The 53,649-nt window shown below is 57.8% G+C and carries 68 protein-coding genes and 1 tRNA gene (2 of these 69 running past the window's edge); 48 read left to right on the top strand and 21 right to left on the bottom strand.

Annotated elements, in window-relative coordinates:
• Positions 1-640: the 5' portion of a replication initiation protein gene (locus RG540_RS03340; RefSeq protein WP_080724869.1), read on the bottom strand. It extends 989 nt beyond the left edge of the window; the window shows 640 of its 1,629 coding nt (coding positions 1-640); the start codon lies at positions 638-640; its stop codon lies off the left edge, out of view.
• Between the two features lie 390 nt (positions 641-1,030).
• Between RG540_RS03340 and RG540_RS03335 the strand changes: the two genes are divergently transcribed.
• From RG540_RS03335 to RG540_RS03310, 5 genes are all read left to right on the top strand, one after another.
• Complete coding sequence (locus tag RG540_RS03335; protein ID WP_038584524.1) at positions 1,031-1,393, top strand: hypothetical protein; 363 nt, start codon at positions 1,031-1,033, stop codon at positions 1,391-1,393.
• Between the two features lie 431 nt (positions 1,394-1,824).
• Positions 1,825-2,025: a hypothetical protein gene (locus tag RG540_RS03325; protein ID WP_038584518.1), complete on the top strand. Its 201-nt coding sequence runs from the start codon at positions 1,825-1,827 to the stop codon at positions 2,023-2,025.
• Positions 2,025-2,708 carry a hypothetical protein gene (locus RG540_RS03320; RefSeq protein ID WP_038584515.1) on the top strand — a complete coding sequence of 228 codons (684 nt, stop codon included), beginning with the start codon at positions 2,025-2,027 and terminating at the stop codon, positions 2,706-2,708. The genes RG540_RS03325 and RG540_RS03320 overlap by 1 nt, the downstream gene beginning before the upstream one ends.
• Before the next feature lie 130 nt (positions 2,709-2,838).
• Positions 2,839-3,816 carry a hypothetical protein gene (locus RG540_RS03315; protein WP_038584512.1) on the top strand — a complete coding sequence of 326 codons (978 nt, stop codon included), beginning with the start codon at positions 2,839-2,841 and terminating at the stop codon, positions 3,814-3,816.
• Positions 3,817-3,900: 84 nt separating this feature from the next.
• Entirely contained in the window at positions 3,901-4,932 is a 1,032-nt protein-coding gene (locus RG540_RS03310; protein WP_038584510.1) for a nucleotidyl transferase AbiEii/AbiGii toxin family protein, read from the top strand.
• Positions 4,933-4,935: 3 nt separating this feature from the next.
• Here RG540_RS03310 and RG540_RS03305 read toward each other — a convergent pair whose 3' ends face one another.
• Together RG540_RS03305 and RG540_RS03300 are read right to left on the bottom strand one after the other, a co-directional pair.
• Positions 4,936-5,601 carry a hypothetical protein gene (locus RG540_RS03305; RefSeq protein WP_038584507.1) on the bottom strand — a complete coding sequence of 222 codons (666 nt, stop codon included), beginning with the start codon at positions 5,599-5,601 and terminating at the stop codon, positions 4,936-4,938.
• Positions 5,598-6,215, bottom strand: a complete 618-nt coding sequence (locus RG540_RS03300) for a hypothetical protein (RefSeq protein ID WP_038584504.1) — start codon at positions 6,213-6,215, stop codon at positions 5,598-5,600. Before RG540_RS03300 ends, RG540_RS03305 begins: the two co-directional genes overlap by 4 nt.
• A 106-nt stretch (positions 6,216-6,321) precedes the next feature.
• On the opposite strand from RG540_RS03300, the gene RG540_RS03295 reads away from it, so the two are divergent.
• Genes RG540_RS03295 through RG540_RS03285 form a run of 3 tightly spaced genes read left to right on the top strand, consistent with a single transcriptional unit; the run spans position 6,322 to position 8,134 of the window.
• Positions 6,322-7,692 (top strand): hypothetical protein, encoded by a 1,371-nt coding sequence (locus tag RG540_RS03295; protein WP_157884571.1) that lies wholly within the window; start codon positions 6,322-6,324, stop codon positions 7,690-7,692.
• The gene (locus RG540_RS03290) at positions 7,692-7,925 is read left to right on the top strand and encodes a hypothetical protein (RefSeq protein ID WP_038584498.1); all 234 of its coding nucleotides are present in this window, start codon (positions 7,692-7,694) and stop codon (positions 7,923-7,925) included. Before RG540_RS03295 ends, RG540_RS03290 begins: the two co-directional genes overlap by 1 nt.
• On the top strand, positions 7,922-8,134 hold the full coding sequence (locus RG540_RS03285; RefSeq protein ID WP_038584495.1) for a hypothetical protein: 213 nt from the start codon (positions 7,922-7,924) through the stop codon (positions 8,132-8,134). Before RG540_RS03290 ends, RG540_RS03285 begins: the two co-directional genes overlap by 4 nt.
• Before the next feature lie 99 nt (positions 8,135-8,233).
• Here the strand turns inward: RG540_RS03285 and RG540_RS03280 are convergent, their stop codons facing one another.
• The 3 genes from RG540_RS03280 to RG540_RS03270 all read right to left on the bottom strand — a co-directional run bounded on the left by RG540_RS03280 (position 8,234) and on the right by RG540_RS03270 (position 10,053).
• Positions 8,234-8,932 (bottom strand): hypothetical protein, encoded by a 699-nt coding sequence (locus RG540_RS03280; RefSeq protein ID WP_038584492.1) that lies wholly within the window; start codon positions 8,930-8,932, stop codon positions 8,234-8,236.
• A 239-nt stretch (positions 8,933-9,171) separates the two neighbouring features.
• On the bottom strand, positions 9,172-9,705 hold the full coding sequence (locus tag RG540_RS03275) for a hypothetical protein (protein ID WP_038584490.1): 534 nt from the start codon (positions 9,703-9,705) through the stop codon (positions 9,172-9,174).
• Positions 9,706-9,735: 30 nt separating this feature from the next.
• A complete protein-coding gene (locus RG540_RS03270) occupies positions 9,736-10,053 on the bottom strand; it encodes a hypothetical protein (protein ID WP_038584488.1) in 318 nt (105 codons plus the stop codon).
• A gap of 124 nt (positions 10,054-10,177) precedes the next feature.
• Here RG540_RS03270 and RG540_RS03265 point away from each other — a divergent pair, with 124 nt between their 5' ends.
• The 26 genes from RG540_RS03265 (at position 10,178) to RG540_RS03135 (ending at position 32,016) form a co-directional block, all read left to right on the top strand.
• Positions 10,178-10,381: a hypothetical protein gene (locus RG540_RS03265; RefSeq protein ID WP_038584485.1), complete on the top strand. Its 204-nt coding sequence runs from the start codon at positions 10,178-10,180 to the stop codon at positions 10,379-10,381.
• The gene (locus tag RG540_RS03260; RefSeq protein WP_038584482.1) at positions 10,378-10,662 is read left to right on the top strand and encodes a hypothetical protein; all 285 of its coding nucleotides are present in this window, start codon (positions 10,378-10,380) and stop codon (positions 10,660-10,662) included. The genes RG540_RS03265 and RG540_RS03260 overlap by 4 nt, the downstream gene beginning before the upstream one ends.
• Positions 10,659-11,069, top strand: coding sequence for a hypothetical protein (locus RG540_RS03255; protein WP_038584479.1), 411 nt, complete (start codon positions 10,659-10,661; stop codon positions 11,067-11,069). The genes RG540_RS03260 and RG540_RS03255 overlap by 4 nt, the downstream gene beginning before the upstream one ends.
• Positions 11,066-11,296 (top strand): hypothetical protein, encoded by a 231-nt coding sequence (locus RG540_RS03250; protein ID WP_038584476.1) that lies wholly within the window; start codon positions 11,066-11,068, stop codon positions 11,294-11,296. Before RG540_RS03255 ends, RG540_RS03250 begins: the two co-directional genes overlap by 4 nt.
• Before the next feature lies 1 nt (position 11,297).
• The gene (locus tag RG540_RS03245) at positions 11,298-11,564 is read left to right on the top strand and encodes a hypothetical protein (protein WP_038584474.1); all 267 of its coding nucleotides are present in this window, start codon (positions 11,298-11,300) and stop codon (positions 11,562-11,564) included.
• Entirely contained in the window at positions 11,561-11,893 is a 333-nt protein-coding gene (locus RG540_RS03240) for a hypothetical protein (protein WP_038584470.1), read from the top strand. Before RG540_RS03245 ends, RG540_RS03240 begins: the two co-directional genes overlap by 4 nt.
• Before the next feature lie 181 nt (positions 11,894-12,074).
• The gene (locus RG540_RS03235; RefSeq protein WP_038584467.1) at positions 12,075-12,668 is read left to right on the top strand and encodes a terminase small subunit; all 594 of its coding nucleotides are present in this window, start codon (positions 12,075-12,077) and stop codon (positions 12,666-12,668) included.
• 5 nt (positions 12,669-12,673) lie between these two features.
• The gene (locus tag RG540_RS03230; protein WP_038584464.1) at positions 12,674-14,812 is read left to right on the top strand and encodes a terminase gpA endonuclease subunit; all 2,139 of its coding nucleotides are present in this window, start codon (positions 12,674-12,676) and stop codon (positions 14,810-14,812) included.
• Positions 14,809-15,057 carry a hypothetical protein gene (locus RG540_RS03225; RefSeq protein WP_038584460.1) on the top strand — a complete coding sequence of 83 codons (249 nt, stop codon included), beginning with the start codon at positions 14,809-14,811 and terminating at the stop codon, positions 15,055-15,057. The genes RG540_RS03230 and RG540_RS03225 overlap by 4 nt, the downstream gene beginning before the upstream one ends.
• Positions 15,057-16,787 carry a phage portal protein gene (locus tag RG540_RS03220; protein WP_038584457.1) on the top strand — a complete coding sequence of 577 codons (1,731 nt, stop codon included), beginning with the start codon at positions 15,057-15,059 and terminating at the stop codon, positions 16,785-16,787. Before RG540_RS03225 ends, RG540_RS03220 begins: the two co-directional genes overlap by 1 nt.
• Before the next feature lie 120 nt (positions 16,788-16,907).
• Positions 16,908-17,963, top strand: coding sequence for a hypothetical protein (locus RG540_RS03215; RefSeq protein ID WP_038584454.1), 1,056 nt, complete (start codon positions 16,908-16,910; stop codon positions 17,961-17,963).
• A 53-nt stretch (positions 17,964-18,016) separates the two neighbouring features.
• Positions 18,017-18,394 carry a head decoration protein gene (locus RG540_RS03210; RefSeq protein ID WP_038584451.1) on the top strand — a complete coding sequence of 126 codons (378 nt, stop codon included), beginning with the start codon at positions 18,017-18,019 and terminating at the stop codon, positions 18,392-18,394.
• A gap of 53 nt (positions 18,395-18,447) precedes the next feature.
• Positions 18,448-19,482 (top strand): major capsid protein, encoded by a 1,035-nt coding sequence (locus RG540_RS03205; RefSeq protein ID WP_038584449.1) that lies wholly within the window; start codon positions 18,448-18,450, stop codon positions 19,480-19,482.
• Positions 19,483-19,579: 97 nt separating this feature from the next.
• Complete coding sequence (locus RG540_RS03200) at positions 19,580-19,951, top strand: hypothetical protein (protein ID WP_038584446.1); 372 nt, start codon at positions 19,580-19,582, stop codon at positions 19,949-19,951.
• A 4-nt stretch (positions 19,952-19,955) separates the two neighbouring features.
• The gene (locus RG540_RS03195) at positions 19,956-20,804 is read left to right on the top strand and encodes a glycine-rich domain-containing protein (RefSeq protein ID WP_038584444.1); all 849 of its coding nucleotides are present in this window, start codon (positions 19,956-19,958) and stop codon (positions 20,802-20,804) included.
• A 275-nt stretch (positions 20,805-21,079) separates the two neighbouring features.
• Positions 21,080-21,442, top strand: a complete 363-nt coding sequence (locus tag RG540_RS03190; RefSeq protein WP_038584441.1) for a hypothetical protein — start codon at positions 21,080-21,082, stop codon at positions 21,440-21,442.
• A complete protein-coding gene (locus tag RG540_RS03185; RefSeq protein ID WP_038584438.1) occupies positions 21,429-21,899 on the top strand; it encodes a hypothetical protein in 471 nt (156 codons plus the stop codon). The genes RG540_RS03190 and RG540_RS03185 overlap by 14 nt, the downstream gene beginning before the upstream one ends.
• 19 nt (positions 21,900-21,918) lie before the next feature.
• Positions 21,919-22,722 carry a hypothetical protein gene (locus tag RG540_RS03180; RefSeq protein ID WP_038584436.1) on the top strand — a complete coding sequence of 268 codons (804 nt, stop codon included), beginning with the start codon at positions 21,919-21,921 and terminating at the stop codon, positions 22,720-22,722.
• 62 nt (positions 22,723-22,784) lie between these two features.
• Positions 22,785-23,345: a hypothetical protein gene (locus RG540_RS03175; RefSeq protein ID WP_038584433.1), complete on the top strand. Its 561-nt coding sequence runs from the start codon at positions 22,785-22,787 to the stop codon at positions 23,343-23,345.
• Between the two features lie 394 nt (positions 23,346-23,739).
• Positions 23,740-26,091: a hypothetical protein gene (locus RG540_RS03165; RefSeq protein ID WP_157884570.1), complete on the top strand. Its 2,352-nt coding sequence runs from the start codon at positions 23,740-23,742 to the stop codon at positions 26,089-26,091.
• A 10-nt stretch (positions 26,092-26,101) separates the two neighbouring features.
• On the top strand, positions 26,102-26,644 hold the full coding sequence (locus RG540_RS03160; RefSeq protein ID WP_038584424.1) for a hypothetical protein: 543 nt from the start codon (positions 26,102-26,104) through the stop codon (positions 26,642-26,644).
• The gene (locus RG540_RS03155; RefSeq protein WP_038584421.1) at positions 26,644-28,533 is read left to right on the top strand and encodes a hypothetical protein; all 1,890 of its coding nucleotides are present in this window, start codon (positions 26,644-26,646) and stop codon (positions 28,531-28,533) included. Before RG540_RS03160 ends, RG540_RS03155 begins: the two co-directional genes overlap by 1 nt.
• A complete protein-coding gene (locus tag RG540_RS03150) occupies positions 28,530-28,727 on the top strand; it encodes a hypothetical protein (protein WP_038584419.1) in 198 nt (65 codons plus the stop codon). The genes RG540_RS03155 and RG540_RS03150 overlap by 4 nt, the downstream gene beginning before the upstream one ends.
• Before the next feature lie 707 nt (positions 28,728-29,434).
• The gene (locus tag RG540_RS03145; protein WP_038584417.1) at positions 29,435-29,725 is read left to right on the top strand and encodes a hypothetical protein; all 291 of its coding nucleotides are present in this window, start codon (positions 29,435-29,437) and stop codon (positions 29,723-29,725) included.
• A gap of 150 nt (positions 29,726-29,875) precedes the next feature.
• A complete protein-coding gene (locus tag RG540_RS03140; protein WP_157884569.1) occupies positions 29,876-31,576 on the top strand; it encodes a hypothetical protein in 1,701 nt (566 codons plus the stop codon).
• 59 nt (positions 31,577-31,635) lie between these two features.
• The gene (locus RG540_RS03135; protein ID WP_038584411.1) at positions 31,636-32,016 is read left to right on the top strand and encodes a hypothetical protein; all 381 of its coding nucleotides are present in this window, start codon (positions 31,636-31,638) and stop codon (positions 32,014-32,016) included.
• A 3-nt stretch (positions 32,017-32,019) separates the two neighbouring features.
• Here the strand turns inward: RG540_RS03135 and RG540_RS03130 are convergent, their stop codons facing one another.
• Positions 32,020-32,478, bottom strand: coding sequence for a hypothetical protein (locus RG540_RS03130; RefSeq protein ID WP_038584408.1), 459 nt, complete (start codon positions 32,476-32,478; stop codon positions 32,020-32,022).
• A gap of 380 nt (positions 32,479-32,858) precedes the next feature.
• Here RG540_RS03130 and RG540_RS03120 point away from each other — a divergent pair, with 380 nt between their 5' ends.
• Genes RG540_RS03120 through RG540_RS03100 form a run of 6 tightly spaced genes read left to right on the top strand, consistent with a single transcriptional unit; the run spans position 32,859 to position 34,804 of the window.
• Entirely contained in the window at positions 32,859-33,587 is a 729-nt protein-coding gene (locus tag RG540_RS03120; protein ID WP_051909228.1) for an N-acetylmuramidase family protein, read from the top strand.
• Entirely contained in the window at positions 33,587-33,880 is a 294-nt protein-coding gene (locus RG540_RS03115) for a hypothetical protein (RefSeq protein WP_038584403.1), read from the top strand. Before RG540_RS03120 ends, RG540_RS03115 begins: the two co-directional genes overlap by 1 nt.
• Positions 33,877-34,113: a hypothetical protein gene (locus RG540_RS03110; protein ID WP_038584401.1), complete on the top strand. Its 237-nt coding sequence runs from the start codon at positions 33,877-33,879 to the stop codon at positions 34,111-34,113. The genes RG540_RS03115 and RG540_RS03110 overlap by 4 nt, the downstream gene beginning before the upstream one ends.
• On the top strand, positions 34,106-34,255 hold the full coding sequence (locus RG540_RS32240; RefSeq protein WP_157884568.1) for a hypothetical protein: 150 nt from the start codon (positions 34,106-34,108) through the stop codon (positions 34,253-34,255). The genes RG540_RS03110 and RG540_RS32240 overlap by 8 nt, the downstream gene beginning before the upstream one ends.
• Positions 34,248-34,574 (top strand): hypothetical protein, encoded by a 327-nt coding sequence (locus RG540_RS03105; RefSeq protein ID WP_038584399.1) that lies wholly within the window; start codon positions 34,248-34,250, stop codon positions 34,572-34,574. Before RG540_RS32240 ends, RG540_RS03105 begins: the two co-directional genes overlap by 8 nt.
• Positions 34,571-34,804 carry a hypothetical protein gene (locus RG540_RS03100; protein ID WP_038584397.1) on the top strand — a complete coding sequence of 78 codons (234 nt, stop codon included), beginning with the start codon at positions 34,571-34,573 and terminating at the stop codon, positions 34,802-34,804. The genes RG540_RS03105 and RG540_RS03100 overlap by 4 nt, the downstream gene beginning before the upstream one ends.
• A 27-nt stretch (positions 34,805-34,831) precedes the next feature.
• Here the strand turns inward: RG540_RS03100 and RG540_RS32235 are convergent, their stop codons facing one another.
• Positions 34,832-35,176 carry a hypothetical protein gene (locus RG540_RS32235; protein ID WP_157884567.1) on the bottom strand — a complete coding sequence of 115 codons (345 nt, stop codon included), beginning with the start codon at positions 35,174-35,176 and terminating at the stop codon, positions 34,832-34,834.
• Positions 35,173-35,850, bottom strand: coding sequence for a hypothetical protein (locus tag RG540_RS03095; protein WP_038584394.1), 678 nt, complete (start codon positions 35,848-35,850; stop codon positions 35,173-35,175). Before RG540_RS03095 ends, RG540_RS32235 begins: the two co-directional genes overlap by 4 nt.
• Positions 35,851-36,021: 171 nt before the next feature.
• Here RG540_RS03095 and RG540_RS03090 point away from each other — a divergent pair, with 171 nt between their 5' ends.
• Positions 36,022-36,627: a hypothetical protein gene (locus RG540_RS03090; RefSeq protein WP_038584391.1), complete on the top strand. Its 606-nt coding sequence runs from the start codon at positions 36,022-36,024 to the stop codon at positions 36,625-36,627.
• A 2-nt stretch (positions 36,628-36,629) separates the two neighbouring features.
• Here the strand turns inward: RG540_RS03090 and RG540_RS03085 are convergent, their stop codons facing one another.
• The 4 genes from RG540_RS03085 to RG540_RS03075 form a co-directional block, all read right to left on the bottom strand.
• The gene (locus RG540_RS03085) at positions 36,630-36,947 is read right to left on the bottom strand and encodes a hypothetical protein (RefSeq protein ID WP_038584388.1); all 318 of its coding nucleotides are present in this window, start codon (positions 36,945-36,947) and stop codon (positions 36,630-36,632) included.
• Entirely contained in the window at positions 36,947-37,267 is a 321-nt protein-coding gene (locus RG540_RS03080) for a hypothetical protein (RefSeq protein WP_038584385.1), read from the bottom strand. Before RG540_RS03080 ends, RG540_RS03085 begins: the two co-directional genes overlap by 1 nt.
• A gap of 486 nt (positions 37,268-37,753) precedes the next feature.
• Positions 37,754-38,053, bottom strand: coding sequence for a hypothetical protein (locus tag RG540_RS32230; protein WP_157884566.1), 300 nt, complete (start codon positions 38,051-38,053; stop codon positions 37,754-37,756).
• A gap of 85 nt (positions 38,054-38,138) precedes the next feature.
• Positions 38,139-39,041: a hypothetical protein gene (locus RG540_RS03075; protein WP_157884565.1), complete on the bottom strand. Its 903-nt coding sequence runs from the start codon at positions 39,039-39,041 to the stop codon at positions 38,139-38,141.
• A 207-nt stretch (positions 39,042-39,248) separates the two neighbouring features.
• Between RG540_RS03075 and ligD the strand changes: the two genes are divergently transcribed.
• Positions 39,249-40,145 (top strand): non-homologous end-joining DNA ligase, encoded by an 897-nt coding sequence (gene ligD / locus RG540_RS03070; RefSeq protein ID WP_322789614.1) that lies wholly within the window; start codon positions 39,249-39,251, stop codon positions 40,143-40,145.
• A 162-nt stretch (positions 40,146-40,307) separates the two neighbouring features.
• Here the strand turns inward: ligD and RG540_RS03065 are convergent.
• Positions 40,308-40,384: transfer RNA gene (locus RG540_RS03065), tRNA-Pro, on the bottom strand.
• A gap of 283 nt (positions 40,385-40,667) precedes the next feature.
• Between RG540_RS03065 and RG540_RS03060 the strand changes: the two genes are divergently transcribed.
• Both RG540_RS03060 and RG540_RS03055 read left to right on the top strand, forming a co-directional pair.
• Positions 40,668-41,024, top strand: coding sequence for a hypothetical protein (locus tag RG540_RS03060; protein WP_038584378.1), 357 nt, complete (start codon positions 40,668-40,670; stop codon positions 41,022-41,024).
• 220 nt (positions 41,025-41,244) lie between these two features.
• On the top strand, positions 41,245-42,156 hold the full coding sequence (locus tag RG540_RS03055; RefSeq protein ID WP_038584375.1) for an MBL fold metallo-hydrolase: 912 nt from the start codon (positions 41,245-41,247) through the stop codon (positions 42,154-42,156).
• 100 nt (positions 42,157-42,256) lie between these two features.
• Here the strand turns inward: RG540_RS03055 and RG540_RS03050 are convergent, their stop codons facing one another.
• Positions 42,257-43,150, bottom strand: a complete 894-nt coding sequence (locus tag RG540_RS03050) for a DUF1499 domain-containing protein (protein ID WP_038592966.1) — start codon at positions 43,148-43,150, stop codon at positions 42,257-42,259.
• A 109-nt stretch (positions 43,151-43,259) separates the two neighbouring features.
• Between RG540_RS03050 and RG540_RS03045 the strand changes: the two genes are divergently transcribed.
• Positions 43,260-43,538 (top strand): hypothetical protein, encoded by a 279-nt coding sequence (locus RG540_RS03045; RefSeq protein WP_038584373.1) that lies wholly within the window; start codon positions 43,260-43,262, stop codon positions 43,536-43,538.
• A 123-nt stretch (positions 43,539-43,661) separates the two neighbouring features.
• Here the strand turns inward: RG540_RS03045 and RG540_RS03040 are convergent, their stop codons facing one another.
• On the bottom strand, positions 43,662-44,021 hold the full coding sequence (locus RG540_RS03040) for a VOC family protein (protein ID WP_038584371.1): 360 nt from the start codon (positions 44,019-44,021) through the stop codon (positions 43,662-43,664).
• Between the two features lie 89 nt (positions 44,022-44,110).
• Complete coding sequence (locus RG540_RS03035; RefSeq protein WP_038584368.1) at positions 44,111-44,542, bottom strand: GNAT family N-acetyltransferase; 432 nt, start codon at positions 44,540-44,542, stop codon at positions 44,111-44,113.
• Between the two features lie 116 nt (positions 44,543-44,658).
• On the opposite strand from RG540_RS03035, the gene RG540_RS03030 reads away from it, so the two are divergent.
• The gene (locus RG540_RS03030) at positions 44,659-44,847 is read left to right on the top strand and encodes a hypothetical protein (protein WP_038584365.1); all 189 of its coding nucleotides are present in this window, start codon (positions 44,659-44,661) and stop codon (positions 44,845-44,847) included.
• Positions 44,848-44,931: 84 nt separating this feature from the next.
• Positions 44,932-45,126 (top strand): type II toxin-antitoxin system RelE/ParE family toxin, encoded by a 195-nt coding sequence (locus RG540_RS33095; RefSeq protein WP_322789613.1) that lies wholly within the window; start codon positions 44,932-44,934, stop codon positions 45,124-45,126.
• 15 nt (positions 45,127-45,141) lie between these two features.
• On the opposite strand, the gene ppdK is transcribed toward RG540_RS33095, so the two are convergent.
• The 4 genes from ppdK to RG540_RS03010 form a co-directional block, all read right to left on the bottom strand.
• Positions 45,142-47,814 carry a pyruvate, phosphate dikinase gene (gene ppdK, locus RG540_RS03025; RefSeq protein WP_038584362.1) on the bottom strand — a complete coding sequence of 891 codons (2,673 nt, stop codon included), beginning with the start codon at positions 47,812-47,814 and terminating at the stop codon, positions 45,142-45,144.
• A gap of 443 nt (positions 47,815-48,257) precedes the next feature.
• Positions 48,258-51,719: a chromosome segregation SMC family protein gene (locus tag RG540_RS03020; protein ID WP_038584359.1), complete on the bottom strand. Its 3,462-nt coding sequence runs from the start codon at positions 51,717-51,719 to the stop codon at positions 48,258-48,260.
• A 36-nt stretch (positions 51,720-51,755) separates the two neighbouring features.
• Positions 51,756-52,460 carry a DsbA family protein gene (locus RG540_RS03015; RefSeq protein WP_038584356.1) on the bottom strand — a complete coding sequence of 235 codons (705 nt, stop codon included), beginning with the start codon at positions 52,458-52,460 and terminating at the stop codon, positions 51,756-51,758.
• A gap of 144 nt (positions 52,461-52,604) precedes the next feature.
• Positions 52,605-53,108 (bottom strand): DUF721 domain-containing protein, encoded by a 504-nt coding sequence (locus tag RG540_RS03010; RefSeq protein ID WP_038548869.1) that lies wholly within the window; start codon positions 53,106-53,108, stop codon positions 52,605-52,607.
• An 87-nt stretch (positions 53,109-53,195) separates the two neighbouring features.
• Between RG540_RS03010 and mutY the strand changes: the two genes are divergently transcribed.
• A protein-coding gene (gene mutY / locus RG540_RS03005) for an A/G-specific adenine glycosylase (RefSeq protein ID WP_038584354.1) crosses the window boundary here: on the top strand, positions 53,196-53,649 show its start. Its footprint extends 632 nt past the window's final position; the window shows 454 of its 1,086 coding nt (coding positions 1-454); it begins with the start codon at positions 53,196-53,198; its stop codon lies off the right edge, out of view.

The following is a 53,649-nucleotide window of genomic DNA, read 5'->3' as shown; positions in this document are numbered from 1 at the left end:
GTTGTCCGGGCTTCCATTTCCGTTGAGATGCCTCGAACGCCAGCCACTTATATAGAGGTGCTGAGTACCGGCTACTCATGCCATCGGTCGTGAGCGGTACGAGTTCAATGTGGGCATACTTACCTACACCAAGGTCCCTCATTAGCTCGCGGATCGGTTCCGGCCACTGCCATCCGATAACCGCATCGTCACCTTTGATCTCCTGCCAGCTGGTGATCATTTGCACGCCCACGAACCGAGAACCGGCAGCTAAGGTGTATGAGAGCTTGATTTCGGCTAGCTTTTCGAGAGACGCGATGATGTCGGTGGTCTTTGTGTGCGGTCCCAGGAAGCGCCGCAGAGTTGACAGCGGCATGCGGTAAGCCCGCTGTTCCATATTCTTGTCGTGTTCATAGGACCAGCTCTGCAGGTATTCGTAAACGCCAAAGTCGAAAGCCGTCAGGGTATGATCGGTTTCGACCTTGACCCCTTGCAACATTGCCTGAGGCCGGGGGCTTTCCGGCGCGAGGTCGCGGACGAGGTATGGGGTGTCGACGATCTTAGAGAGACTGCCGCGTGCGGATGGCTGGAAATTCTGTCTCTTAGGCTGGGTGACCGGGGTTGCAGGAGCAGGCATCGGCGGGCGAACTGAAACTGACATTGGCGTGATCTACGTTGATTTAATCCAGTGTCAGATCGTCGGCGGGATTAAATCAAGAAGTATTTAATCCTCTCAATTTTCCTGCAGAGGAATAAATAAAAACACGTCAACCAGATGTGTGGGAATTTGGGAATATTAAATAATGTCAACATTGGTGAGTGTGGGAATTTGGGATTAAATAACGCTCTGAAATTGAGGTAATTGGTTCCGTGTTCACAGACTGGGGACCCCAATACTAACAGAAGGTTCTGCTAGCGGTTCTTAGGGCTGCATGCTTTCCCGGAGATGCTGCGCATCTAAGAGTAAGAAAGGCAGAGGTTATTCGGGTTCCTTGCGTCGCCGTCGGATAGTTTCAACGTAGTGAAGTTACGTAGTGAAAGGGCGAGAGCCATGCCCCGCAAATCCGATCCAGGCAATGAGTATTTCCGGTCAGCAACTGAGCGCTCCCGGCGCAAGGCTGCGGTTGAAGGGCGTCCGGAGGCATCGTTCGCCGACGCAGCTCTAGCGGCGGCTGTTTATGCCTATTCTGTCCGAGCGATGGACGAGAAGATCGATCCTCCTGGCCTCCGCTGGATTCTGAAGGCAGCCACTGCAATTCTTGCTTCGCACCCAGGACGTTCCTTCGACGGCGAAGCGGCTCACCGGAAGATCATTCAGAGAGCGGGCATGCGCCGTAAGGCTGACGACCGGCGCTTTCGTAAAGCTACGAAGAACATCCCGCTTCCGAAGCCAAAGGGCGAGGTCTCGAAATGACCTCTGTAACTTCCGTAGAGGCCGATCAGGATCGTTTGAATCAGACGCCGGTCTCTCCCCATTACTTCGTATTTTTACATCACCAATATCGCGTTTCCCGTAGTGAAATTGACGATGTTATCCGGTCCTGTCATGCCGGTTTGAGACATGTTGCTCGGAACGACCCTGATCATGCTCAGCATCAGAACGGGGTCGGCTTTTCGGTTTCCGATCAACGGATCGGGCACAAGCTTTCGAAAGTACCGGTCCAGACATTCTTGAGAAGCGAGGTCCTCGCAACGGTCCTGATCAGGCTTGCGATCAAATACCGCCGACAAATCCCTCCAGCTCTACGGTTCGATCCGAATAACCGGCAAGCCGCTCTCGACGTCTAGGGCTTGGCCGTTTCCGCCGACCGGTGTCTCCTGGTGGGAATCTCCTGGAGAACCCCCATGCCCCATCCCGATCTATCCAAGCTCACCGACGCCGAGGTCGCAGAATTTAACCGCCGCCAGTTGGCGAACTGCCAGCTATACGGCCTGAACGTCCTGGAGGCGGAAACTAAGGGTGACGGCCGCGTGGCAAGGGTTGCGGCCGCCTGTGCCCTGAACGACGTCAGAAACCGCCGTCAGACGATCTGGAGCAAGCGCTAATGGCTGGCCACTCATCCGATTTTTCCGATCCGTCAGACCACATGCTCAAGACAACCGAGCTAGAGGCTGTCGTCAAATGGCTTCGGGACAAGATCAAAGAGATTGAATCTCCGGAGCCTCCTGATCTCACCGAGGTGAAGGACGACATCAAACGGCTGTTCAAGACCAATTTCAACGGCGCGGGCGTGGACGGTGGTGGCTGGTCCAGCGACCCCAAAGCTATAAATTACTTCGACGACCCGGACCGTCAGCGCTCGATGTTCTCCACCATCTTCGGTATCGACGGCTACGGCGCGGCTTGGACCCAATTTCTGACGGTCTCGACCAGCTCGTCCGTCATGCGCCTGACTTACGGCAACGAGACGAACATCGCTCAGTGGCTCGACACCAATGGCAAGAGCTTGTCGACAGTCACACTCGGATCGACCGAAGCTTTAGACGCACTGAGCGGCAAGAGCGTCATCGAGAAAGCTATCGGCACTCCAGAGATGATCAATGCCATCGGCACCAAGACCGCTTTGGAACTCGTATTCGGCAATGCCACGAGGGCTGCGACCTGGGTGACGTCTTTGAGATCATTGGCGGAGGGTGTCTACGGCGATAGCAAACCAAATATCACCCATGACCCCATCATCATGAGGATCGCCAGCATCGAAGCCCGGCTGACAGCGCTCGGAGGATGACGATGGCTATTGCGCTCTGCTCCGCCAGCAATCACCATAATGTTTCCCCGGCGCAACCGATCTTTTCCAACTGCGCCCACCTGGCCTGTGCGCGTCTATCGCTGCCGGGCCATTTTTTTGGGAGCTACCTATGACAACCGGACTATCCATCGGCCTCACCGGCAACTGGCAGCAAGCGGCCGCCGAACTCGACCAGATCGGTCGACAGGTATTTCCTGCAGCTATGGCCGGTCTGCTGACGAAAGCCGCCTGGGACGTGCGTGACGCAATGCGGACGTATATCTCATCCGGCGTCATCGACAAGCCTCGGGATTTCACCAAGAAGGCCTTCACGGTCAAGCCTGCCAACTGGCGGGATGGCGACAACATGAAGGCCGAGATCAACGTCCTTCCTAAGCAGGCCGAATATTTCTGGTTCCTGATCATGGGTGGCGACCGTCATCCGCAGGACTCCGGTAAGGGTGCAGCCAACGACTTCCTGACGTGGTCCCGCCGACCGACCGGGTTCGGCGGTGCGTATGCCAAGAATTTCGTCAAGAAGACCTCGCACGACAACAGAGAAGAACGTCTTGCCCGACGAGGAGCGCGGGCAGCTCGGCATGCATTTGCCACTGCCACTGCCAATACCATCGGGCCGCACCGCGACATGCGTTGGATCGGCCGCCAAGGATACAAGCCCGCGACGTTCTTCGGCACCGTCCAGGGCATCGAGGGCTATTGGCAGCGCCCCGCTCGCCTGACCAAAGAACAGCGCTGGGCGATGTATGGAAAGAAGGTCAACACCTTCAACACCCGTGTCGCAGCTGCTCAACGCCGGATGGACCGGGTCGGCAACCTCAACGGCATCAAACAGGCCACCCGAGACGCCTACGAGCAGTCCCAGCAGGGCATCACTCCTCGTCTGGCTCATATGCCGTGGACGAAGCCGGGGCAGCAGGCAAAGCTCCTGCTCGCGTTCCGGTCGACCGTCCCATACGACGCTCGGTTCGACTACGACGGCGTGATGACCTCAGCATTCAACAACCGTGTCAACGATGCTGCCCTGGCGTCAAGCCTCCGATATCATAAGGGCATCTTCCAAACGAATGCGGGTCGATACGCGCCATAACCGTCGGCCAATATCCTGCCGAAATTCGTCGTATGCGTCGGCTGACCTCACGCTCTCCCAAACAAAAGCTTTGGGAGAGCTACAATGGCCAACGACGCCACATACGATATCGGCAAGCGCACGATAGACCGCATCAAATCCGCATCATCCGTCCATGAGATCGACACCCGCAAGTCCTGCGAACGCTGGCTTTGCGAAGAACTGTCGAGAGCCTTCACCGCCGTCGAACCTGTTTTTCATCTCGTGAAAGGCGGCCTGCTGCATGCCCAGATCACCAGGGAAACCGGCGACCTCGACATCACCTTCGCTCGGAAAATGTCGGAGAGCGAACTCCTCCGCGACCTTCACCAAATGGCCCCACTCCTGGCTGCGAAAGGAATCGAGATCGCCAAAATCGGCGACATGCAGAACCTCATCATCAACGGCGACGGTGGCATGCGCTTTCCGATAACGGCAATGGTCGGCGGAACCCGGATCAACACCCACATCGACGTGACAGGCGGCATGCGCCATCTGCCTGCAAAGATGAAAGATGAGAACGGCCATGCTCGGAAGGTGCAGAAGTCGTTTGGATCGGTGTTCTTCAAGGGGCAGCAGCCGCTGGAAGCCTTTTATCAGCCATTTGAGGCACAGGCCGCCGACAAACTCGCGACCGTCGTCCTGCGTCCTGACACGACCCGTTGGAAGGACTTCGACGACCTGTCACGGCTCTATGAGATGGGTCTGAACAGGACGAGGATTGCCGTCGAGATGGCCCACAAGCTGAGCTACATGTATAAGACGGCTCGGGACGTACTTCTCGCCCTCCCAGAGGTTCCCGCAACCATGAGCTTTGACTACGCCCGTGAAAAAGCAGCTCACTGGCAGATGTGGCAGCAGAGGAACGGCAGGACCACAAGCACGGACTTCGAAGTCATCGCGTGTGACAGCCGAAACCTCTACTTCGACGTCCGAAAGGTCTTGGTCGACAGCTATCAGCCGGTACGCAAGCCAAAGGTAGAACGGAAACCAACAATTTCCGAGGTCAAGGAAGCTTTCGGCGGGTCGGACAGCAACGTCATCCAGTTGGGACGATACCGCGATCCAGCGACCTTGGCTTTCAACCCGAAATTCTGAAAGTCAAATCGGGAATAACCCTGGTGGCTCTCCCGCTTCTATCCTCTTCTTTTCCAACTCCTGACGCCGGGCCTCGCGCTCGGCGTCATACTTCGCACGCTGCGCCAACATCCTGTCAAAGGTCGTGCGGGGATCGTAGTCTCGCCTGTCGGCAGTCGGAACCCCGTAATGATCCTTCAATGACCGGACCAACTCCAAGGTCGCCAGGCCTTGGTTTGAAAACAGGACTCGCTTTTCCGAATAATATTCTTCGTAGTCTGGTGGAAACGCGATCTCGGAGCCAACAAACTCAAGACCCTTTACAACGCTATCATGCTCCACTTTCAATCTGAATGCGGCATACATCAGCTCTCGCTTCAAAGACGTCCAACCGAGATCGCCGGGGTATTCGAGCGTCGGCTCGGCTCCGTTGGTATGGCGGTACCCCTCCGGATCGTAGCTCCCTTCGTCCTGTACGCAGGCGGAGCATTCGTCGACATACTTGTCCAAGATGACCGTCAGGCGAACGGCCGTCAGCCATGCGAGCCTCTTCCTCTTCCCACCCTCGATGAAGACGTCTTTAAACGCTCCCAAGAACGTACCGAATGCAACGGCGATCAGCGTGCCGCCAATGGTAATCAGGTTTCGTCCAAACTCATCTGCAGCCAGATTTCGCAGCCACTCAATCATTTGCGCGACTTCCGCTGCTTCTCCAGCTCCTTGAAATCGAGCCCGTATCGTTCTTCTAACGCCGCCAGAATTTTGGGAACAGTTGTGCCGACGTGAAGCGTGTGCTTGCCGATCTCTATATGAGCGCCCAGAACCTCCGTGGCCGTCCAGTCGTCATAGCGACCCCGGAACATCTTCTCTTCGCCGGACAATCTGTAGTGACTGCCTCCGGTTTGAACGTTGATGCTTTTCCAGTTCAGACCGGCCGCAATGCCGTCCGCAACGACGGAATAGAGGGCATTTGGGTACAGCCCCCGACGAGCGCGACGTTCCGCTTTGAGGGCCTGCTCTAAACCCGTCGTGAGCACGTAGGCGATCCCCATTTCGCCGGTCATCGCGAAATTCGCTACTTGCTGCATCACCGTCTGATGTCGCCTGTTCTTTGTTTCCTGGAACCGCTGACAGAACTCGGCCCAGGCTTGGAGTGTGGATGCGTAATCATCCTCTGATCGACCGGGCTCATTCGCTTGAAGACGTGCGGCCTTTATTACGGCGTCCGGGACAGGATCGTCGGTGATCGGGACGTTCTTGTCCGAGAGCTTCCGGAGAAACTCAATTGCTTCTTGTCGGCTCATGTTTCCCCCGGCAACACGATTCTTGCATCAACCACTTGTGGCCGAACAGTTTTGCGGCAACCATTTCAATAACGCCAACAAAAAGACGGTAGGGAGCCGTCAGATCATGGCTAAGTTCACAAAGAAAATCCGAATTAAAGAATACGAAGTTCTCAACAATCAGTTCATTTTGACTTTTCGGCTCTCAGGATACGCCGACCAGCTCGCGTTTGGCGCTGAGTTCAACAGTAAATCCACTGTTCTGTTGGAATACGAGGCTGAAGAAGCCCTTTACGGGTTTGGGTTCCTCGATGCCGATCTCGACCAGATCATCAGCGAACTGGTCGACTGGCTACAAAAGCCCCGCAAAAATCTTGACGGCCTGTCTCACGCCCACACGATGCGCTCCCGTTTTGAGGTCACCGAACGCCTGGAAGCAGAACGCCGTGGCAAAGCCGCCGCCGAGCGCATCGCAATGGAGGCTCCTTGCCTTGATTGGGCGATGTCCGTTACTGAAGAGCTGGTCGACGAGCCTGCTATCGTTGCCGGTGCCGATGTTCAGGCTTCCAGCCAGACGAAAGCTCTCGACGACTTCCTTTCGGCTGACAAGCGTTCGGAGGATGCCGCCAAGTTTATCCGAGCCCACTTCACGAAGGACTTCAATTCGATCTGCGACCGCGACCTGAAGCTTGGTCGTGACACCGTCCGCGAAGTAGCCGATGCGACCAGGGATATGCTCATTAATCCTGTCCAGGAGATGGAAGAACTCGCCGCTTCACTTACCGATGGTTTCATTTCCCGGGAGCAGGCTGCAGAACGTATGGGCGTTGACCTGAAATGTATCGCCCGCCGTGGTGAAGCTGATATCGATGAGATGAATGCAGCCGATAGGGCTCGCGCTGACGCTCCTGCAGGCATCTTCTACAGCACATTTCCTGGTTGGATGGATGTTACCCCACCTGACAGTGAAGGTTCGGCCGACACCGAGGCTCAGCATGCCGTGGAAGCGACCAGCAATCGTATCTCAGCAATGGAAACGGCTGGGCTCGGTGAAGAACCCGTCCACCCCCTGGAGGAGATCGCCGCCTTCAACAAGGCGGTCAACGTCGGCAGTCCCTCGCCGACCACCGAAACGGCAGCAACGAACGCTTGGGTGCCGCTTTCTGCGCGGCCCTACAGCGGGAAATCTTATCTTTATGACCTCGTCTGGAATACGAGATTTCATCTCACGCGGGCAGAATCTTTAACCCGTCGTCGCCACCATAACAAAGCATCCGAAGCTTTCGAAAATCTCGACGCCGCGTTCGGCAAGCTTTGCGACTACGTTGACTATTTCGAGAAGCCTCAGGCACTACCGACCGCTGAGATCGATAAGGCCGTCAACGCGATCCACACCCAAGCACGCCGTTTCGTCAAGCCGATGACGCTCAGGGAACATGATTTCTTGAGAGATGTCATCCGCGAGGAGATAGAGAAGGTTGTTGGGGGTGTGCTGTGATGATGCAACACGCAGGACGAACCTTCCACAAAATTCAACCCGGCCAAGCATTCGTAGAGATACCTGAACACTACCAAATCGAGTTCGTCGACGGTGGCTACTACCTTGAATATCGTAAACCGGTTCGAGACTGGCCGCTCCTCGGCATGCACGCCCTGACGATTTTTTGCATGATGGTAGGTGTTATAGCTATCGTCTTCGGCACTGCTGCGATTGTGATGGGTGTAGCATGATCAACCTTCTCACATCCGTCGTCGTGATCGTCATCTCGACATGCCCAGCCACCGCGCCGGTTCCCATCGCTGTTCCGGCCGCTGTCATGGCACCGGCACCGGAAATCGGCTCCGAGGCATGGTGCTTAGCCGAACAGGCGAAAGTTCGGGATCATTTCATCGCGCACGGAATGAAACCACCCGCCCACATCCATACGTGCAAGGGTTAATCGTTCGCTCCAGCGAACATCCGGTTGCGAATCTCGCAACATCTCACTACCTTCAGTGTGCCGGTGCGGGCGAACTCCTGGGTCTTCAACCAGATCGTCTCAACCGAGGCTAGTCCCTCCGGCCGCGCTCCCCTTCTTGATTTTCGGCACCGAATTCCATCGGTTGAGCTTCTTTTTCTGCCAGCAGTTGCCGTGGATATCCGGCCATTCGGTCAGTTCGAATGCCAGCGTTGCCAAGCGCTTTTTGGTGTTGCTGATCCCGTCTTTCTCATGTCGACGGTTTCTGAAGGCTGCCAACGCGCCAAGGGTGCAGTCGAGGAGTTGCAGAAACGGCTCGCGTTCCGAGCTGCGGGGCTGGACCACTTTGACGATATTTTTAGAACCGCACATCCGGCGACCGACGAAGTTCAGGGCGTTGATCTGATCAGGCAGCAGCCTCGTGCAGTCGCCGTCGTCTGGGTGTATGTAGATGTCAGCATCTGCACCATAGAACGCCACCGGACGATGCAGGAGCAGCTGGAAAAACGCTTTACTGACCGTGTCGATCTTCCGCCGAGGGCCGGACTTCCGGTGGTCATACTCGTCCATCCGGGAAAAGCGAATATGAAAATGCAACCGCCCTTCGCTCACCAGCTCGAATAGCAGCCTGATATAGGCTTCGTGGACCAGCCCGTTTCGGCTCTTCGCGTTCTTCCATTTGACCTCACCCTGTTTGCCGTAGGTTGTCCTTATCTCCGTCAGCTTTCCAAGGATATACGGGACGCCGTCCCGCGCGACCGCGATGCCCGCCACCGCCATATAGGTGTCGTCTGATTGGCTGCTCTCATCGCAGAAATAAAGGATTTGCCTACGAGGCTTTTCGTCAGCGACCGGCGTCTCAGGCTCTGGTGACAGGGGTTGAATGGGTTCGGCTCCAGCGATTCATCTTCCCCGATTATATACCGGAATAGTTGCCCCCACCAAAACAAGCGAAGTTGCTCACAAGGAAGTTTGTTCTTCTATTGTTCAGGTTATCCGCTGTTTCTTTGTCAACGCCATCATTCTTCCCAGTCGGGCGGCTGCTCTACCCAGAGCCCTTCACGTTCCAAGAACTCACGCCACTGTTCCGCGGTATCCTGGAAAAGTTCGACAACGTTGATCTTTTCGCCTTCCGGTTCAATCTGGATGTATGCAATCGAATATGCATTCGTGATCCGATTGTCCGTCCATTCTAGCTTCACAGTCGAACCGATAGCCATGTCCTTCATCGGTTTGCCAAATGAAATCTTCATGTGCTTGACGGAATTTGCGATCTGGCGACAAAAATCGATCCCGCCCATCCTCCCGCCGTTGCGCTCGATGAACGTCGTGATCGGCCCAGGCTCGTCTTTCTTCTGTCTCGCGCCTTTCTTGAGACCTGTGAGACGTAGATGTGCCTCAGGCGTCAATTCATTGAGCACCCAGTCCAGGATGTGTGATCCGGTGACAGCAGCATCGAAGGCAGCATACTGGACAGCCTTCGTACCGCCACCAGCTCGCAGCCGCTCGATGTCGAATATGAGCTTGAGGTAAAGGTCGGTCGACGACGCCAAGCCGAAGAATTTTGATGGGGGCCGCCTCAATCAGATGCCGCCGTACAGCTTCCAAAGGTCTTCGACGGCCGCTGCGATCCCCACGGCCTGATCCGGTGTCAAACTGATATGCGGGCGCACGTCAGGCCCGGACAGGTATGGCGCTTTCCCGATCAACAAACGGCGGTTCGGCTGGCTCGATATGAAATTGACCTCAACCTTACCAACCGACCCCATCGTGATCGCCGCCATGTCGGTCGACGTTCCGCCAAGCAGCGCAATCAGATCGACCTCGCTGGGAGCGTCGTTGTTCAATGTGGTGGCGCTGATGAGCTTGCCGTTCTCGACGATGTAAGCGTTGATGGCCATGCGATCCTCCTGGTTGCATCCTTATTGCTCGGAAACGGCAATATTTCCAGTGATTTCCCTTGTTTCAGTTTCGGCCGACGACAACAATTATAGGTATCGACAACGCGTTAGGGAGACGCGTCCTATGGCTGAACAAGACTACAATACCTATCGCGAGACCGAACTCAGCGTAATCTATATCGACGGAACCGTGGAAAAGTTTCCGCACGGCTGGGATGCGATCCCTCACGGCGGATGGATGGTTTTCAATGACTTCCGAGGCCGAAACAAGAAATACATCCCTGCCCATCTGATTAACTCGGTAAGGGTTGACGAGGTGGCGGCATGACCATCAAAGACGGACCTGCCTTCGCTGTCGGCCAAGGCTTCTACAATTTCACATATGACCGTTATCGCTTCACGGTGGGTCTGACACGCCAAGGTCATCCGGCGGCCGACATTACGTTCCAGGCAGCCCAAATGACCGCCATGTACGTGCTCCAGCGCGTCCGGAACGCATACGAATTCGGCCGTGGATTGACCGACGAGGACTATCAAACCTGTCGCCGGGCGCTTCAGGACCTGTTGCTGGATATCCACGCGATGACGAAGCCTGAGGTGGCGGCATGAAGCTCGTTACCTGGCACGAATTCATCGAAATGCCTGAGGGCACGGTCTTCTCGGACGTACCTCGTAATCCCTTCGACGCTATCGGCATTCGCATCAAGGGCGAAACTCGTCGAAACAACTGGGTCGATGATTTTCACGAGAGCGATCTCATGCCGAAAATCATGGATGTGTCCGTATCCGATTTTGAGGAGACCAAGGGAAGCCAGATTATGTTGATCCACCCAGCCGGATGGGGTCGAGATGGCTTGTTCGACAAAGGTCGAAAGTATTGGATTTGGGAGAGAGAGGATTGCGAGCGCCTGGCGCGGTGGTTGCTCGATCCAGCGGCGGTTGCCGCAACCGATGAGCTGAACGACGACAATGTCCGCTGGCACGGGAATTATGATGATCTGGAGGTGTCGGCATGATCATGGATTACATCATGGACTGGATCGTGATGCCGTTGTTGGTGTTGCTTATGGTCATTTTCGTTATCGGCCTACCCGTCGCGATTTATCAGGAAGCCGTTGCTGACAAGTTCGAGCTGCGGAAAGATCAGTGGACCTGCTCTGCTCAGCACACTGAGTTCATGCCGATGGCAAAAGGTGGGCTAATCTCTGTGATGGTTTGCGATACATGGCAGAGGGATCGCTAAGATGACCGAATACACGAACAACTATGGCCCCGTCGACATCCTTGGACCCGGCCCACTGACCGAGCGCTTCACCTGCGTGCGTATGGATGACGTGCCTGCCTACCTGACCAACCAGCCAGCCGAATACCTCGTGTTCGCCGACACTCTGCAATATCGCAGGGATGGCCAGCCCCATGACCTGGATGTCCGTGAGCTGAAGGTTCTGAGCCATGAGGTGATCGAGGGCAGCGACGAGACGGTGTCAGTGACGATGGAGGTGAAGGGATGAGCAACACACCAGAAACCCATCTAGTGAACATTCCTGAGCGCGGTGGCCTGATCCGAGTAACCAGCGAACAGCTAAGCAAGCTCTGCTCGCATCCTAAGATTGTCATGAATCGCAATAAAGCACTCTTTGATCGAATTGGCACCAGTTTGACCTTCTTTGTCACCGAGGACTATGGGCCAACAATGTCTTACATCGACGAGGTGTTAGCATCTGATAACCCGCCTTTGTTCACGCCCGAGACGAAGAAGAAGATCATCGCCGCAAGGCGCTTTGCTCGGCAGAACCTGGCCAAAGGATACATGGTCAGCCAGAACCTTGACGATTTTTAAGCCGCCGGGGACCCTGGGACTTTCGCCAGCATGCGGTGGATTGGAGGCCGCATGTCCCCCCTCCGTCTGATTTTTTTGAAACGTGTTCAGCAGCACCACCCTCAATAATTTTTCTCGATCTTGAATCTTGCAGCCTGTGAAAGCCTCATGAAATCAACACGTTTGATTACTGGAGGCCGGAATGGTGGAGAAAAATTTCCCTGACCCACTGCTGAAAAACGAGGAAAACGCCGACGAAACCTCATCAGCCCCGGCTGAGAAATTACTCGGCAGGAACGTCAGCCAAAAAAAGCTCGCAACACTTCTCGGTTACGACCGGAACACCGTCGCCAAATGGAACGAGCGAGGCTGCCCCGTTGTCCAGCGAGGCGACGGAAGCACCGGAACGACCTGGATTTACGACCTTTCTGTTGTCGTGAAGTGGCTACAAGACACCGCCGTCGCCAAGGCGATATCGAAGTATCAAAGTTCTGATGGTCAGGACACGGAAGTCTTCACGAAGCGCAAGCGCGGCGTGGCGGCTGCTGAAAAGGAACAGATGGAAGCCGCTTCGATGGCACGGCTTCTGGTGCCAGTTGAGTATGTTTTGAACCAATTGACGGAGGATTATTCGGGAATCAAGACAGCTTTGCGGAAGATTCCGGATGCTATTGCTCAAAACGTCGAGGCTGCTATCGCGGCGCATGTTCGCGAAATCGCTGATGAGATCGTCCGCGAAGCTATCGATAAGCTGAAAATCGAGATCAGTGATAAACCGCTCGAATATGAGAGGTAGCTCACATGAAGCTGCCGTCGGTCAACCCGGATGCAAATCTCGATAGTATTGTAATCCCACCCGCCGTCCTCGAAAAGAGCACGCTGCGGTTTGACCAGTTGCGTGCCGAGCGCAGGAACTCGGTTTTCGATATCCCGCCAGTCATGTCGGTGACGGAGTGGGTGCACGAGCACATCGAATTCAAGGGATCGATCTCCAACAAGAAGGGTAAACTTCGATATCTATCCTATCAGCGGACGCTCGCTGACTGGTTTATGGACGAGAACTGCAGCGAGATCACTGTCTTGAAAGGCACCCGCGTGGGCTGGTCGATCTTTATCGCCAGCCTTGCAATGTATGTCGCGGGATATCTAGGCTCGTCCATCACCATTGCTCAGCCCACCGACAAGGATGCCGAGGCTTTCTCTAAGGAAGTCATAGCCGCGATGATCAAGTGCTGCCCGTTTGTGGAAGCAATGGTCATCCCTGGCTCCATGGATATCATTCAACTGACGAACGGCGGTATCATCCGCATCATCGGCGGCACCTCTGCCGACAACTTCCGCCGATACGACTCCGTTTTCAACGTCGTCGACGAGTATTCGGCCGCTGGTTACGACAACAAGAAAGGCGAAAACGGCGATAAACTCACGCTGTTCAAGGATCGCGGCGGCGCACACCGGCATACGGTCACCGGAGCTGGTTCATCACCGCTGTCGAAGGACAGCTGCCGGACCTACGCCCGCTTTATCGTCTCCGACCAACACTACCCCTACGTCGTTTGCCCCCACTGTAACCTCTCCCAGATCATGGAATGGGGAGACAAGGATTCCAGTTTCGGGTTCAAATGGCAGTGCGATGAGGTCACCGGCTACGTCACGGAAGCCTGGTACCAGTGCAAGGGTCAGGAGTGTGTCGCGAACGGGCGAAAGATCACTGAAGCCCATAAAATGCAGCTCGATGAGACAACCGAGTACATAGCGACCGCCGTCTCTGAAGCGCCAGGTCATCGTGGTATACATGTTCCACAGTGGGTCTCGTCCGCTGGGCAGGCCTCGTTCAAGAAGATCGCCCAGCGTTTCGTGTCGAGCCAGGGTAACCCTGAACTCCTGAAAACGTTTACCAACAACGTGTGTGCGACGGTGTGGGATGAGTACACTACCAACTCGATGGAAGCGAAAACGCTCTCGTCGATGCTTCACCCCTACACCGCCGAGGTCCCTGACGACGTTGTCCTCCTGACAGCCGGGGGTGATACCCAGGATAATAAAGAAGGTTCTGCCCTAGAACGACTGGCGTCGAGAGAATTGCAGGTCGTAGGCTGGAACGCGCTCGGTCAGTTTCGCATCATCGGCCATTGGAAAGTCTTTGGCGAACCAGGTGACGGTGCATCCGACAGGGAGTTGAAAGACTTGTTGTCGAGACCGTTCTATAAGCGAGACGGAACGGCAATGCGCATTCTGGCCGCTGCGATTGACCTTGGCGGACAAGGCTTCGCTGACGAAACTCGGCTGTTTTGCAATAGCTTCCCGCTTAATCGTAACATCTGGGCTATCAAAGGGAATGCTCACCGTAAGGACTTCGTCTGGCCGAAGCAAAGGTCAACTAGCCGTAGGTCCGGCGTCTACTACTCCATTGATTCACACTTGGCTCGTGACGGCATCTTCAAGCTGATGCAGCTTCAAGCCGACAAGGTGGCAATGATTCCTGCTGCCCTTTCGCAAACCTTCATTGATAAGTTGATGTGTCAGGAGCGGTATCGGAAAGATAGCCGCTGGCATTGGCGCGATCAGAAGGGACGTCGTCCTGAAGAAGAATGGATGTGCTTGAGCTATGCCTATGCCGCCCTCAAAGGCTTGCAGACCTCATATCCAAAACGCTGGCGTGACTTGAATCTTGCAGCTAGCGCCCTCGGAATACCGTCTGAGATCATCGATCCGGAGACCAGGGAATTGGGATACAAGGGCAAAGACCTTTCAGCACCGGCAGTCGGCCTATCCAAAGAGGCTGAGCCGCCGAAGGTCGTCGCTCGACCAGAGGCACAGCCAAAGCGCCAGACACCGGTTGCACCACTGCAATCCGCCGAACCTGCGCCGGAACAGCCTGTGCCACCGGCTCCAAAGAAAAACAAAATCTTCAAGTACAGAGTTGGACTTAGCCGATGAACCCATTCTTCAACATCACGGATAAGGCCACTCTGCTCGCCATGATCAAGCAGAACCAGGAGGCCCTGTCCGACCCGCTTCAGAGTGCTGCCGTCGGTTCCCAGGGCTCGATGACCCAGAAAGCCCGCAACGATATTACCAAGAACCTAGTGTTCCTGGCTCAGCAGCTGGCCAAGGTTGACGGCGTCACCGTGCCGACTGGCAAGCCAAAAATGTGGTCGCAGTCGCCGAGAGGGAGCTACTGATGGCCCAGATCGCTATCCATTCTCCTAAGTCCAAAGGAACGAGAAACCTCGTCGTCGGCCTCGCACGCGCCGCTGCCGGTGGCATCAACTCGCTGTTCGAGGCAGCTTACAAGACCTACCACACGGCGGCCACATCCAGCGACAAATTCGAAATCCCGCAGGACATCGGCCCGAACCAGGCGAACGGCGAAATCCCGTTGCTCCGGTCTCGCAGTCGACAGGCCAAGGAAAACTCGTCGCACTACAAGCAGGGTATCACGCAGCTGGTCACGAACACGGCCGCTATCATGCCTATCATCAACGACACGGCCCTACAGTTGATCTGGGATCGCTTTGGCCACGACATCGATATCCGGGGCATCCTGAAATTTGACACCCTGCTGGCCCAGGCCGCCGAAGCCTTCTTTACAGATGGGGAAGTTTTCCTCGTCATCCTCGACACCAGCCATAAGAACTACCCGAGCCGATCCGGCCTGGATTTCAAAATTGCTGTTTGGGAAGCTGATCACTGTCAGATCGGCTGGAGTCGTCAGCTTACCAACGGCAACTATGTCCGCGACGGGATCGAGTTCGACGACATGCACCGCGTGGTCGCCTACTGGCTCTATACGTCCCATCCCCGGGACTGGGTCTCGAACATTCCTGGTCAGAGATTCGAGCCAATCCGGTTCGAAGCCGAACACGTCATGCATATCTATAAGCCGTCGCGACCAGGGTCAAACCGTGGTGCGCCGTTCGGCTCCGCTGCCCTGCCGACCTTGGAACTCGTTCGCCGCTACATGCTCAACGAAGTTGAGAAGAAGGCTGTACAGAGCAAGCACACCATCTTCTATATTGCGCCGGACCTGGAAGACGGCGGCGGTTGGGAGACTGAGGACGGTTCCGTTCCTATCGAACTGGAGAACCCACCGAGCGGCGGTGCTATGACCTTGCCCCCGGGGCACGACGTCAAGTTTGCCGACATGCCCCCGACCGATAGTAATTTTGGGCTGTATATCCGTGCCGCCATGAATGAGGTCGCCATTGCCTTCGGCATGTCCATCGAGATGTTGACATATGAACTTGGCGACGTGAACGAACGGGCGATGCGCATCCAGTTGCTGGTGATGAAGAAGCTATTCGAGCTGATCGGATACGGCTTCCTGGTTCCAGCTCTTGAACGGATTTTCCGTCACCTGGTCCAGAGGGCTTATATTCTTGGACTGTGGGAACCTACCTCGGGAACGCAGCTCGATGAGCATATGTCGCCGGAATGGATGATGCAGCCGACAGAGCATATCTATCCGGAGCAGGAAGTCGATGCCATGACGAAGATGGTCAATTCCGGCTTTATCTCCCGCCCTCAGGCTATCGCTTCGCTCGGCTACAATGCCAAGCAGGTGGATCGTCTCAACCGGTCGGATTACGATCAGGCTAAGACCGCTGGAACGAACTATGCTGTCTATAACGGCTGGCAGGCCCAACCATTGCCGGTCTCCGCCGATGGAACTCAAGGACCTCCGCTCAACATTGACGCCATTGGTCAAGCGATCCGAGCAGGTCTTTTTACGTCCACCATGGAGGACGAAATCTTTATCCGCCAGTCTCTCGGCATGCCAGAGATGTCCGACTCTGCTCGTCAGCAGTGGCTGGATCATCCGTACCGTCAGCCGATTACGCTGAAGGAAGACGATGATGCGCAATCATCGTTCGCTCCGGACCTCTTCGGCGCAGCCGACGCGGCAGATTAAATCCCTTATCAACAGGCCCGGCTCCGGTTGGGCTTATCTTTTTAAATTATTTTTCGGCTCATCATCGAATCTTGCAGCCGCCTTCGTCAGCCTGATCTCAACAAAGCATTTGAGGTCAGGATGGATAGTCCGGCAAAGTACAGTCAGCAGAAAGGCATGAGGATGCAGCGGCGTTCGCTGGTCATTCCTGACGTGTCTTTTGATGACGCTACTCAGTCGACCGGTCTTGTGATTACAACTCCGACGCCCGTCCGCACATGGCTGCCTGATCCAAGTTGGACAGGACCCGCGAACGCCTGCCCTTACATCGAGGGTGACGAAGTCCTCTTGGCCAGCGGCCTGGACTATAGCCGCACACCCGGCATGCCGCTTTGCGATGGACATAACACCGGTCGCGTCGGCGATATCCTTGGAAGGGTCGAAGATGTCAGGCCGGAAGGCGAGAATGTCGTCGGCAAAGCCCTTTATCTCCCCGAGTTTTCAAACATCTACCAGGGCGTCAAGAACGGCTTCTATCGACAGATATCGGCCGGATACACCGTCCAGAAATATGTTCAGGTCGAGCGCACCGATGGCGTTCCCGTTCCCCTTTTCCATGCGACTGACTGGACCCTCTTGGAAGTCAGCCACGTCCCGATTGGTGCCGACGCCCTGGCGACGGTTCGATCCGCAACCCCAACCGACATCTCCATTCCACAATTCGAGATGCTCGCCAGATCAAAACGTGAGGAGCCCACCATGGCTGATACTACCGACCTTTCCGCCCTCGTCGACGCAGCTGAAGCTGCAATCCAGGCTGTTGCTGATGCCAGCGACGATGGAGCTGATGACGCTACCGTAGCTCGCGCTGCAGCGCTCCGCTCTTTCCGTGCTGAAGGTGATGAACCTGAGAAGAAGGACGAGCCCGCCGCTGACGAAACGGAAGCCGAAAAGAAGGATGTCGAAGAGACCCGTTCTCTGGCTCGCTCCTACGGCAAGCTGAAGTTGGTCGATGACCTCCGCAAGCTCGGTGCCCGTTCTACGGAGCTTAGGACTGCTCTTCGCGGCGCGATCAGCAATGGCGCTCGCTTCAACCCGGCTGACGTCAAACCGTCGGATCAGGTCCGGTCGGCACCCACCATCAACACTCCAAACATTTATCAGACCGCGAACTCTCAATTTCGCGGTAAGCGCTAACCCCAACTGGAGCTGACTGCGCACACGCATCACCGTCCTTAGGAGACTTTACAATGGCCAGAATTTACGCCCCACGTCCGGATGAAGTCTTCATCCGCTCGGAAGCCAATGGCACCTTGTCCCGCGACAAGATCACCTTGAAAACCAGCGCAACGGTCTACGGATCGGCAACCGTTGTCATCGCCGAAATCGTCACCAATGCCCTGACCGGCAAATACGTCCGCGCAACTCAGACCTTGGTCGAAGCTGCCGGTGAGAATCTCCATCTCGCGATTGTATGTCGTCGCACCGACGCCGCAGAGGCTGACGTCATCGCCACCGGCTTCGTCCGTGACGGTGAGGTTAAAGGTCTGGAACTCGATCTCGACACGTCGCTGACGGTTGCGGAAATCACCCCATACCTCGCCGCACAGGACATCGTCGTCCGCTAACCAAATCGTTTTTTGTTCTTTACAAGAACAGAACAAGAACAGGAGACTACCTCATGGTAATGCTGAATGCGCCCAAGGGCGATCCGAACAACCTCATTGCGCTAACCGGTGCAATCAACGAGCGCCCGTATGTCGTCCAGTTGCTGGACCTCTGGCTTCCCTGGAATTCGAAGGGCGAGAGCGTCGATACTCTCTGGATCGAATTCGACAAGGACGGCACGCTGTCATTGATCGAAGAGCAGCCACGCGGCTATCTTGGCGATCCATCCGCCCGTACGGAACGCAGCGGTTTCGCGATCAAAGTCCCATACTACCCGCAGTTCGAAACCCTGCTCGCAGCAGGTGTCCAGGGGGTCCGGGCCTTCGGTTCCGAGAATGAGAGCGAAGGTTATCAGCAGAAGCTGAACGACCTTCTTGACCTGATGAAGCGCAAGAACAGCAACATGCGCGAGTTTATTCGCATGGGTGCCCTGCTTGGCGAAATCCGCAAAGCGTCCGGCGGCATTTCGCAAAACCTCAACCAGTTGTTCGGCATCACGCGTACCGCTCATGCTTTCGACCTCAGCGATCCGACGACCGATGTGGTTGCCGAACTGATCGAAGCGAAGGAAATGGCTGAGGACGAACTGGGCGACTTCCAGGCTCAGGTGACGGGATACAAGCTGATTGCGGGTAAAAATATCCACCGCAAACTCACCCGACATGCTTCGGTCAAGGACGCCTTCGCCCTGTGGTCCTCGACTTCCGGCTTTGGCAACCAGGGTTCGGCGATGCGTGACGACATGCGTGCAGGCTTCCCGATTGCAAGCGATATCGACATCGTCTCATATTCCAAAGGTAAGGTCGGATCGACCTACTTCCTGGACCCGGACAAGGCGATCCTCTGCCCAATCGTCGACGGCATGTACCAGACCCGTTATGCACCTGGCGACAACAAGGACCTCGTGAACACCATCGGTCTGCCGGAATACGCTCAGTCCCAGGAACTGCCGTTCAAGAAGGGCGACCAGGTCCACACCGAAATGTCGACCGTTTCCTACGTCGAGCGTCCGAAGGCCATCGTCGATATCGCGTCGAGCGAAGACTAATCCACCCTTTCGGGCCGTCGATATCATCCGGCCCGGAACCGCCCATCGCATGGCTCCCTACCTGCGGTGGGCACCCCCTTCTTAAAGTGAGGTCCCCATGCTCGATAAAGGCGTCGTCAAACTAGCAGTCTCAGATTCCCCGAACGCCGACACCGTCCAGGCACCGCCGTTCGACAGCAATCGCCTGTTCGCTTTCGATATCGCATCCGGCGACGATCCGCACGAGCACACGCTCAGTGACCGGACTGAGTTCATTACCGTCACAGCCACGTTCACGTCGACCGATGCGCTGCCGTATGTCGAGGTTCTGCGAGGCACCACCGGCACGAAAAAGCGTATCTTTGAGCGCGACTATGCTTTCAGCGTGGTCAAGGTAATCGACAACGACGACGTCGCCTCGAACCCCCGCAAGCTGACCTTCGATCCCCCGAACGCCGGGTCGGCATACATCGAAATTCAGGAGGCTTGATCCCATGATGATCCCGTATCCTTCTCCTCGAAAATCCTCAGGCGGCGGCGCAGCTTCCGGTTTCGTCCGTAAGCGCAAGCTGAAAGTTGACGGTGGCAAGGACTGGTATGAGTTCACCGAGTCCGGTTCGTGGGATCGCGACGCACTCCTGGCTATCGTCACAGCAGAGCCTGGCAATGAAGGCCTGACGCTCGCACAGGTTCGCGTTGAAGCCCAGGCAATCGGCGGCGGCGGCGGCGGCAATTCCGGTGCCCATGCCGGGATTGGCGGTTTCCCGGGAATTGTCACTTACACGGAATTTCAGCTCTCAGATTTAAACGAAGGTAATGATCTTTACATCGACGTCGGCGCTGGTGGCGCGGCCGGGAGTGATGGCGGCACGTCGCTCATAGTAGCGCACAATATGTATGTTCGTAGCTTCTACGGCGTTGCAGGCGTCGGGGCGGATGGCGTGCGAAATGCTTATTACAGACACCTCAGCAACGACGGCCAGTCCGTCGATCCGGACGCCTCCGGTGGCACCGCGATGAACAGCTCCAGCGGTCCGGGCGGCGGAGGTAGCAATCGCGACGGCAATTACAGCGGCGGGGTCGGGCGAAGCGCTTCTCCGTACACCGTCCTCCCAGGATTCTACGCCGGAGAGAATGGTCACGACGGCACCAACACCTTCGGCGAAAACTGGGACAACTACGGTTCTGGCGGCGCTGGCGCTCCTTTCATCGACGACGAAACAACCCCGACCACCGGTGGCAACGGCGGCTACCCTGGTGCTGGCGGCGGTGCGGGCCTCGTCGGCGGCATGGGTGCCAACGGCTGCGTCCGCTTCCGCTTCTCCGTTCTCGAACCTGCGTGACCCTATCATGTCTCAGAAAGTCTACTTCGTCATCGACACGACAACCAATTTCATAATCAACGTCACCGTAGGGAGAGGTGATCGTCCTGGTTTCGACTATGTCGAGCGCACGGCCGGGAACGCAGGCTATAGCATCGGCTGGAGCTACACCGACGGCGTCTTCACCGACACCCGCGCCGCCTACAATACGGCCGGTCGACCCATAAACCCATATGTGAGATCGGTAGCTAGGCCAGCTTAGCTTTCATTCACGGCCAGGAAATCCAGGAAATACGATGGTTTCGAAACTCTTCGCACACAGCTCCAAAGCGCTCTTCAGGGTCTTCCGCGAAGACGGAGGAGCCCTATGGCTGCGCGAGGGCCAGACCGAAGCCGATTACCTGGATTGCCAGTTCGTCGAGAATTGGGAGGACATCTCCGTCGACGGCATCAAAATGTCTGACGCGACCGCAAAGGCAACATTTCAGGTTGCCGATGTATTGGCCATTGATCCGGCCAGGGCTGGTCAGCTCTTCAGGAACGAAGGCCGCGATAAATTAACAATCGGCGGCCGGGCCTACATCATCGAATCTTGCAAAAAAGACAGCCACGGTTGGATCGACGTAATGTTGATCGGACCTATTGATGGCGGCAGCTGAGCATATTCGAACGCAGGTGCGAAAGGGCGTGAAAGCGCACCTTGCCGCAGCTGTTGGCGATCTGAATGTTCATTATGCCAGCCGGATCGTGCGGTCATTTCAGTCTGATAATTTCCCTCTGGTCCTGGTTGCTGTCACCGATATTCCTCGCGCCTCGGCCGATCCGTCCGATCCTATCGTCGAACGCGACGTCACCGTTTCAATCAAGATTAGTGAGCGCACCGCCTTCGAGGATGTCGAAGATCGCGTCGATGGAATGTGCCTGCGGATCGAGAAGGCTCTCGTAAATCCTGGTGATCTTGGCTTCGGCAAATACTGGGGCTGGAAGATCGGGGCAACTTCAGCGCCGGAGCTTGATCCCCTGAGCGAAGACACGCTGCTCATGTCGGTAGTGATGCCGATCACCTTCACGCTGGCGACCCGCGACACTGACCCCGGCGAGAACATCAACCCCTAAATTTTACTGGAGACCAAACATGGCAACATCGCCAATCAAACAGCTTACGACCGGCCAGCGCATCATGGGTGGTATCGTCGTATTCAAGCCTCACGGCACTGACAAGTTTATCAAGATCGGCCCAGTCGGCGCTATCACGCTGACGCCAACTCTAACCGAAGTCGAGAGCCGCTCAGACGAGTCCGGCACCTCCCAGCTGATCGGTTCATGGATCACGCAGCAGGACGCCGTCCTCCAGATCGCCGATATCCAGATGTGGACGCCGACGACCTACAAGGCGATGTTCCTGGCATCGACCAGCTACCTGACACAGTCTGCCGTTACTGCCGCAACCCTCGTTGTCGAAGACGTTGCCGTTGGTGACGTGATCCAAATTCCCGGCATCAAACCTACGATCACCACGGTAACCGATGGCGCGGTTGAAGACCCGGTCGCCTACACCGAAGCGTCGAGCGTCATGGGTGGAGGCCACTACATCTATCAGCGTTCGCGTGGCCTTCTCGAATTCATCGCAATCCCAGACGGGGCAGCGGCTGACGCGACGATCACCTATGCCCTCGCTGCCATCACCGAAGCCGACAAGATCGTGGAATACGAGATCATGCGCACTTCCGGCATTCGCGGCGAAGTCCAAGTCTGGGGCGTCGTTGACGGCGGTTTGCCGGGAGAGCCGGTCGACTACATCTTCCCCGACGTGGAATTCAGGCCAAACGGCGACGTAACCTTGAAGGGTGTCGATGCGCTGAACGTCGCCTCCCTAACGGGCAAAGTCTACAACCAGGGCGGTGCTGGCTACGGCTACGTGCGCCCGGTTGCTCACTAAATCAAATCAACAATGGCGGCTGCGATCCTGTGGCCGCCCCTCAATTCTTAGGGAGAAACTGAATGACTGAATCCAAACTAGAGCGCGTCGACAACGTCGCATTTCTTTCGCCTGACGACTTCCTCGCGGCGATCATTCCCCAGCAGAAATTCTTCGAGCTGAACGGCAACAAGGTCGCCATTCGCGGTGCCAACGCCTTCGACTTGTTCCGCCTCGTGAAACGTTTTCCGAAAGCCCGGGCTCTGGTGCACAACCTCGCTGATTTTATGTTCAGCGCGTCCAACAAGGATGCTGATGACCTGATGGCGAAGTTCAGCATGCGGACTGTCATCGACGTGTTGATTGATATCGGAGATGACGCCGCCGCCGCTTTCGTTGCGATCTGTCTGAACAAGACGGGTGATGAGGTCTACGAGGCTGCGCTGCGACAGATTGGCAATGACGCTCTGATCGGCCTCCTCAATGCGGCGATGACCGAGACGTTCGGAGGTAAATCGCCGACCGATTTTTTTACCGGACTTCTTATCGAGTTCGAGAAAATGGGAATTCGTCGCGAACCAAAGAAAAAGCAGCCGACCAGAGCAAACCGCCAAGTGACCAAGACGTCCACGAGGGCCGCCTGATCCCGAACTACGGCGGCTTGGCGTCCCTGTTTCGGAGCTACCAGCTCTACCGGGCCCTGTCAGGTCAGGTGGGCTGGGACCTTACCCCAGCAGAACTCGGCTTCAGGCTCGCTTCCCTGGAAGATGTCAGAGACCGGCAGCGGGAGGATTTATACCGAGCGACCTTGGCGGCAGGGTCCCGGATCATGGGTGACGACGATGCAGACAAGCTTTTGATTTGAGATGAACGAGAATGGCAACAGGTAGCATCACACGAAACATCGGTACTACATTTACGCTATCTGGCATTCAGTCTGCGGTTGCCTCACTACGGCGTCTTTCCACATCGTTCACCGGTAATCTCCAAGCTATGCGAGCCGCTGCCACTCGGTACTTTGCGCCCATCCTGGCGGGATTGAAGAAGATTGCCGAGTTCAGCTTTAGGAAGCTTCAGCAAGCCGCTAGCTTGGCATTCAAAGGAATTGCAGCCGGTGCGGTGCTGGCCAGCCTGAAGATCAAAGCCATCGCCCTAGCCGCCCTTGAGAGTTCCAAGGGCATGTCCGAGATGCTTGATAAGGTCAGTAAAGACAGTCGACGGCTTGGTATCAGCGCCAAGGACGTAGGCCTACTGCGATATGGATTCGATCAGCAGGGTGTAGACGCTGATGAAGTGCTTCAGGCATTGTCGGATATCGGAAACGAGTTCGAGAACGTCAGACAGCAGATCGACCAGGCTGACGAAGCCTACAACAAGACGAAAGCCTGGAACGTTCAAAAGGTCCTGGCGAGCCGTTCAGGTCAGTCGATCATGGATGCTTTAGCGTCTAACGACGAAGCTGCCCCGAACTCCCTGGCCGGTATTGCCGATCAGCAGGCGCTCATTCGCAAGCGTATCGAGATGTCCGTTAAAGGCGAGGACGAGCTGCGCCTGCGTCTGGTCGAGCGCTATCATGCCCTTGAGGACGACCGCAAAAAGTTCATTCAAGGCCTTGGTCAGCAGGGCCAGGCACTGTTCCGTCTTCAAGACTTTGGCCTGGATTACAAGCAAGGTGTCAAAGGCGGCATCGAAGGTCTGACTGCTCTATCTAATGCCTTTCGCCAAATCCCGGACGCTCAGGAACGTCTGCACATCAGCATGCAGCTTTTCGGGGAAGACGCTGGCGCGAAGATGGTAACGGTGCTCGAAACCGGCGGCGAAGCAATCGAGAAGTATCAAGCGCGAATGGACAGTCTTGGTGCCACGATCACCGAAGCTGACGCAAAACGTGGGGCTGAAGCAAGGTCTGTCTACAAGGAAATGATGCTCGCCTTCCAAGGTGCTCGCCTGGAGCTAGACCGGCAGATCACGCCTTTAATCATGGAGAGCCAGAAGCAGCTGACGGAGTGGATTGCGACCAACCGCGTCTGGATCGCAGAGACCTTCAAGGCCGCTTTCGTCGAGACGCGCAACCTGTTCTATGACTTGATCGACCTCTTCCACGGCAAACAGAGTGATTTCAGAAATTCCTGGCTGAACGCCACCGCTCCGACTCTAATCTTCATCAGCACCTGGATCGGCAAAATCCGGACCGAGGTCGGGAAGATTTTCTCCGGTGAGAACTCCGACTGGGCTTGGCTTAACCTCGCTCGGGATGGGTTGGTCGGTCTTTACAAGCTGGTCAAAGACGTTTGGGTGGTGGCATTCGGTGGGAAGGCCGTCACATTCCCATGGGTCGACACCATCGTTGCGCAGATCAAATGGATTTACGCTGCCATCCTCGACATCCCGAACCAGCTCAGCCTGCTTTGGAACGGCAAAGATTCTGATTGGGATTGGCTGAACACCATCCGCGACGGGCTTCTCTATGTCCGCGACCTTGCCGTCGACGTGTGGAATGTCCTGACCGGCGGCGATGCTAAGCGGTTCGACTTCCTGAACGGCTGGCGCGATCAGGTCGTCGCGTTTGCCGATCAGGTCAAGCGTGCATTCACTATCGTCAAAGATGCGCTAGAATTGTTGCATTCAGGCATGCAGTGGTTGCTGGGCTTCGTCGGCGGCGACGCAACCACTGTGGCGCTGGTGGGAATTTTCGCGAAGATCGCTGCCAGCATCCTGGGCATCGCAACCGCTGCAAAAGTGGCAAAAACTGCCATAGGCCTGCTAATGACGGCCGGTCGTTGGTTGCTGGGTATCGGTGGAGGAGCGGCAGCCGCAGGCGCTGCCGCTGGTGGAGCTGCAACCGCCGCTGCCGGTGCCCTCAGTGCTGCTGGTACCGCTGCCGTGGGTGGCGGGTTGGTTGCATCCTTGACCCGCGTCGGCGTTATGGTCACCGGCCTGATCCGTAGCTTCGGGCTCCTGGGTGCCACGATAACCGGCGTGATGATCGCTGGCAAATACGCGCTCGATTACTCGGCTCAGTCCGGCGATGCCGTCATCCAGAAGCAATTGGAGTTGATGCGCTTTCAAGCCGACCGGCAGGTCCAGGCTCGCGAAGACTGGATGATCATGCATCCGGCTCCGAAAGCCCCTGAGGTCACGATGTTCCAAGGTCAACAGATATTGACCCGTGACCAGTTGTCGGCCCTTGCCGAGGAGCAGGGTACGAGCAACGAGGCCTACGCCGGTCGGCGTGCGGGCATCATTAACGACTACGCCCGAAATAACCAGCAAGTGACCGAGCGGATCGCCATCGATCTGAACCTTGGCAACAAAACCGTTTCAGGGACCGTCGATAGAACGAACGCCGACATCCTCAAGGACATCAACCGCAACCTGAGAACCTACTGAGGAGATCGATATGTATCCAGGCTCTCCTTCAAAGACCGTTTGCTCCGCGATGCCGCTCGGGTGGCAGACTGGCACCGATATGACGGCTAGTATTTCCTTGATCAGCGAGTCTTCGGACATGCGTCGCTCGTGGAATGCGGAGCTTCGCAATTTCGCCGATCCGGCATTCCGTCTGTTCAAGATAGAGCTTGCTTCAGGTGACGGCGAATACATGACGCCACCGCTGATGAGATTGATGCCAGGCGACACATTCCACATCGTCGTCGACGCAGATTTTGAAGACTTCATCCCCGTTGGTGGGACGACCAAAACCCTTATCCGCGATCCTTATCCGGGCTCGATCCGTTGCAAGAACCTGGGCACAACTGCGATACCGTTCACATCATCTGGCCGCGTCGTTACGCTGGATGCGCCTGCCGTCGAAGAAGTTCGTATCTCGGCGCGATACGATCTGTCGGTGATGATAACTGAGCCGTGGAAGTTCTCAGAACGCGCGTCCGACCGAAAGGTCAACTGGAGCGTCGTTGTCGAGGAACTCGGAGGTAGCGCCTGATGCTTTACCTCGCCTTCCTTGATGCCTGGGACCAACCCTTTGATCCGATAGCCCATAAGAAGAACGAAGCTTTCTTCTCGATAGATAGCAACATCGAAGAGCGCGAGGACGGCGACGTCATCACGCCGTTCTTCAACGTTACCGTCCAGAACCCGGGCATAGCTTGGATCGCAACCCAGCCGTCGCGGTACGCCGTCATATCGGAACAGCTTCCGGATGACCCGGAGCCCATCCAACTCGCGCGTGGCCGATATCACAATCTGCCGGTGGAGCTGGCTGGTGACGATTGCCAGATCGAATTCACCTGCGTACCGCCGGACGAAGACGATGTCCTAAAGGCGGCAGCCGATGCCATTCGCCTTGGCGAGGTCGACTACGATCCGGACGCTGACCAGGAGGACCGCGAGGCCGCTGAGGTCTATGACCCCCTCTTCTATTCTCCTGAGGCAACCGACGACCCGTCGAACGCTCTCGCAGCTACCATGGATGTCTGGCGCTGGAACCGGCTGACGTTGGCTCCGGAGCGTGTTCACCTGATCAATGGTACCGTCCAGCATGTGATCGCAGGTGCCACTGCCGGAACTCACAAGTCCGCCAGGATGTCGATCCGCAACCCGCCGAAAGCTCTGAGCCGCATCCGTCTGATCAGTAACTGGACCCAGAGCGCCAGCGGTGATCAACCGACCGAGTTCCTTGGGACCCGCGAGATCGACACCTACAATTATCAGTCCTTCATCGACGGACTGCCGAAACCCGGCACGGCCATCGGATCGAGCACCGGTTGGACCATTGCCGCTGCCGAAATCAAGGAAATCGAGGACCTGCTGCCGCAGACGTTTGGTCGGGGCTTTGCATCGATCTGGGGAGCGACCGGTCAGCAGATCAAGATGCAGGCGAAGCGCCTGACCATCGGTATGCGAGCGCATTACGAATACAACCAAGAGCGCGAGGAAATCCTGGACCTCTACATGTCTGCAGGCGTTCAACCCGTTCTCGATGACGACAAGACCGAGACTGTCGACCAGATCACACTGTCATCACTGACGCTCGACGTTGTGACGCCGGAATGGCTTTACGAAGACCCTGAGACGCTGGAGGTTATGCACTACGTCGTCGGCGACAAGGTCCAGGCCAACGGGCTGGTATGGCGCTGCACGTTCGAGCATGACGCTACCGAGCGGTTCACGGCCAATCTTTTTGATCCTGATACAGGAGATGTTGCTCAAACCCTATGGGTCAAGACCGCCAAGCAGGCGGCCGTCGACGCGAGGACTTCAAGGTTCTTCGATATGCCACGAGGAAAGCGGGCGGTCCGCCATGGATTACGCCGCTTGAACCGCATCGTCCAGCGCCGAGCACGGGCTGCCGAAGTCAGTTTCGAAGTAGAATGGAAGGTTGGCCGTACAATCACATGCGCTGACGAGTGTCGGATAGAATATCGACGTTGGCCGGGCGGCGAGCTGGTTGGTAAAGTCATCGGCGTCCAGCTCAAAATCGATGGTGCGTCCCGGTCGGCGATCATTACGCTTGGTGTTTCCATCGGTACAGGCGTCGAACCTAACCCCTCTGAAGGGATAGAGAGCACGAACGATATCTTATACGGGGTTACCGCACCCGGGGTGAACGCTCCTGTTGACACCTACTCTCTCGATAACCAGGGCCCTCGAATCCTTGTCGTTGAGAATGAGGCTGACACCCAGGATGGATTTGGCCGCAACGCATCTGAAAGCGGGGGGGACCCTGTTGCTGCGATAGCCGCGAATCCCACGATCCTAAGGATTTATTTTGAGCCGTTGAGACAGGAAGACCTGATCACTCGAAGGATTTCCGCCCACACCCAGCCGGTCTACGTCCGCAAGGGCATAGACCTATCGCCGGAGATATCATGACCTCGGCCGTTAATGCCTTTAAACAGCTCATCGCTCATCAGACCCGGAAGGAACTGGTGTCGAGACCCCGTGTTCGGACGTCGACGATCCGCATCGAAAGCCACGATCAGGAACAAGAGCTGGTTATTGGCGGTGGGTCGGATGTGAGCTACGCTGTCGTCCAGACGTCTGTGGATTATTCGCCTCCGGAGTGATGATTCGGCGAATCGTCAAGGCGATTCTGATAGGCCCGTTTTGCGACTCGCCGAGTCAAGCCGATTTTCGGGGTACTTGTTCACCCTAAGTTCCGCGAGTTATCCCCACAATCCACCGCAATGCCGCTCGTAAGTATCTGTAAATAAAAGAGTTTTTCAGAATGCCTGTGAATAGCTACTAAATACTATTTTCAGTTCTTGCGCCAAATCACTGAAGCCCAGTACATTGCTCGTGTTGATGACGTCCTACCAAAGGAGAAACCCATGTTGTATTGGGCTTTGAAATGGTGGATGGCAGCTACATTCGCGACGATGACGATCTACTATGGTCTTCATTTTGTGAATGAAATGAGAGAGGCCGTCTCCTGGCATAACCAGAAAGACGGCCCTGATCAGTCCACGAAACCGTAACAACAAACGGTTTGCTGTCGGGAAGAGCCGGTGTTCGTAGCACTGGCTCTTTTCGTTTTCGTGTAAGGACACCTTTAAATATTCAACGAGTCCTGTCAAAGGAATTTTCCCTTGACGGGAATTTGAAGGACTCGAATTTCCAAAGGCGCAATTAGCATTTCGAATTTTGCGTCTCAGGTTTTCCACTTTAATTTTAAAAGGACTCGACGTCCACAATTCCTGTGGCTGACCCTCGAATCTTGCAGCGCCGTCATCCTCAATGGACAAATTGACCACTGCTGTTGACGAGTCCTTGAATGCCAGTCGATGAAAACTTCCTGCTCACGAAAATTATGGACCTCAGCGAGAGCGTCGCAAAAATCAGCGGCAAGATCGACGGCTTCATGCAGTCGCAGTCGACGCAGCAAGCTGAGATCAACGGTCTAAAGACCCGCATCAGCTCAACTGAGGCTGATATTGTTGGCATCAAAGCCACTCACTCGACCGTCCGAAACCGTTTGCTCGGCGCGTCGGCGATCTGTTCTGCGGCTGCGGCGGCATTCATGACGTTCGGCTGGCCAATAGTTCAAAAAAAGTTCGGTCTATGAGCATTGCAAATGTTTGCAATCTCCTGGCCTTGTCAACGTTCTTGCATATAACCCATTGCAATCACTCAATTTTCTGTTTGCGGCCGACAAAGTCTCGGGTTTCCATTGGTTCACGACTGTCAAAAGGCAGCGTTAAACAAAGGGTATAAAATGGAAAAGAAAATCGGTCGTCCGAAGACCCTTAACTCGGAATCTGATTCACAAATCGTCGCGAAACACTTGGGCAACGGCCTACGTCGGAAGCAAATCCTAGCCGATACCGGTTGGACTGAGTGGCGATACCAAATGGCAAGAGAATATCTTTCTAAAAACCCACCTGTCGAACTGGTCGTTATTGAAACCAAGCCGGAAGCTGCCAAGTCCGAAAAGCCAAAGCCGGTCCGCCTGACGAAAATTCCGGTAATCGACGCGAACCTCGAACCGGGCAGAGTCCACCGGTTCATTATTACCGCAGCCCAAGATGACACCCCGAAATTCGAGGGGTTCTGGGCCAGCTTGAAGACCTACGCCACCCGCCTGGGCGCTTCCATCATCACTTGCGGCCTTACCTACCAGAAAGGTCTCTTCGAAGACCATGCGGTTGCCACCGCGACCTACGACAAAGACGTCGAAGAATTCCTCATCATTGAGCGCATCCAGCTCACCCCCGATCTCCTGATCATCTGCGACGCAAACGTCCTACCCACCACCGCAAATCCACTGCAAGGCTGGCAGGTCGCCAACAAGGGCGGTCACGTCGTGGTGCCATCGACCCGTATTGCGCTGGAAAGCATCCCGCGCATGCAAGATGATCCTCCACGGTTCGCGATCTCGACCGGCTGCTGCACCTTGCCGAGCTATACACCTCGGGCAGCAGGCAGAAAGTCGCTGTTTCATCACACGTACGGCGCTCTACTGATTGAAATCGATGTCGACGGTGAGTGCTTCTTCCATCACCTGCAGCCGGATGAAGACGGTGCGTTCCAGCACTTCGATTGGATCGTCTCCGGCGAAACGATCACCGCACAGAACCGCGTGAAGGCCGTTACCTGGGGCGATATCCACCATGATCAGCTTGATCCGGTCGTCGCCATGGCTAGCTGGGGTTATTGCACGGCCGAAAAGAAGGTTGTGACCGGGCACTCACTTGCTGGATATCTCAACGCCGAATACGAGTTTGCCCACGACACCTTGGATTTCCGTCGTCGGAACCACCATGGCCTGGACGATCCCCATGAACGGGCTCGCATCAACATTGCTACCAACTCGAATGTCGAGAGCGAAGTCCGAGAAGCCGCCCGGTTCATCAACGCGATCTCCCGTGATGGCTGCCGTACCGTTGTCGTCGAGAGCAATCATGATGCGGCGATCACCAAGTGGCTCAAGAACCCCGAAGGCATGCTCGACGCGGAGAATGCCTACTACTGGCACCTCCTGAACAGCGTCTGGCACAGGGAAATCAGGGCCTCCAACAGCGACTTCAATCCCGTCCACGAAGCTCTTCGGATGGCCGGGCTCGATGACCATATCGATTTCATCGGATCGGGCGAGAGCTTCACGATCCTGGAGATCGAACACGGTCTTCACGGCGATATTGGCGTCGGTGGATCACGAGGGACGCCCCAGCAATTTCGTAGGTTCGGCCGTCGCACATCGACCGGCCACACTCATTCTCCTTCGATTGCGGACGGGGCCTACGTTGCCGGTCTCTCAGCAAAACTGCGGCAGGGTTACAACAAGGGGCCGACCCGCTGGGCACATGCTCATATCGTTCTCTACCCGAACGGCAAGCGCGGCATGGTGTTGATGCACTCCGACGGCCGGTTCCAAGCCATGGGTGATATCCTCGAACAACAACTCCAGGCTGCTTGACCCCTCTTGCACATTTTCCCCAATCACGGCAGTAATTCCTGCAGTGGTTGGGGGTGTTAATGCTTGATCAATTTCAGATGGCTGCGGCCTCGATTTATAGCGGCTGGGTTCTGTTCGGCTGCTTGGTATTCGCTTTCGGCATCTTTCCAGCTCTCACCATGAAGCTCTGGGAGAAGCGGAAACACGGCCTCGTGCGGATCGCGTGCATAGTTGCTGCGCTGACCTCTTTTTACGTCCTGTTGCAAGGTGCCAGGATGGCAATCGACTGGGTCGATCCCTTTGCGGGTAAGGAGAGCCAGATGGCGGGTGCAATCCATAACCCCAAAGGCTGGATTATCGTTGCCGTGATCGTCGTGTGGCCTTACCTGCTCATGATCATCGGGGCGCTCATTGGGCATCTGGCTATCCGTGACCTGCTGCGGCTGCGACGGGTCGCTTAGAACTTACTTGATCAACTCGCAATTCGACTTTCGGTATTTTTCCTCGCCAATCGATTTCAGCAGTTCCTTGTCGACGATCCATTTCGCCGTCGGCAAAGGCATGCCGCTCGCATCGTGTTCGGCCATCTCGGCATAAGCGTAGGTCGTCACCGCCTCGAACATTCGCCCGGCCGAGAAGTCTGTTGTTGGTCCTTGAACAGACCAAAGGATCGTCATCGGAACAAATTTGGAGAGTTCCTCGCGCGTGATCTTCTCAGCGCGTAGCGCCTCAATGAATTTCCGGGACGCGTCCAGGCCAAGATTGAAGAACCGTTCCGTCTCAGTCTTACGGTCCGCGTTTGAAGCGTACGCGAAGCATTGATAGGCCGTCAGGGCGTATCGACCTAGCTTGGCATTCTCTTCTGTAGCGGTGGCGGCGGTCGAGGCCAAAGTTAATGCAAGAATCGCGATGGCAGTGCGCATGAGGTCCCCCGATCACGGGAACGCTAGCCTAACGGAACCTGCTTCTCAATAACTAACGTGAGCATAAGGATCGCGGTTGCAGCCGGGCCGTTGTCAGCAACCTCCAAGTGGGCTTCAAGTGGATGCTCGTGCTTCAGCACTACGCGCCCATACAAGCGCTTTCTCGTGTCAACGATAGTGATCCGATGCCCGGCTTTCGACGGCTCAACACTGACCTCGTAGGGCGTGCTGGGGTCCTTGAATTTGCCGGAGCCAGTTTCCTGAACCTGCTTCCGAAATTCTCTCAGTAATTGCTGATCTAAATCTTGCATTTCGCGCTTTGCCGTTTCCGCCGACCGAGTTCGACTAGATGTAACGTTATTACATCGATGGGAGTTCCGGTGTCGTTATTCGATCTATTCGGAAAAAGTGAAAGCTCAATTGACGAGCAGCCGGATTGGCGTCAGTCGGTAGAAGACTGTCTTGGCGGTGAAGAAGCCTCCTGTACCTGGGTCGAGACCACTGCCTCGGCGCTCCCATTTAACTTCATCGGCAGTCACCTGGAGATGTCCGCAGGTGCCTGGGTGAAGGCCGCCGCGCTACTATCCGTCACCGAAGCTCACGTCCGTGCCGTCGCATCGGTCGAAGCTCTGGGTTCCGGATATCTCGCCAGCGGTCGCCCCAAAATCCTTTTCGAAGCTCACAAGTTCTCGGCCTCGACCAGCAGGAGATACGACAGCTCTCATCCGAACATCAGCTCCAAGACCTGGAATCAGAAGCTCTACGGCGGCGGCGGTGAACACCAGTACGCAAGGCTTGCTGAGGCGATGAAGCTCCACGAGACAGCCGCTCTCGCCTCTTCCAGCTGGGGTGCCTTCCAAATCCTTGGCAGCAACTTCGAGCCTGCTGGATATCCATCAGTCCAGGCTTTCGTCTATGCCGCCTGTCAGTCCGAGGACGAGCAGCTCTTTAGCTTCTGCGCATTCGTGAAAGCAAACCCCACTATGCACAAGGCGCTGAAGGCCAAGGACTGGGCCGGGTTTGCCAGCAGATACAATGGCAGCGGCTATAAGGCCAACGCATACGATACGAAGCTGTCAGCCGCCTTCAAGAAGTTTGGAGGTAAGTGATGGGAGCTTGGATTCCAAAAACACCTGACACTTACCGACCTCGCTCCAGCGTGCTGCTATGCGAGATGCTCACCAAGATGATCCTCGATCACATCGAACTGGAAGGACTTTCCGCAGCAGAGATCGCACGGAAATATCCAGGTTTTCGAGCTGCCTACATCCAGGCGATGCGGTCTGGTGTTTTGTTCGGAGAGAAGCGGCTCCTCTCCATGTGCGAAGCCCTCGGCCTCTTTGTCGTCTTCTCCGTCGTCCGCAGCATGCGAGAGCAGACCAGAATGATGGAGGCCGCATGACCCGTCCTCTTCGTGAACAGAAATCCCGTACCTATTCGAAACGTCTGACCGCCTGGAGCTTGGCAGGTATCTTCGCGCTGGCCGCCCTCGGTCGGGAAGCGGAAGTCATCTACGCCGTCAGCTCTGCCGCTGTCGCTCACCTCCTTCTTTATATGGGCACTGGCCACCTGGACCTGCGCTCGATCCTAACCAGCGAGCTGCTCAAGCTCAGAAAGCGTGGTCCAGATGCATAAGCTGTTTAGCTCCGGCGAAGACTATACTCACTTTGAGGTCGGCCTTGTTGTCGCCTGTACGGTCCAGCTCGGTATCTTGGGAGGCATAGCAGCCGTCGCGGTGATCACCGCGATCAAGGTCTGGAACAGCCATCATGCTTGATTTCGGCCTGTCTACCTACCTCAAGATCGGGGCAACTGTCGCAATCCTTGCCGTCATCGGGCTGGGCTATTGGCACTACACGTCGCTTGTCGACCAAGTCTCAACCCTGAAGATCGAGCTGTCGACCAAGGACAAGGAACTGAAATCCGCCAAGGCCGCCGTCGAAGCCATGAACGACGTCATCGTAGATACTGAGGCCCAGCAGACGAAATCCTCGGTGCTCCAGACGTCCGTGGCGAAGGCCCGGGTCTCCAACGATGTTGAGCTGCCCAGACCTCTGGCAGATGCCTTCCTGACCCGTTTCGGAGGCAAGCAATGATCGGCAAGATCGCAACCACCGTCAGCTTTGTTTTCATCCTGGCCCTGATCGTGTCCTGTTCGGCAACGATCCCACCCGCGCTCCTGAGCTGCAAGGATGAGCCAGCCTACAGCGGTCGTAAGAATGTATCCGCAGCGGATGTGGTGGAGTTCGCCGACCAGCTGGCGCTTGCCGGGGCTGACTGCAGAGCAAGGTTGAAGGCGGTCAAAAAGATTGTCGACCAGAAATGATAAAGGCCCCAGATCGGGGCCTTTTCGTTATCGTTTGGGAGCTGGCATTGGCGGCCGCCGTCTCGCGACTGGGACCGTAAAGCGCCGAACTGGTGGCGGTGAAGGTGGGGTGGGTTCCTCGACATGGAGAACCGGCATCACGGGTTGTTTGATCCGGTACTTCTCATGAAGGGCTTCGGCGGCTGCTCGCTCAGCTGCGCGTTCTTCTGGGGTCTTCAGGGCTTCCCGACGGCACCGTTCGATTGCCTCGGGGTCTGATGCCAGGGCATATAGACGGCCGGTCTTCGGCCATTGCATCGACGATCTAAACCGCTTCTCGATCAGCTGACCGCAACGCAGGAAGAAGTGGATGTATTCGCGCTCGATGTTCATGCTGCTTCTCCGATCATCTCGGCTTGCATGCGTTCTAGCGTCTGCAGTTTCGTTTCTGAGGGAGTTGAGCGCCAGTCGACACCTTCCATCTGGTAATCCGTCAGACAGTAGAGGTCGAACTCCATCACGTCACAGATCGTCTCCAGGCTGAGAATATCGTTCCGAACGATATGGCGGAGGCGCGAACGGCGCTGCATAGCCTCGTCATATTCTCGGACTCGAGATTGCCCACGGACGTAAGCTTTCCACCCTTCGGCCTGCTGATCGACGTCACCCAAAAAGACGGCTTGCCACATCCAGACCGTTTCATAAATCTGATGATGGTTGTGATCGCGAACAAAGAAGTCAGGCTTTCCGTGCACTCGGACGGATGCACGCGCTCGCCGTTTCACCCACTCAACGGCAGTTGCCCAGTAATCTTCCGCAGGCATCATCCGTTCAGCGGACGAGTAGGAAATATATGACCGGATTGTGCGCTCCTGCTTGTGCAGGAATTCGGCGAGACCGGCGACTTGGCGTGTAAGTTTGGTGTCTTTTCTGTTTCCGGTCTCGATCTCGAATGCCGGAAGCAGGTCCCGGAGCCGATATGGCATTTCATCTTTCCGCATTTTCAACATTAGTAATCCCTTTGGTTGGAGGATAAAGGCATCCTCAACAACAAGGGTTTGCTGCATTTGAGTTGGCGACAAGAATAAAGTGAGCCCACAGTGGACCCACAAATGCAATGACTAGGTTCTATCTGATCGCGTCAACAAAATATTCTTTTGGCTGTCGGCGGATTTGTTCAAAGCGCCGCCGAAACTCAGAGTGAAGCTCTCAATATAATAGAAGTAGGGAGCTTCATCATGTTTCAGTTCATCGTCGCAATCATTCGTCTTGCCGCTCAAGTTGCAATGTCGGTAATCAAGTCCGTAGCGGACGCCTTCGAGGAAGCTTGGAAGGCGGCTGCAGCCTCTATCGCAGCTATCTTCGCATTGCCAGGTCGACTGCTGGGTGGCGGGGGTGGAGGCGTACCAGCACAGCCCATTCCCGATCTCAAGATGGCGTTGCCGGACGGCGACCGAATCGTGCAGGCGGCAGACCTTCAGAAATCGGAAAACAAGGCTGTCGACATGCTCGCCAAGGAAATCATGACACCAGCACAGCAAGCCCAGGCGTTCGCGATGATGGCGGTCGAGGATCGGGGATTGGCTGACATTTCCAAGTTGACGGACGAACAGATCGACTGGCTCTATAGTCTCCACGAAGATCAGCTGCGGATCGTGGTGGACGCTTCCGAGCGTCGTGTCGCCGATGCCCTGGCCGGAAAGCCGAGAGCTTTGATGGCGATCCTCTCGGTCGGCGAAGAGCCGTACGAACAGCCGACGGTTTTCGCTCACCGGCTCGCAGCAAAAAGAGCGGCCTCGCTAGAAGCCGCTCCCTTGATCACATATTCCGCCGTCAAAATCTAAAACTACCGGGCCGACATCCGAACTTTGCGGCCGAGATAATTCTCGCGCCGCAGAGCTTTCACGCACTGTGAGAGCCCTTCCGGATTTTCCTGCAAGTAGTGCCCGAACACTTCATACGCGGCCTGCTCGTAAAGTTGCTGATCTTCTTCAGCCAAAAGCGCATTCATGTCTTCATGCTCACGCTCGTTTTCGCGGTCGTGCATGTCGAACCGAACCTCAGCGTACAACGCTTGGACCGACCGCAACCCCGTCGCCATCATCACTTCTTTGGTCGACAACTCTCCGGCCATCCACCGATCAATCACTTCCACGACGTCCATTATGCGGCACGCTGAGCAAGGCGACGGGCGCTTTCGTAGCTCGTCCGAGCTGCGGTGCGGAGACGGGCGTTTTCAGCCTTCAGGCGTTCGATCTCGGCCGCCTGGCCTTCGGCGACCTGCATGATGCTCTCCGCGTAGTTGATGGCCTGGCCGAGCTGGTGACGGAGGACATGGCTGTTGGTGCTTTCGCGAGCAGCGCGGGCGGCAGCGAGGCCGGACATGTGAGCGTTGACGGCACCCATCGCGAGCACACCGAAGATCGCCGAGGTCTGCGCTACGGCCACTCCAGCAGGATTTTTCGACGTAAACATATTGCTCATGACCGGCTCCTTTGTTGCACGCTCAGGATGAATCCCAAGTGTGAACAACATATGAATTTAGTCGTTAAAGACAACCGGTAAAAGTCGATTTCTGAAGATGAAACAGAAGAAAAATCAAAGCACTGTTACAAACAAGGGGCAAACTTCGGAAATTGCCCCTTGTTTGTAACAGTGCAGCCCATGGTTTATACCGGATAACGGATAAGTTCTGGAGATTATACTTTTTAGGAACTTATCCGTTATCGCCGCATCTTGCCAAGGGCCAGGGTATTTCCAGCTCGATTTCCGCATTTCGTGCATCGGAGCCTGGGCGTGATCGCGATGACGTAAGACCGCCTCCCAAACCGACGGGCCAACTCCCAGCGGTCCAGCCAACCTTTATGTTGACAGGAGGAGCAGCGAGCGCCCAACACGTACCACTGTTCGAGACGCTCGAAAGTAATCTGATCTCGCTCTGGCTGGGCCGACACCGCCGCCTTGTCGGCCTTAGGTAAGAGGGAGCGGCGGGTCCGGTGTTCTTTCGCACGACATCCGGTGGCGGCCATTAAGATGGATGAGGACCTTGCCCGGCCGGACCCGGATAGCGGCATCGTGTGCGGCACAGCTAACGGCAAAATCAGTTGCCCGGCTGATCGTTTCGATCAACTCGCCACCAGCTTCCGGGGCCTTCGACCAAATTTCAATTCTGTAACCTGTCTCCCCCGATCCGCCGCCACGGGCACTGCCTTCAGACACCGTGTAGCCGGTGTCGCTTCGAACGAGGTCAATACTTTTGCGGTGTTTCATGGAACAGTTCCCGACGGAATATGTTCCTATTTCGTTCTCTTTTTCGGGAGAGTCAACTCTACTCCTGAATCGTCCCCATCGACCTTCATCTGATCAGTAACCTAAGAACCGAAGCCACGGCGATAATCCAGAGCGCGATCTTGATACTTTTTAGGTTCGCAGTTGGGAATGTCGGTTGCGCCACCCAGGTGGCTTTCGTATCTGCAACGAATTCATCGCGTACGGGCTGAGGGTCTGGCAAATCCAAGTCCTCCAGCGTCCCAGGCTTGTCGAAGCCAAAGCGAATTTGCATCAGCCGAGCCGGTGCATGATTCTGATCGGGAAGCAGAAAGGTTTGCGCATGGTGCCAATCTCTCAATCCCGCCTCAACTTCGCTCTGGTAAATGGCGACCAGTGCAGCGACCTGCAGCTGTGGTCGTACCTTGCTTGAGCGGATTTCGTTGATCAGATCGCGCAGCTGGTCGGCGGTCATGTAGAGCGTTAGATGTAGGTTATCGCTGCCTGGCCTGATGTCTCCCATATCTTCCTTGAAAAGGAACAGGGACCCGGCATTGGCGTCTTGATCGGTCACGCTAACGACGTTCACGATCACATCTCGGAAAGTCTTCTCGTAAGCCGTGTCATCTCGGTCCGACGGCGTGCGACTGGGATCGCGGACGAATGCACATACGACCCGGTCTCTCTCGATTTGGCCGAGCCCAGTTATGGCATACCCCGTTCGGCCAGGAGCGGGTTTGATCTGAGCGAGCCTGAGCTTGTTGTAAGCCTCGAACCCCTCTTTGGTTCTCGCCTGCCACTCGTCACCTTCAAAATCGCTGAATATATTTTTCTCGAAGTCTTGTTCAAAACCACCGACCGCCCTGACCAGATCATAATCGGAAAGGACGATCCGGAGAGTGTGCCAGTGTTCGAAATAGTGAAGCTTATTTCCATTGGAAATGCTGAATGAGATGGCGTTCGTCCGCTCAAACTCTAGGTCTTTCTCCACTCCGTCCCCCGTGATCATTGCATTTTAAGTAATTGATGTTGTGATCGAGGAATGGTCAAGCGTCCTAGTAAGCCGTGGTCGGTCCCTCTCCGAGAAACTCGACCACCCGATATCCGTGGTGGTCGACGTCGTCCGCGCGATCCGCAGCAGCCAGCATTGCCATTCGATCCAATGCCTCCCTGGATTGAGCCCTGTCTAGCAGAGCTGATGCCAAAGCCTCCCAGCGATCCCCGATGGGTCTTCGAAGTCAAATGGGACGGATACAGAGTTCAGATTCGCAAGGACCATGACGACGTTCGCATCTTTACGCGCCCAGGTCATGACTGGACCAAGAGATTTCCTGCCATCGCTGAGGCTGTCAGGGCCCTTCCAGTAGGGTCCGTCATCATCGACGGCGAGGCCGTTGTCCTAGATGATATGGGGAGGTCTGACTACAACGCCCTCGTCAGCGACCTGGGAGGACCGACCAGCGGCAAGGCGTCTCACAACTCGATCCTGATGGCGTTCGACCTCCTTTATTTCGACGGGCATTCACTTATCGGTGTCGAGGAATCCAGCCGTCGACACCTCCTGGAAGACATGGTTTCGCCAGAGGAGATCGGCCCCATTCGCCTGTCACAGGAAATTGATGGCGACGGTGCTGACATCTTCCGTGCTGCCAGCGAACACGGACTGGAAGGCATCATCGCCAAGGACCGGGATGCTCCTTATCGATCCGGCCGCAGCGGCGACTGGAAGAAGATCAAGTGCATCGCGTCAGACGGCTTCGTAATCCTGGGGTATGAGCCCGGCTCTGGATACGGCGGCATCGGTCGCTTGCTGATAGCGGCGTTTGATAATGGCAAGCTTCGATATGTCGGTGGCGTGGGAACCGGACTGTCGTCAAGGTCGGCGGCGATCTTGCGTGCTGAGATGGATAAGATCGTCGTATCGAAACCATCTGCTCCGACGGGTCGAAAGCGGGAGGCCGTGTGGCTGAAGCCGGTACTGATCGCTGAGATCGAATACAGGGGCTGGACCGGTGATCAGAAGCTCCGGCATGCGAGCTATAAAGGACTTCGGGACCCGGATGAAAATGGTGAAGTTTTTCAGCTTCGGAGGTGACCCTATCGCCCGCGAAGGTTGAGATCGGTAGACATTAGGTGGATCGCGAGAAACAGCATCCCAACAGCTTCAAAAAATAACTGTCGGGATTTCTGTCGGGTCCGCCAATTTAGGGCCGAAAAACGCTCACAGAAATTCGGGAAAAAGCGAGCAAAATCAAGCTGGTCGGAGTGGAGTGATTCGAACACTCGACCCCCACGTCCCGAACGTGGTGCGCTACCAGACTGCGCTACACTCCGTGACCAGCGGCGCCTCTATAGACCAGCATTTTTCATTGCACAAGCGCCGCTCATGAAAAATATGCGACAGCTTCGCGATCGCTCATGCCCTCGCTCCGGAAAGGCGGAAAACCAAGGCGTTGCAAAAAAGCGGCGCAGGAGAAATTTGATGTCGAGGGGCGTTCATCGCCTCGCGAAGCCTGACAAAAATCTGTTACGTGCAGTCTCGAAAGACTTGCCTCAAAAAGCCTCAAAAGCCTTGCCTCCCGGGCACAACAGAAGACATGAAGGATTTTTCACGATCATGAGCCGCCGCGTCCTCGCATCGACCGCCCTTTTCGCGCTCGCCCTTTCGGCCTGCACCACCGTCAGCGTTGCCAGCAATCCGATCGAGACCCGCTGGGTGGGCCACTCGGCCGGCGAGTTCTTCGCAAAGTTCAGCCCGCCGATCAGCGACACCAGCGACGGTTCCACGACCGTTTATACCTGGCGTGGCGGCTATAATCGCATCAAGCAGCAGGGCGGCCGCAGCGCCAGCGTCAGCTGCACGGCGAAGATCACCGTCTCCTCCAGCTACGTGATCCGCGACATCACCATCATTTCCGATCGTCCGGGCGCCAACGGCCCGAGCTACTGCACGGAACTGCTGGCCGCCAGCTGAGGCGAGCGAGCCCGCGACAGCGGATCCACATCATGAAAGCCATCGGCCGTCGCCCAACGGGGTGACGGCCGGTGGCTATTTTTGAATGCGCCGCAGCAAAAGCGGTGCTAGACCTCTCCAGCGCTTTGAACAGCGCAATCGATGCGATCCGAGACCTGGCGCAAAACCGGCAATGCCGCAGTGGCCATCATCGATATCGCATCAGGCGCGGAGGCCCGGCATGGCGGAAGACGTTACCTTCGATATGGAATTCACTCCTTCCTACGGCGTGCCGGTCAAGGTGGCCGAAGGCGTGCAGCGGCTGACCGTCAACAATCCCTCGCCCTTCACCTTTCACGGCACCAATAGCTATATCGTCGGCGGCTCGTCGGTGGCGGTCATCGATCCGGGCCCGGAAAACGAGGCGCATTTCGAAGCGTTGATGGCAGCGCTGAAGGGCCGCGAGGTCACCCATATCTTCATCAGCCACACGCACCGCGACCACTCGCCGCTTGCCCGTCGGCTGAGCCAGGAGACCGGGGCGCCGACCGTTGCCGAAGGCCCGCACCGGGCCTCGCGGCCGCTACATGCGGGCGAAGTCAACCCGTTCGCCGAAAGCGCCGACACCGGCTTCGTGCCCGATATCATAGCTGCCGACGGCCAGGTGATCGAGGGCGACGGTTGGGCGCTGTCGGCCGTGCATACACCGGGTCACACAGCCAACCATTCCGCTTTCGCATTGGAGGGAACCGGCGTGCTGTTTTCCGCCGATCACGTCATGGCCTGGGCGACGACGATCGTCGCGCCGCCGGATGGATCCATGGCGGATTTCATGGCCTCGATCGAAAAACTGCTGCCGCGGGAGGACCGGATCTTCTTTCCGGGCCATGGCGGACCGGTGAAGGAACCGGGCTCGTTCCTGCGGGGGCTTCGCACCCATCGGCGTATGCGCGAACGCGCCGTGCTGGAGCGCATCAAGGCCGGCGATAGGCTGATCCCCGACATGGTCAAGGTGATCTATGCCAGCACCGATCCGCGCCTGCATGGAGCGGCGGCCCTTTCCGTGCTTGCGCATCTGGAAGACCTGGTCGAGAAAGGCCGCGTGCTGACCGAGGGTCCACCGTCGCTCACGGGTGCTTACTGGCCGGCTTGAAGCGTGCCGCAATCCTTCGGATTCGCATGCCCTGCTTCAAGTCTTTAGTTTCTCCGCATGTCGTTATCCAAAACCGCTACACAGTTTTGCGCGACATGCTTTAGTTCCCGGCGATCCCCAGAAGTTCGGTATCGAGCCGGTCGAGAAAATCCTCGGCGATCGCCTGGCTCATTCCCAGATCGTGTGGGCCGTAGCGCGAGGCGACTCGGATATCGACCGAGGTCGTCTCGGCCTCTTCCCTTAGCCGGATGACGAGGTCGAAACGCAGGCCAAGGATCAGGGTGCGGGCCTCGCCCTGCAGCAGGACGTCGCCGGAATTGACGAAAACCGGTGCGAGCGAGGGTTCCGGGCGCGGCAGCGGGATCGGCGCCACGTCCGGCACCGGCGCCTGTTCGTCCTGCGGCGCGGGGCGCTGGGAGATATCCGGCGCGATCAACTCGACGCCTTCCTTCTTCGTGATCGCGATGCGGGCGGAAAGCACCGCCTTCTGCACACCCTGGTAGACGCGGTCGAGCGCGCCCTCGTAACGCCTGCCTGTAAGGCCGGGATAGGCGGCGAACTGGACCCGCCGATCGGCAGGCGTGATCACCGTCGCGCGCGGCAGCCATTTCTGGCTGGCTTTCGGCTCAGCGACCCATGGCGGCGGGTCGGCAATATCGGTGGAAATGTCGTAGAGCGGCGGCAGGGTGAAATAATAGAAGGCGCCGGTCGCCACCACGGCGAGCGGAACCGCCGCATAGATCAGCCCTTTCGTCGCCGCAACACCGCCGCTCGCGCCGACCTGCCAGAGCCGCATCAGGCCGATCAGCGACAGAGGCACGGAAACGGCGGCGATTGCTGCGGAAAGAAAGAGCAGCGCCAGAAAATCCGGGGTCGCCAGGGGACCGAAACGATGTGCCAGCGCGGCGATCACGAACAGCGCCAGAGCCGAGAAGGCCAGCCTGCGGGCCGTATAGGCCGAATGGGAAACGGGCCGGACAAAACGGACGGGCATGGGATCGGCAAAGGCTCCATGGCAAAAGCGCTCGCTCATGTGTAAAACAGCTTCGCCCGGAATGGAATCCCAAGGTTGCAGCCCGGCCGAATGAAAAGGAGTTCATTTCATGCGCCCTCACAGCCTTCTCCTCATCACCTCGCTTATCGCCCCGCTGGGCGTCCTGCTGGCCGGCTGCCAGACCATGACGCCGGAGGAACGCCGTGCGGCGGATGAGACCACGTGCGCCAGCTACGGCTTCAAGCGCGGCACGGATGCAATGGCGCGCTGCATGCTCGACATCGAACTCGACCGCCGCGCCGAAGGGCGCTCGATGCAGTCCCGCGCCGATGCGATGATGTGGCGGCCGATGGTTGTCGAACGCCGGGTGATCGTGGAGCGGCGCTGAACGCCGGCATAAGGGCGGTGCTATAGAACGGCGCACTCCTCCAACCCAGCTTTCCCCGGCGCGCCAGGTCTCCTCGATCAGCCCGCAGGGATATCCGGCCTCGAACGCGAAATGCCCATTCGATCACCGGCGGTATTGCAGCTCGATCTTCAGGCCTTCCGGGCCATAGACGAAGATCTGGCCGATATCGGTATCGGGTATGGCGTCGTGTTCGAAGCGGTAACCTGTCGCCGTGATCCGCTCGATGGCGGCGTCGTGATCGTAAAAGCCGAAAGCCACGTGGTTGAACATGCCGGGCGGAAAATCTTCGCCACGGGTGACGATGCTCAGATGAATGAAAGGATGGCCGTCGAGATAAAGCCAGCGGCCGGGGTCGGAAAAGGGCGGCCGGTAGCCTTCCTCGGCTCCGAGCACCTTGCCCAGGAACGCGACCATCGCGTCGGCGTCGCGCGTATGAATATTGACGTGGTCCAAGCGCGGCATGTTTCCTCCCTGTCGCTCCCGGCGGATAAGCTAACACGGGAAGGTCGTCGTCCTAAACCCCCATGGGCAGAAACGGAAAACGGCGGACTTCAGAAATTCTTCATGTCGTAGTGGGGAATGCCGACGTCGAAGAATTCTTCGCCATAGGCCTTGAAACCGAAACGTTCGTACATGGAGATCTTGTCGCTCTGGGCCGCCAGATGAAAGCGGTTGCCGCGGGCTTGCCCATGCGCTTCCATGGCGGCGCGGATCATGGCGCTGGCGACACCCTTGCCGCGCCACGGGCTGGTGACCGCGACCCGGCCGATCTTGACATAATCTTCCGCATAGATGGCCCGCAGCGTGCCGCAGACCTCACCCGAGACGACGGCCACGAAGTGGAAGGCGGTCAGGTCGTCGGCATCGAATTCCATGTCCGCGGGCACGTTCTGTTCGACGATGAAGACTTCGCGGCGAAGGCGGAAACCCTCGTTGCAGAGCGTGCTGAAGACGGGCACGGCGAGAACGGTGACTTGGTTCATGATGGTCTCCTCGGCTGCATTTCCGAACGCCTATTTGTTTTTTCGGCGACGGCCGGCATGACATAAACATCCCCAATCGGCTTTTAAAAGCCGGTTCGATCTGCCATGATCCTTCCATGAGCGAACCGCAGAAGCCAATCTCGATTGAAGATGCTATTTCGCCGGCGCCGACGGAGGCAGCCGACGACCTGCACGCGTGGCAGGTCAAAAAACTGGCAGAGCGAAAAAAGTCGGCTGATGACGGACGATTTGCTTCCGCCGAGACGGTGCGCGCGGTGATCCGCAAATTCATCCCCAATGGATGAACTCGTCTGGCTGGACGAGGCGCTGCAAGATCTCGATGAGATCGGCTCTATATCGCACTCGACAATCCACAGGCTGCCGAAAACGTGGTTCGCCGCATCGTGGAAGCTGTTTCCATGCTGGCGTGGCACCCGAAAGTCGGCCGACTGACTTCGGATGGAGATACACGGCGCCTCACCATTGCCGGCACCCCCTATATCGCGTTTTATCGTCTTCGCGAACGGGCGGAGATACTGGCCATATTTCACACGTCCCGAAAATGGCCGGACCATCTGAAATAGGGGATGACCCTTGGTTCATCCCTTCCTCCTTTCGATCGCCGCCTGGGCTGCCGCAAGGCGGGCGATCGGCACGCGGAAGGGCGAGCAGGAGACGTAGTCGAGGTCGGCATTCTCGCAGAATCGGATCGAGGCGGGGTCGCCGCCGTGTTCGCCGCAGATGCCGAGCTTCAGGTCGTTGCGGGTCCGGCGGCCGCGCTCGGCGGCCATCTGGATGAGTTCGCCGACGCCATCGAAATCGAGCGAGATGAACGGGTCGTGCTCGATGATGCCCTTCCTCTGATAGGTCGGGATGAAAGCGGCCGCATCGTCGCGCGACATGCCGAAGGTCGTCTGGGTCAGATCGTTGGTGCCGAAGGAGAAGAACTCGGCCGTTTCGGCGATCACATGGGCGCGGATGGCGGCGCGCGGCAGCTCGATCATGGTGCCGGCGAGATAGGCGATCGGAACGCCGGTTTCCTTTGCGACATCCTCGGCGACGCGGTCGATGACGCCCTTCACATAATCCAGTTCCTTGCGCAGGCTGACGAGCGGCACCATGATTTCCAGTTCGACCGGTTCGCCGGTCAGCTTTCCGGCCTCGACCGCCGCCTCGAAAATGGCGCGCGCCTGCATTTCGGCAATTTCAGGATAGGAGATCGCCAGCCGGCAGCCGCGGTGGCCGAGCATCGGGTTGAACTCGTGGATGGCGTCGATGCGGCGGGCGAGGAAGGCTGGCGGCATCGCCATCGCCTTGGCGACCTCGGCGATCTCTGCTTCCGTCTTCGGCAGGAATTCGTGCAGCGGCGGATCGAGCAGGCGGATCGTCACCGGCAGGCCGTGCATGATCGAAAACAGCTCGATGAAATCCGAGCGTTGCATCGGCAGGAGTTTTCCGAGCGCCGCGCGGCGGCCCTTCTCGTCCTCGGCGAGGATCATCTCGCGCATCACATGGATACGGTCGCCTTCGAAGAACATGTGCTCGGTGCGGCAGAGGCCGATGCCTTCGGCCCCGAAGGAGCGGGCGGCGCGGGCGTCCTGCGGCGTATCGGCGTTCGTGCGCACGGTCATGCGGCGGGTCTTGTCGGCCCAGGCCATAAGCTTGCCGAAATCGCCCGACAGCGCCGGCTGGATCATCGGCACCGCGCCTTTCAGCACCTGGCCGGACGAACCGTCTATCGTAACCGTGTCGCCGCGCTTCAGCGTCACGCCGCCACCGCCGATCAGCAGTTCGTTGCGCATGTCGACGCGCATCGATCCGGCACCGACGACGCAGGGAATGCCCATGCCGCGGGCGACGACGGCCGCATGGCTGGTCATGCCGCCGCGAGTGGTGAGAATGCCTTCGGCGGCGTGCATGCCGTGGATGTCTTCCGGGCTGGTTTCGATGCGCACCAGGATGACCTTGCGGCCTTCGTGCTCCGCCTCGACCGCCTCCTCGGCGGTAAAGACGATCTCGCCGGTGGCAGCTCCCGGGGAAGCGGGCAGGCCGGAGCCGACCACGTGGCGCTCGACGCGCGGATCGATGGTCGGATGGAGAAGCTGGTCGAGCGAGGGCGGCTCGATGCGGCACACGGCCTCCTCCTCGGTGATGACGCCCTCCTCCACCATGTCGACGGCGATCTTCATCGCTGCACGGGTGGTGCGCTTGCCGGAGCGTGTCTGCAACATCCACAGCTTGCCGCGCTCGATGGTGAATTCGAGGTCCTGCATGTCGCGGTAGTGGATTTCCAGCCGGTCGCAAATCGCCCTGAACTCGGCGAACGCCTCCGGCATCAGCTTTTCCATCGACGGCTTTTCGGAGCCGGAGGCGATACGCCCTTCCTCGGTGATCGATTGCGGCGTGCGGATGCCGGCGACGACATCCTCACCCTGGGCATTGACCAGGAATTCGCCGTAGAGCTCCCGTTCGCCGGTCGAGGGGTTGCGGGTGAAGGCGACGCCGGTCGCAGACGACGAGCCGAGATTGCCGAACACCATGGTCTGGACGTTGACGGCAGTGCCCCATTCTTCCGGAATGCGGTGGAGCATGCGGTAGGTCACGGCGCGCGGGTTCATCCAGCTCGAAAAGACGGCGCGGATGGCGCCCCAGAGCTGCACGTGCGGATCCTGCGGAAAGCTGGTGTCCAGCTCGTCCTCGATCATCCTCTTGTAGAGGCTGACGATATGCTGCCACTCGACCGCCGAAAGATCGGTATCGTAGTCATGGCCGAGGCGGGCTTTTTCGTCTTCCAGGATCTCCTCGAATATCTCATGGTCGAGGCCCATGACCACATCGGCATACATCTGGATGAAGCGGCGGTAGCTGTCCCAGGCAAAGCGCGCATCGCCGGCATCGTGCCCGAGCGCCTGCACGGTCTCGTCGTTGAGGCCGAGGTTGAGGACGGTATCCATCATGCCCGGCATGGAGGCGCGCGCACCGGACCGCACCGACAGCAGCAGAGGCTTGGCCTTGCCGCCGAAGACGCGCCCGGTCTGGCCTTCAATGACGGTTATCCCCTCGAGAACCTGCGTCTTCAGGTCATCGGGAATGGTTCTGTTGTTGTTGAAATAGAAAACGCAGGCATCGGCGACGATGGTAAGTCCCGGAGGAACGGGCAGGCCAAGGCTTGCCATCTCGGCGAGATTGGCGCCCTTGCCGCCCAGCCGCTCGACATCCGCGGCGCGGCCCTCCGCCTCGCCGCCGCCGAAGCGATAGACCCATTTCGACATTGCTGCTCTCCACCCGTCGCAGTCTTTTACGCATAACTACAAGTTTTATGACGGTTTGGAAACGGATATGGGCAGGATTATGTTGCGCCGCAACAAAAGCGTTCGGATGCGGTTCCGAAATAAGCTTGGGAGGGCTTTGAGAACAAAGCTTTGCGGGGCCGGATCACAGGCGGCCCCGCAAAGCTTTCCGCCCGGGACAGGAAACCCGGACGGGGGGTGGGAAACTTTCAAGTCGGACTGCGAAGCGTATGGACGCTCAAGCGCGTTCCAATTCCACAGTCAACAAAACAACAATAATCCGAAAATTACATCCCCCATATGGGTGATTCTACGTAGATGCAGGTAAATTTATACCGGAGACATAAAGTTGAAAATTGATCCTCGTCAATGAATGGCAAAAATCATGTGCGGCGGAACAGGCAACCCGCCTCAACCGGACCCGCTCAGCTCGCCTCGCGCAGCAGTTCCGCGGTCTGGAGATCGACGGAAACGAGCTGGGAAACGCCCTGTTCGCCCATTGTCACGCCGAAAAGACGGTTCATGCGGGCCATGGTGATGGGATTGTGGGTAATGATGATGAAGCGAGTTTCGGTGGAGGCCGCCATCTCGTCCATTAGATTGCAATAACGTTCCACATTGTGGTCATCCAGCGGCGCATCCACCTCGTCCAGCACGCAGATGGGCGCCGGATTGGTGAGGAAGACGGCGAAGATCAGCGCCATCGCCGTCAGCGCCTGCTCGCCGCCTGACAGGAGCGTCATGGTCTGCGGCTTCTTGCCGGGCGGGCGGGCGAGGATTTCGAGGCCCGCCTCGAGCGGATCGTCCGATTCGATCAGCTGCAGCTCTGCCGTGCCGCCGCCGAAAAGATGGGTGAAAAGCCGCTGGAACTGCTCGTTGACCACGTCGAAGGCGGCCAGCAGCCGTTCGCGGCCCTCGCGGTTGAGGCTCTGGATTGCGCCGCGCAGCTTGCGGATGGCGTCGATCACGTCGGCGCGCTCGCGCATCAGGTTGTCGAGCTTGTCGGAAAGCTCCTTCTGCTCTTCGTCGGCGCGCAGGTTGACGGCCCCAAGCCGTTCCCGCTCCATGCGCAGGCGATCGACCTCGCGCTCGATCTCGCGGACGTCGGGCAGCGTCGAGTCGGGCTTCAGACCGGCCAGCCGCAGGACCTCGTGCGGCGGGACGTTGAGCGTTTCGCGGATACGGACCTCGCTCTCATGACGTTTTTCCGCCGCCGACACCAGACGCTCCTCGGCGCGGCCGCGCTTTTCCCGCGATTCGGCGAGTTCGGACAAGGCAACGACCGCGATCCGGTCGGCTTCGCGCTGATAGGTTTCCGCCTCGGCCAGCCGATCGGCAGCCGCGCGGCGGCTCTCCTCGGCCTTCTGGAGTTCGGTCAGCAGCGCACGGCGCTTGTCGTCGAATTCCTCGGGCGCGGCTTCGAGATCGGCAATCTCTTCGCGGGCCTCTTCCTCGCGTTCTCTGAGGCTCTCGATATGATCGGCAGCGCTCGCCGCCCGAGCCGTCCAGGACGCACGCTCCTGGGCGATCGCGGCAAGGCGCCGCTTGCGGGCCTCGGTCTCGCGGCTCAGGCCCTCGTAACGGGCGCGCGCCTCGGCGAGCAGGCCGCGGTCGGTCGCGACAATCGCCTGCTGATCACGCAGCCGGTTATCGAGATCGGAAATATCCGGCGCATCCTCGAGTTCGATGCGGGCATTTTCTTCCTGGACGCCGAGATCCTCGATCTGGGCAGTTACCTGGCTCACCGCCTCGCCGGCGACGTCGCGGCGACGCATCAGGTCGCCGGCTGCACGTTCGGCAGCGGCCAGCGCATCGCGGGCTTCGGAAAGCTGGCGGGAGGCGATGCGGGCGCGGTCGCGGGCATCCGTAAGGCGCCGTTCCGCAGCGGAAATTTCCGAGGCGGCGACAGCGAGCGCCACTTCGGTTTCGGAGAGCACGATGCGCGCCTCGTCGATCTCGGCTTCCAGTTCCGAGAGGCGGTTCTTCTGGGATAGGCGCAGGGCAGCGGCACCCGGAGCTTCGGAACCGGTAACGTGGCCGTCCCAACGATAGACGGCACCTTCGCGAGTCACCAGGCGCTGGCCGGGCCGCAGCAGGCGCATCATCCGCTGGGCGTCCGCCGCCGCGACGACGCCGATCTGACCAAGGCTACGGGACAGCTCCGGCGGAGCGGTAACATGGGCGATCAGCGACTGAGCACCCTGGGGCAGGCCGGGATCACCGGAACCGTCGCCATTCACCGACCAGTAGGTCGGAGCCGCGACATCGACCGGGCTGTCGAGATCCTCCCCGAGTGCGGCACCGAGGGCTGCCTCGAAACCGCGATCGACGCGGATCATGTCGGCAACCGCGACGAAATCCCCCGACGTCGCACCGGCTGCGAGCATTTTCGAAATGGTACGGGCCTCGGTCTCCAGCGCATTGAGCGCCGAGCGTGCAGCCTCCGCGGGGCCGCGGGCCATCAGTTCGGCGGAGCGCGCGGCAGAAAGTGCGGCTTCCACATCCTCGGCAGCGATCGCTGCATCCTCGACGGCGATTTCCGCCGCTTCGACCGCCTCGCGCCTTTCGGCCGGGTCGTCGAGGCCGGAGAGACGCTCGTTGATGGTGTCCAGCTCGTTCGTCGCATCGCCAAGCTGGCGGTCGAGGCGCTGGCGGCGCTCGGTCAGATCGCGGATCAGCCGTTCGAGCTGGTGACGGCCGGCAGCGGCCTCGGCGCGCTCGGCGGTGATTGCTGAAAACAGCGCTTCGCTCGCCGCAAGCAACGCGGCGGCGGCCTCGAAGGTCTCGCGCATCTCCTCGGCTTCGGCGCCTGTATCGGCGAGCATGTCGTTGAGCTCGGTCTCTTCCTCGCCAAGCTTTTCGAGGAAGGACGTGTTGTCGGCGGCAAGCCGCTCCTCGCGGCTGATATCCTCGCCCAGCTGGACGAGCCGGCGGGTCAGTTCGTCGCGGCGCTTCAGGAGGCGGTTCGCCTCGTCCTCCAGCTGGCCGCGGGCGATCTGCAGGCGCTGCAGGGCCGCACCTGCCTTCGCCTCCTCCTCGCGCAGTTCAGGCAGCTTGAGGCTGGCGATCGCCTGGTTCTTGGCGGCCTCCATCTGCGCCTGCGCCTTTTCGGCGACCACGCTGGTCACCTGGTTGAGCGCGCTTTCCGCCTCGCCTTCCGCCTCCTTGGCCTGAACCCAGCGGATATGCAGTAGCATCGCTTCGCGGGCGCGGATATCGGCCGACAGGGTCTTGAAACGGTTGGCCTGGCGGGCCTGGCGCTTGAGGCTCTCGATCTGGCTTTCGAGCTGCGAGAGCACGTCGTCCAGGCGTTCGAGATTCCCTTCAGCGGCCCGCAGCCGCAGTTCCGCCTCGTGGCGGCGTGAATGCAGGCCGGAAATGCCAGCGGCTTCTTCCAGGAGCTGGCGGCGTGCCTGGGGTTTTGCCTGGATCAGCTCTCCGATGCGGCCCTGCCCGACCATGGACGGCGAGCGAGCGCCGGTCGAGGCATCGGCAAACAGCAGTTGCACATCCTTGGCGCGGGCTTCCTTGCCGTTGATGCGGTAGACGGACCCGGATTCGCGCTCGATGCGGCGGGTTACCTGGATCTCGTCGGAATCGTTGAAGGCAGCAGGCGCCGTGCGGTCGGAATTGTCGAGATAGAGGCCGACTTCGGCCGTATTGCGGGCCGGCCGGTTGCCGGAGCCCGAGAAGATCACGTCGTCCATGCCGGACGCGCGCATGTTCTTGTAGGAGTTTTCCCCCATCACCCAGCGCAGCGCCTCGACAAGGTTCGACTTGCCGCAGCCGTTCGGGCCGACCACACCGGTCAGCCCGCGCTCGATGATGAATTCCGTCGGTTCGACGAAAGACTTGAATCCCAGAACGCGCAGCTTGTTGAACTTCATGCCGCGCCCCTCACCTTCCCTTTAAGGAAGGTGTGCTCACAACAGGCTGTCGATGAGCTTGGACATGGATTCAACCGACATATCTCCCGAATACTTCTTGCCGTTGATCAGGAAGGTCGGCGTGGAATTGACGCCAAATTCATCCGCGGCCCTCTTAACGACAGCATTCACTTCATCGAGAAGCTTCTGGTTCGTCAAGCAGGCCTCGAAAGTCTGCTGTGAGTAACCTGCGAGTTTGACCGTCTGGAGCAGCGCATTGCGCACATTTCCATCCGCCGGCGACGCCCAGCCGCGCTGCTGCTTGAAGAGCATCGAGACCATCGGGAAATACTGGGCCGGCGTCGAAAGCTCGGCGGCGTTCTGCGGGCTGCAGCGGGCAAGCATGAAAGCAGCGGTTGCGACCGGATCGAACGGGAATTCGCGGATGATGAAACGCGCCTTGCCGCTGTCGATATACTTGGTCTTGATCGTGTCGAAGGTCTTGTTGTGGAAGTTGGCGCAATGCGGGCAGGTCATCGACATGTATTCGATGATCGTGACCTTGGCCTTTTCGTCGCCCAGCGCCATTTCCGGCAGCGGGCCCGGCTTCAATGCAGCGGCCATGTCCACGTCGCCCTGGGATTCCGGCATTTCCTGCGCGAAGGCTTCGGAAGCGCCGAGCGGCAGCGCCAGGCAAAGGGCGGTTACAGCCACTCCGCCGAGAAGCGCGCGCCTGGTCATGGTCATTTCGTTCATCTGCATGGAACACCCGTGTGCGAGAAATCTTCAATAAAGGTGACATTCCGTATCGCGGCGCCCCAGCGCGAACAAGCTGTCGATAAGCAAATCTCTTCAAAGAATTGTGACAAATCGGAGGTCTATCAAGAGGATCGGCGAGTTTATCTCTCAGACCTTGCGTTTCTGCTGCAGGACGGCGGTGCCGAGCCTTGCCACCGCCTTCTTGAGCGCCTCGCTTTCGATGCCTTCCATCATGGTTTCCAGCCGCCTGGCGGCCTCGCCCTTCAAAGGCGGCGGCTTGCGGGGATGCTTGAAGGTCTGGGACACCGGTTTCTGGACGATGCGGATCTGGCGCACGGCCGGGAAACCGAAAAAACCGTTGATGCGGGCGATCAATTCACCCTGGGCATGGGTGAGGAAAAGAGCGCGCGCCCCTTCGCAGGCAATCGTCAGAACACCAGCCTGATGACCGCCGCCCGAACCGGTGCCCTCGTCGCGGCGCGGCCAGGCGATCTTTTCCGGCCGCGTGCAATCGGCAAAGTCCTCGCCGGCGATCTCGTCCCAGGAGCCGAGCAGTGCCGTCGATATGCCGGCGCGGCGGGCAAGCACCGGATCGATGATGCCGTTGGCGATTTCCGATATCTGCAACTCGCGTTTCTTGGGATAACTCATGACGCCCGCCATTGCGGCACCGGCAGGCCTTGATGCCGGCGCACTATTCCCACAACTATACGCCATCTCTTCCCATTACGGCAAACGATGCTCCAGACGATCCACATCACCCATGCGCAGAAGCTGCTGACCTGGTACGACCGGCACCACCGCGAGCTTCCTTGGCGGGTGAGCCCGGCCGCGGCAAAGGCCGGAGAACGAGCCGATCCCTACCATATCTGGCTTTCGGAAGTGATGCTGCAGCAGACCACCGTGCAGGCGGTGAAACCCTATTTCGCCAAGTTCCTGACGCTCTGGCCCAAAGTGACCGACCTTGCCGCGGCACCGGTCGAGGACGTGATGGCGGCCTGGGCGGGCCTCGGATATTACGCCCGCGCCCGCAACCTGAAAAAATGCGCCGAAGCGGTTGCGGCCGAGCATGGTGGTGTGTTTCCGGACACCGAGGAAGGCCTGCGAGCACTTCCCGGCATCGGCGACTATACGTCAGCGGCAATCTCGGCCATCGCCTTTAACCGCCAGTCCGCCGTGATGGACGGCAATG

It is taken from the genome of Neorhizobium galegae bv. orientalis str. HAMBI 540, from assembly GCF_000731315.1.
In the GTDB taxonomy this organism is placed as follows: Bacteria; Pseudomonadota; Alphaproteobacteria; order Rhizobiales; family Rhizobiaceae; genus Neorhizobium; species Neorhizobium galegae.
The sequence above is the reverse complement of the archived record's forward strand: the minus strand, read 5'-3'. Positions and strand labels throughout refer to the sequence as shown.

Bases quoted from the DNA above. Each gene is read 5' to 3' on its own strand.
- RG540_RS03335 (WP_038584524.1), top strand. From the start codon at position 1,031: ATGCCCCGCAAATCCGATCCAGGCAATGAGTATTTCCGGTCAGCAACT.
- RG540_RS03325 (WP_038584518.1), top strand. From the start codon at position 1,825: ATGCCCCATCCCGATCTATCCAAGCTCACCGACGCCGAGGTCGCAGAA.
- RG540_RS03320 (WP_038584515.1), top strand. From the start codon at position 2,025: ATGGCTGGCCACTCATCCGATTTTTCCGATCCGTCAGACCACATGCTC.
- RG540_RS03315 (WP_038584512.1), top strand. From the start codon at position 2,839: ATGACAACCGGACTATCCATCGGCCTCACCGGCAACTGGCAGCAAGCG.
- RG540_RS03310 (WP_038584510.1), top strand. From the start codon at position 3,901: ATGGCCAACGACGCCACATACGATATCGGCAAGCGCACGATAGACCGC.
- RG540_RS03305 (WP_038584507.1), bottom strand. From the start codon at position 5,601: ATGATTGAGTGGCTGCGAAATCTGGCTGCAGATGAGTTTGGACGAAAC.
- RG540_RS03300 (WP_038584504.1), bottom strand. From the start codon at position 6,215: ATGAGCCGACAAGAAGCAATTGAGTTTCTCCGGAAGCTCTCGGACAAG.
- RG540_RS03295 (WP_157884571.1), top strand. From the start codon at position 6,322: ATGGCTAAGTTCACAAAGAAAATCCGAATTAAAGAATACGAAGTTCTC.
- RG540_RS03290 (WP_038584498.1), top strand. From the start codon at position 7,692: ATGATGCAACACGCAGGACGAACCTTCCACAAAATTCAACCCGGCCAA.
- RG540_RS03285 (WP_038584495.1), top strand. From the start codon at position 7,922: ATGATCAACCTTCTCACATCCGTCGTCGTGATCGTCATCTCGACATGC.
- RG540_RS03280 (WP_038584492.1), bottom strand. From the start codon at position 8,932: ATGGCGGTGGCGGGCATCGCGGTCGCGCGGGACGGCGTCCCGTATATC.
- RG540_RS03270 (WP_038584488.1), bottom strand. From the start codon at position 10,053: ATGGCCATCAACGCTTACATCGTCGAGAACGGCAAGCTCATCAGCGCC.
- RG540_RS03265 (WP_038584485.1), top strand. From the start codon at position 10,178: ATGGCTGAACAAGACTACAATACCTATCGCGAGACCGAACTCAGCGTA.
- RG540_RS03260 (WP_038584482.1), top strand. From the start codon at position 10,378: ATGACCATCAAAGACGGACCTGCCTTCGCTGTCGGCCAAGGCTTCTAC.
- RG540_RS03255 (WP_038584479.1), top strand. From the start codon at position 10,659: ATGAAGCTCGTTACCTGGCACGAATTCATCGAAATGCCTGAGGGCACG.
- RG540_RS03250 (WP_038584476.1), top strand. From the start codon at position 11,066: ATGATCATGGATTACATCATGGACTGGATCGTGATGCCGTTGTTGGTG.
- RG540_RS03245 (WP_038584474.1), top strand. From the start codon at position 11,298: ATGACCGAATACACGAACAACTATGGCCCCGTCGACATCCTTGGACCC.
- RG540_RS03240 (WP_038584470.1), top strand. From the start codon at position 11,561: ATGAGCAACACACCAGAAACCCATCTAGTGAACATTCCTGAGCGCGGT.
- RG540_RS03235 (WP_038584467.1), top strand. From the start codon at position 12,075: ATGGTGGAGAAAAATTTCCCTGACCCACTGCTGAAAAACGAGGAAAAC.
- RG540_RS03230 (WP_038584464.1), top strand. From the start codon at position 12,674: ATGAAGCTGCCGTCGGTCAACCCGGATGCAAATCTCGATAGTATTGTA.
- RG540_RS03225 (WP_038584460.1), top strand. From the start codon at position 14,809: ATGAACCCATTCTTCAACATCACGGATAAGGCCACTCTGCTCGCCATG.
- RG540_RS03220 (WP_038584457.1), top strand. From the start codon at position 15,057: ATGGCCCAGATCGCTATCCATTCTCCTAAGTCCAAAGGAACGAGAAAC.
- RG540_RS03215 (WP_038584454.1), top strand. From the start codon at position 16,908: ATGGATAGTCCGGCAAAGTACAGTCAGCAGAAAGGCATGAGGATGCAG.
- RG540_RS03210 (WP_038584451.1), top strand. From the start codon at position 18,017: ATGGCCAGAATTTACGCCCCACGTCCGGATGAAGTCTTCATCCGCTCG.
- RG540_RS03205 (WP_038584449.1), top strand. From the start codon at position 18,448: ATGGTAATGCTGAATGCGCCCAAGGGCGATCCGAACAACCTCATTGCG.
- RG540_RS03200 (WP_038584446.1), top strand. From the start codon at position 19,580: ATGCTCGATAAAGGCGTCGTCAAACTAGCAGTCTCAGATTCCCCGAAC.
- RG540_RS03195 (WP_038584444.1), top strand. From the start codon at position 19,956: ATGATGATCCCGTATCCTTCTCCTCGAAAATCCTCAGGCGGCGGCGCA.
- RG540_RS03190 (WP_038584441.1), top strand. From the start codon at position 21,080: ATGGTTTCGAAACTCTTCGCACACAGCTCCAAAGCGCTCTTCAGGGTC.
- RG540_RS03185 (WP_038584438.1), top strand. From the start codon at position 21,429: ATGGCGGCAGCTGAGCATATTCGAACGCAGGTGCGAAAGGGCGTGAAA.
- RG540_RS03180 (WP_038584436.1), top strand. From the start codon at position 21,919: ATGGCAACATCGCCAATCAAACAGCTTACGACCGGCCAGCGCATCATG.
- RG540_RS03175 (WP_038584433.1), top strand. From the start codon at position 22,785: ATGACTGAATCCAAACTAGAGCGCGTCGACAACGTCGCATTTCTTTCG.
- RG540_RS03160 (WP_038584424.1), top strand. From the start codon at position 26,102: ATGTATCCAGGCTCTCCTTCAAAGACCGTTTGCTCCGCGATGCCGCTC.
- RG540_RS03155 (WP_038584421.1), top strand. From the start codon at position 26,644: ATGCTTTACCTCGCCTTCCTTGATGCCTGGGACCAACCCTTTGATCCG.
- RG540_RS03150 (WP_038584419.1), top strand. From the start codon at position 28,530: ATGACCTCGGCCGTTAATGCCTTTAAACAGCTCATCGCTCATCAGACC.
- RG540_RS03145 (WP_038584417.1), top strand. From the start codon at position 29,435: ATGCCAGTCGATGAAAACTTCCTGCTCACGAAAATTATGGACCTCAGC.
- RG540_RS03140 (WP_157884569.1), top strand. From the start codon at position 29,876: ATGGAAAAGAAAATCGGTCGTCCGAAGACCCTTAACTCGGAATCTGAT.
- RG540_RS03135 (WP_038584411.1), top strand. From the start codon at position 31,636: ATGCTTGATCAATTTCAGATGGCTGCGGCCTCGATTTATAGCGGCTGG.
- RG540_RS03130 (WP_038584408.1), bottom strand. From the start codon at position 32,478: ATGCGCACTGCCATCGCGATTCTTGCATTAACTTTGGCCTCGACCGCC.
- RG540_RS03115 (WP_038584403.1), top strand. From the start codon at position 33,587: ATGGGAGCTTGGATTCCAAAAACACCTGACACTTACCGACCTCGCTCC.
- RG540_RS03110 (WP_038584401.1), top strand. From the start codon at position 33,877: ATGACCCGTCCTCTTCGTGAACAGAAATCCCGTACCTATTCGAAACGT.
- RG540_RS32240 (WP_157884568.1), top strand. From the start codon at position 34,106: ATGCATAAGCTGTTTAGCTCCGGCGAAGACTATACTCACTTTGAGGTC.
- RG540_RS03105 (WP_038584399.1), top strand. From the start codon at position 34,248: ATGCTTGATTTCGGCCTGTCTACCTACCTCAAGATCGGGGCAACTGTC.
- RG540_RS03100 (WP_038584397.1), top strand. From the start codon at position 34,571: ATGATCGGCAAGATCGCAACCACCGTCAGCTTTGTTTTCATCCTGGCC.
- RG540_RS32235 (WP_157884567.1), bottom strand. From the start codon at position 35,176: ATGAACATCGAGCGCGAATACATCCACTTCTTCCTGCGTTGCGGTCAG.
- RG540_RS03095 (WP_038584394.1), bottom strand. From the start codon at position 35,850: ATGCAGCAAACCCTTGTTGTTGAGGATGCCTTTATCCTCCAACCAAAG.
- RG540_RS03090 (WP_038584391.1), top strand. From the start codon at position 36,022: ATGTTTCAGTTCATCGTCGCAATCATTCGTCTTGCCGCTCAAGTTGCA.
- RG540_RS03085 (WP_038584388.1), bottom strand. From the start codon at position 36,947: ATGGACGTCGTGGAAGTGATTGATCGGTGGATGGCCGGAGAGTTGTCG.
- RG540_RS03080 (WP_038584385.1), bottom strand. From the start codon at position 37,267: ATGAGCAATATGTTTACGTCGAAAAATCCTGCTGGAGTGGCCGTAGCG.
- RG540_RS32230 (WP_157884566.1), bottom strand. From the start codon at position 38,053: ATGAAACACCGCAAAAGTATTGACCTCGTTCGAAGCGACACCGGCTAC.
- ligD (WP_322789614.1), top strand. From the start codon at position 39,249: ATGCCAAAGCCTCCCAGCGATCCCCGATGGGTCTTCGAAGTCAAATGG.
- RG540_RS03060 (WP_038584378.1), top strand. From the start codon at position 40,668: ATGAGCCGCCGCGTCCTCGCATCGACCGCCCTTTTCGCGCTCGCCCTT.
- RG540_RS03055 (WP_038584375.1), top strand. From the start codon at position 41,245: ATGGCGGAAGACGTTACCTTCGATATGGAATTCACTCCTTCCTACGGC.
- RG540_RS03050 (WP_038592966.1), bottom strand. From the start codon at position 43,150: ATGCCCGTCCGTTTTGTCCGGCCCGTTTCCCATTCGGCCTATACGGCC.
- RG540_RS03045 (WP_038584373.1), top strand. From the start codon at position 43,260: ATGCGCCCTCACAGCCTTCTCCTCATCACCTCGCTTATCGCCCCGCTG.
- RG540_RS03040 (WP_038584371.1), bottom strand. From the start codon at position 44,021: ATGCCGCGCTTGGACCACGTCAATATTCATACGCGCGACGCCGACGCG.
- RG540_RS03035 (WP_038584368.1), bottom strand. From the start codon at position 44,542: ATGAACCAAGTCACCGTTCTCGCCGTGCCCGTCTTCAGCACGCTCTGC.
- RG540_RS03030 (WP_038584365.1), top strand. From the start codon at position 44,659: ATGAGCGAACCGCAGAAGCCAATCTCGATTGAAGATGCTATTTCGCCG.
- ppdK (WP_038584362.1), bottom strand. From the start codon at position 47,814: ATGTCGAAATGGGTCTATCGCTTCGGCGGCGGCGAGGCGGAGGGCCGC.
- RG540_RS03020 (WP_038584359.1), bottom strand. From the start codon at position 51,719: ATGAAGTTCAACAAGCTGCGCGTTCTGGGATTCAAGTCTTTCGTCGAA.
- RG540_RS03015 (WP_038584356.1), bottom strand. From the start codon at position 52,460: ATGCAGATGAACGAAATGACCATGACCAGGCGCGCGCTTCTCGGCGGA.
- RG540_RS03010 (WP_038548869.1), bottom strand. From the start codon at position 53,108: ATGAGTTATCCCAAGAAACGCGAGTTGCAGATATCGGAAATCGCCAAC.